Here is a 56,738-nt window from a genome sequence, read left to right as displayed (position 1 = left end):
GATGAATCGGCCACAGACGGGGCCGTCGACCCTTCGAGACGGCCGCGTTGCGGCCTCCTCAGGGTGACGGTGAAACAGTAGCAACAACCCTCTTCGTAGGATGGGTAGAGCGCAGCGAAACCCATCAATTCCTATCTACTCTGCGGGATGATGGGTTTCGCTTCGCTCTCCCCATCCTACGTTCTTTTTCTCAGCACCATGTCCTTTGCCGCGATCAGCCCGCCGCCGGCGATCAGGATCGCGGCGATCGCGATATTGGCACTCGGCTTGGCAAACCCCGCTGCTATCAGGAACGCGGTCGAGAGCAGCGGCGTGGCATAGGAGGCGGCACCGAGCACGCGGATGTCGCCGCGCTTCATGCCGATATCCCAGGCGAAGAACGCGGCCCCCACCGGACCGATGCCGAGCGCGACGACGGCAAGCCACTGCAGCGGCGTCGCGGGCCACACCGTCGTCTCCACCATCATGTGCACCAGCGCCGCAAGCACGGCGGTCGCGAGGCAGAAGCCGGCCACCGCATCGGTCGGCACCGCCTTGAGCCGGCGCGACATCACCGAATAGGACGCCCAGACGAACGCCGCGACAAAGGCGGCCGCGAAGCCTGGAATCTGCTCTTTTGTGAAGGCGCCGGTGTTGCCGGCGAACAGCAGCACGGTGCCGGCGAGCCCGAGCAGCGCGCCGACGATGTGATGCACCGCAAGCCGCTCGCCCGGCAGCAGCGACGAGAACAGCACGATCAACAGCGGCCAGAGATAATTGAGCAGCCCGGCCTCGGCCGGCGGGGCGAAGCGCAGCGCCAGGAAATACAGCGCGTGATAGCCGAACAGCCCGCCGACGCCGACGACCCAGGCGACGAGCGGTTGCTTCAACGCGCCGAAGGCTGATGGACGCAACAGGAAGCTCGCGAACGCCACCGCGGCGCCGATCGCAAAGGTCATGGCCGCGAGCTGGAACGCCGGGATCGTCCCGGTCGCGACCGTCATGACCGACAGCAGCGACCACATCAGGATGGCGGTCAGTCCGACAAGGGTGGCAGTTCGGGTCGTCATCTCAATTCAATCCGTCGTGGCCGGGCATGACTATCCAAAGGATGGCGGTCTGAAGCCGCTCGCCGATGTCCCGGCCGGCCACGTCTTCCTTCGCGTGTGGCGCGTTGTAAAGACGAAAATGCCCGGCACAAGGCCGGGCATTCGCTACTTGATTGTGCGCGCCTGCGATGCGACGACGCTACTCGCGTCAGGCGTGATACTGGCCGCCGTTCACCGTCAGCGTCGAGCCGGTGATGAAACCGGCATCGTCGGCGGCGAGGAACACCACGGCCCGCGCGATCTCTTCGGGTTCGCCGAGCCGGGCGACCGGAATCTGCGGGATCACGTTCTTCTCGAGCACGTCCTTCGGCACCGCCTGCACCATCTCGGTGTTGATATAGCCGGGGCAGATCACGTTCACGGTGATGCCGCCCTTGGCGTTCTCCAGCGCCAAGGCCTTGGTGAAGCCGATGTCGCCGGCCTTGGCCGCGGAGTAGTTGACCTGGCCGAACTGGCCTTTCTGGCCGTTGATGGAAGAGATCGAGATGACACGGCCGAACTTGCGGGCGCGCATGCCCTCGATCACCTGGCGCGTCATGTTGAACAGCGAGCCGAGGTTGGTGTTGATCACGGCATTCCACTGCTCGACCGTCATCTTGTGGAACGCGGTATCCTTGGTGATGCCGGCATTGTTGACGAGCACGTCGACCGGGCCGAGATCGGCCTCGACCTGCTTGACGCCAGCCGCGCAGGCGTCGAACGAGGCGACGTCCCACTTGTAGACCGGAATCCCGCTCTCCGCCTTGAACTTCTCCGCCGCGGCGTCATTGCCGGCGTAGCTCGCCGCCACCTTGTAGCCCGCCGCTTTCAGCGCCTTGCTGATCGCAGCTCCAATACCGCGCGTTCCGCCCGTCACCAATGCAACACGTGCCATGTCCGTTTCCTCCTTGGCCGTCTTTTATGACCGGATAACTCCGGCCTACGCACTCACAACCCCTCGAAACAAAAATGCCCGGCGCAAAGCCGGGCATCTTATTTATCAGCTCGCTTCGCGGTTGACAGATGATCTTTTCATCACCTAACCGGCCTCGCTGCCTTTTGTTCAGTCGCGTGCAACGCACATAGCGATGCCCATGCCGCCGCCGATGCACAGCGTCGCGAGGCCCTTCTTGGCATCGCGCTTCTGCATCTCGTGCAGCAGCGTCACCAGCACGCGCGCACCCGACGCGCCGACCGGATGGCCGATCGCGATCGCGCCGCCATTGACGTTGACCTTGGCCGGATCCCAGCCGAGGTCCTTGTTCACCGCGCAAGCCTGCGCCGCGAACGCCTCGTTGGCCTCGATCAGATCGAGGTCGGCGATGTTCCAGCCGGCCTTCTTCAGCGCGGCGCGCGAGGCGGGGATCGGGCCGGTGCCCATGATCTTGGGGTCGACGCCGGCCTGGCCCCACGACACGATGCGGGCCAGCACCTTCTTGCCCTGCTTGGCGGCTTCCTTGGCGGTCATCAGCACGACGGCGGCGGCGCCGTCATTGATGCCCGAGGCGTTGCCGGCGGTCACGGTGCCGTCCTTCTCGAAAGCCGCGCGGAGCTTGGCCATCGCGTCGAGCGTGGCGCCGTGGCGCGGATACTCGTCGGTGTCGACCACGATATCGCCCTTGCGGGACTTGATGGTGACCGGGACGATCTCGTCCTTGAACTTGCCGGCCTTCTGCGCCGCCTCGGCCTTGTTCTGCGAACTGACCGCGAACTCGTCCTGCTGCGACCGGGTGATCTGGTACTGCTTGGCGACGTTCTCGGCGGTGTTGCCCATGTGGTAGCCGTTGAAGGCATCCCACAGCCCGTCCTTGATCATGGTGTCGATCAGCTCGAGCCCGCCCATCTTGACGCCGCCACGCAGATATTGCGCGTGCGGGGCCATGCTCATGGATTCCTGGCCACCCGCGACGACGATCGAGGAATCACCGTTGAGCAGCGCCTGGTAGCCGAGCGCCACAGTGCGCAGGCCCGAGCCGCAGAGCTGGTTGACGCCCCAGGCCGGGCTTTCCACCGGGATGCCGGCCGCGATCGAGGCCTGGCGGGCCGGGTTCTGGCCCTGCGCGGCGGTGAGGATCTGGCCCATGATGACTTCGGAGACCTGACCGCCCTCGACGCCGGCACGCTCCAGCGCCGCCTTGATGGCGATGGCCCCGAGGTCATGGGCCGGCGTGGTGGCGAAAGCGCCGTTGAAGCTACCGACGGGGGTGCGGGCGGCGCTGACGATGACGACATCGTCTGACATGGACATCTCCTATGGGTTGTAGCTGGGTTTCTCGACGGCGGGCGGCCGATTTGGCGGGCCTGTCTCTTGACGGCTATCCTGTAAACCTCGTTGAGACATGTCAATCGCACTGTCGGGCAAATCGCGCCGCGACGCACTCAAAATGACGCCCTTGGCACTTTCCTGAGCAAATCCTATGCTTTGGAATTAACCGCACAGCACAAAACTGTAGCCGAACCGCTTTGAAAATGCTTACCTTTGCTGCGATGCGTTGCATTTTGCCCTGCGGCGATGCCGTAGGGTTCCAGGTTCTTCGGTGTTGAAGTGAGAGCCCATGGCAAAATCTGAACAACCGACCACGATCAAGAAATACGCGAACCGGCGGCTCTATAATACCGGGACGAGCACCTATGTCACGCTCGAGGATCTCGCGGCGATGGTGAAGGAAGGCGAAGATTTCCTCGTCTATGACGCCAAGACCGGCGACGACATTACCCGCTCCGTGCTCGCGCAAATCATCTTCGAGCAGGAAAACAAGGCCGGGCAGAACCTGCTGCCGACCACTTTCCTGCGCCAGCTGATCCGCTTCTACGGCGACAGTATGCAGATGGTGGTGCCGAAATATCTCGAACAGTCGATCGAGACGCTGACCAAGGAACAGGAAAAATTCCGCAAGCAGATCGCGGGCGCGCTGAGCGGGACACCGTTTGCGCCGCTGGAAGAACAGGTCCGCCGCAACATGGAGCTGTTCCAGCAGACCTTCTCGATGTTCAAGCCGTTCGTGCCGCAACGCGGTGGCGGCGAGGCCGACAAGGCGCCGGAGCCCACGCCCGATGACGGCAACATCGACGATCTTCGCCGCCAGATGAAGGACATGCAGGAACGCCTCGAGCGCATGTCGCAGCCGACGAAGAAGGACGAGTAGGTCTCGTTCAGGTCCGCTGCCGGCCCGGCCGGACCTCCGGCCGCCATCACTTCTGAAGTCCTGACGGCGGCTCTCGCCGACGTCGGGCGGTCTCCGTCTGGTCGAGCATACCCTCGCGGGCGCGTCTATGCAGGCCGGCGGCAGACGAGATCGATTTCGATCAACGCATCATAGGCGAGACCGGTGACGCCGACGCAGGTGCGGGCCGGCAGGCGGTCGGACGGGAAATAGCGGCGATAGGTCTCGTTCATCGCCGCATAATCTTCCTTGAAGCGCGTCAGATAGATGCGCGACATCACGATATGCTCGAGGCCGAGATCGAGGCCCGCAAGCACCACGCGCAGATTCTCCATCACCGCGCGGGTCTGCGCCACGATGCCCTCGGGCAATAGGCCGGGTGCGGCCGGCGTATCCGGCATCTGGCCGGTGACGAAAACGAAACCATCCGTCTCGACCGCGTGGCTGAACGGCGCGACCGGCTTCGGGCCGCCGGATATCATGTGAAACTGCAACGGCGTCTCCTCGCCTGCTCTTTGATGGATCATGATGCGCGTCTACGGCATCGCATCATGATCTCATGTCTTTGTTCGAGCATGATCTTTCACGCTCTAGTGTCCCGAATCCGAAGTTCGCATCATTTGCCGCACCTTCGGAGCGAACTTCGGATTCGATAAGGACACTAGCAAACTTATGATTCTAGTGTGCTTTATGAATGCGAAGTTCGTGAAAGTGGCTGCCGCGAAATCGCACGAACTTCGCATTCAGCACACTAGTTTTGCGGCGCGTGATCGAAGACGCGCTTGCTGAGAATGGCATGGACGCCCCAATTGCCGTCCACCACCTGCGTCACGCCGAAATCCACCGCCACCGACATCAGCGCGATCGCCTCGTCCTCGGTGAGGCCTTTGATGTTCATCAGGAAGCGCCGCATCTTGCGGAACGCATCCTTCATCGCGAGATCGAGCGACGAGGTCGCGTAGACCTCGCTCTGCCCCTTGGCGCCGAATTCGGCGAGATAGTTGGGATGACTGAAGCCCATCAGCACCCAGTCGGCTTCAGTCTCGATCAGCGGATAGGTAAGATCGGCGAAGGGCTGATTGGTAAGCTCGTTCTTCTTATGCAGGATGACCTGGAACGTGCCGGTCATCGAACATTCGATGGCGGTGCCGCCGAGTTCGCCGTCGCCCTGCGCAGCATGGGGATCGCCGACTGACAATAGCGCCCCCGGCACCGACACCGGCAGATAGACCGCCGAGCCCTTGCCGAGCCGCCAATTGTCGAGATTGCCGCCGAAATATGCGGGCGGGACGGAATCGACAAGCTCGGCCTCGCGTGGCGCAAGCGCGATGACTCCGAAATGCGGGCGCAGCGGAATGCGGATGCCGTCGAGCACGTCGTGGCGGCGCCGCACCGATGACGGCGGGATCGGAATGCCCGGATAGTCGTAAGTCTTGTGCAGCGTCCCGAACGGATCGGTCTGCGGCTCCCAGCGATAGGAATACAGCGCACGGGCATGCGGCGCGTCATCGTCGTCGACGATCTCGTAGATCGTCACCGCCTCATGGGCGTTCTGCTCGGCAAGGAACTCCTTGTAGTGATAGCCCCACCAGGCCGCGACGCTGCTGCCGAACACGCGGCCCTCGAAGTCCGGATTGCGGCTCGCGCGCGGCGCGATGTCGAGGATGCGGATTTCCAGTACGTCCCCTGGCTCCGCATCCTTCACGGCCACCGGCCCGGTGCAAATGTGAACGCCGAATCCCTCGCCGGCGCCGCGGCCGTAGATCGAGGCATCGAGCGGGCCGGCGCCGCGGCGATCGACGTTCTTCCGATCGCGCGTCCAGTGGAACACGCTCTCCGCGCCTGGATCACCCTTGATCATGCGCTCGGGATCGTCGGAGGCGTGCTGGGTCAGCGTCTCAATGGTGATGGTGTCGCCGGAGCCGATCTCGACCTGCGGCGGCAACGAATGGCTGAAATAGCCCCAATGCACGCGCGAGGCATCCGCGGCGAGATGGTGATGGCGCGGCGCGTCCGCGATCTCCACGTCGTGCGCGTTGAACGGCGCAGCCGTCCTGCGCGCCAGCGCTGCGCGCCGGCTGCACAGCTGCGCCAGCGCCTGTTGAGGCCAGCCACGTTGCACCGTGGCCGCGGATGCGGTCTGCCGCTCGGCTTCATGCTGGCGGAATTCGCGCGGCGACAGACCGAAGCGCTGGCGAAACGCGCGGCTGAAATGGGCAGAGTCGTTGAAGCCGACGCGGAACGCGATCTCGGAAATCGAACGATGCGCCTCGGCGGGATTCGACAGATCGGCCCAGGTGCGCTGCAGCCGACGTTCGCGCAGGTAATGCGTGAAACTGGTGCCGGCCCCCTCGAACAGCTTTTGCAGATAGCGTTCAGAAATGCCCTCGGCACTGGCGATTTTGACCGGCGTCAGATCGGGTTCCTCGAGGCTGCGTTCGACGGTCTGGCACAGGCGATGCAGCGTCGCTGCCTTGGAAGCGCCGCCGCCGCGATCGCCCGCCGTCTCGCCGTGCTGACGCATGAAGGTCGGCAGCAGATCGGCGAGACTTCGCGCCAGCGCCGTCCATTCGACATCGGACAGCGCGTCGAGATCGCGCGCGGCGAGCTCCATCATCTGCGCGAATACGCTGCCAAAGCCGCCGGGCTGGAGCACCCGCACCTCGCCGCCTTGCAACGTGGCGCGATGGCGATGTGCCGGTTCGGACGTCACCGACAGCACTACCGCGCGCATCTCGCGCTGGAACGACACGCTCCAGTCCCCTGCGCGTGGCAGCAAGAGAAGATGCCGCGCAGCAACGATCTGATAACCGGTGGTCGTCTTCAGCGCCACCCCGTCTTCGAGCGGCAGCAGCACCAGCGGATGATCGGCCACAGCATCCGTGCGCGGCGACACCGATTGTGGCCCTGCCGAAAGCCTGGCCAGCGTCACGCCCTGAAAGCTGCGCCGCACCGCGATGGCATGGCCGGCATGGGTGCTCGTGGCGACCGTGGGCTGCAAGCCGACCGACGCCAGGACGTCCCGCCACGCCTCGGGGCGGTCGCCTTCGGAGTAGGATTCACTCGTGAACGGACGCAACCTCATGCATCGACCTTTATGGCCGAAGCGAAGCAATCTCCGTGCCATCCCCAAGGATGACACGTCCTGCTCGGTGGCCGGCGCGTGATCAGTCACACCGGAACACGTTCTTGCGGATGGTCCCGTGCACGCCCCAATTGGCGTCGACCACCTGCGTCACGCCAAAATCTGCCCCCACCGACATAAGCGAGATCGCCTCGTCCTCGCTGAGCTTGTGCACCGTCATCAGGAAGCGCCGCATCTTGCGAAAGGCGTCGCGCATGGCGCGGTCGAGGCTGGAGTGATTGGCGATTTCGAGCTGCGCATTGGCGCCGAGCTCGGCGAGATAGTTCGGGTAGGTGAAGCCGTAGACCGACCAGGCGTCGGGGGTTTCCAGCATCGGATGCGTCAGGCCTTCGAGCTGTGTGCCGCCGAGATCGCGATGCTTGTGCAGGATGAATTCGAAATCGCCGGTGAGCGAGGTCTCGATCGCCGTGCCGCCGAGCTCGCTGTCGCCCTGCGCGGCATGCGGATCACCGACCGAAAAGAACGCACCGGGCACCGCAACCGGATAGAACATCTTGGCCCCCTTGCCGACGCGCCAGTCGTCGATGTTGCCGCCGGTATAGCTCGGCGGGATCGAGGAGACGAAATCCTGCTCCGACGGCGCGAGGCCCATGGTGCCAAAATGCAGCCGCGCGGGCACACGGACATTGCTCAGAACATTCTCACGCTTGACGACGGTGGCGTGATCGACGCGGACGCCGGGATAATCGATGGTCGGGTGCACGATGCCATCAGGATCGGTCTGCGGCGTCCAGACATAATTGTAGACCGCTTTGGCGAAGGGCTCACCCGACGCGTCGAGCTCGAAGATCGTCACCACCTCGCGCGGCTTCGGCTCTTCGATCAGGTCGTGATAGTGAAAGCCCCAATTGGCCGCGACGTTGGAGCCGAAGCATTTGCCGGCATGGCAGGCGTTGCAGGCCGGCCTCGGTCGCACGTCGAGAATGCGAACCTCCAGCACGTCGCCCGGCTCGGCGCCTTCGATCGCCACCGGACCGGTGAGCAGGTGCACGCCGACGCCTTCGCCGGAGCCGCGGATGAACGGCCCTTCGATGGGCCCCGAACCACGCCGCACCACCGCCTTGTGCTCGCGCGTCCATTTGAATACGCTCTCGGCACCCGGATCGCCCTCGATCATGCGCTCGTAATCGTCATTGGCGTGATGCGTCAGCGTCTCGATGGTCGCGCGGTCGCCGGACTTCAGCGTCAATGCCGGCGCCACGACCTTGCTGAAATAGCCCCAATGCACAGTCTTCGCAGATACCGGCAGCAGATGATGTTTCACGCAGGGGTCCTCACGCGGATGGAAACGGAACGGGTTCTATTCATGCGACCTCGGCCTCCATGGCATTGAGGAAACGCTGCGCGACCGGATTGCGCGGATTGCTCAGCACCTCGTCGGCCGGGCCTTCCTCGACGATCGCGCCATCCGCCAGCAGCACCACGCGATCAGCGACTTCACTGGCGAAGCGCAGTTGATGGGTTGAGATGATCATGGTGAGGCCGTCTTCCACCGCGAGGCGACGGATCACTTCAAGGACCTCATTGACGAGTTCGGGATCGAGCGCGGAGGTCGGCTCATCCAGCAACAGCACGCTGGGATTCGGCGCGATCGCACGGGCGATGGCGACGCGCTGCTGCTGGCCACCGGAGAGATGCCGCGGCAACGCATCGGCGCGGTGGCTGAGGCCGACGCGCCCAAGCAGTTCGGTCGCCCGGCGATCCGCATCGATGCGCGACACACCATGCACCCAGCGCAGCGGCCCGGCGATGTTCTCCTTCGCGGTGAGGTGACCGAACAGGTTGAACTGCTGGAACACCATACCGACACCGACCTCGGCGCGCGCCTGCGCCAACAGTCGCGGCGACAGCGCCTTGCCGCTATCGCTGAAGCCGAGCCGGCGACCGCCGACCTTGATGCTGCCGTCGTTCCAGAGTTCGAGATTGTTGATACAGCGGAGCAGCGTGCTCTTGCCGGAGCCGGACGGCCCGAGCAGGGCGACCACCTCGCCGATCCGCACCGTGAGATCGACGCCGGCGAGCACCATTTGCTTGTCATAGCTTTTGCGCAATGCGGCAACATCGACCGCCACATTGTTCCGCTTAAGGATCTCGTTGCGTTTGGCGCGATCGACACGCTCGGTCTGCGCCCGCGGCGGCGGCAATTCGGCGACACCGGCATCGGGCAAGATCTCGGGCGGCGCGTCCTCGGCCGCAATCAGCGGATCATCGAGTCCCTGCGCGCGATACCCCGGCATCATCCGCATCAGCTTGATCTGCTTCGATGCGCGGTCGAGATCGAACAGCCATTCGAGGAACAGCTGGATGCCGGCGATCGCCGCGGTAAGGAACAGATAGATCAGGCCCGAGGCGAAGAAGATCGAGAAGAAATCGAAAGTTGCCGACGCCATCTGGGTCGAACGCAACGTCAGCTCCTGCACGGCGATCACCGACGCCAGCGAGGAATTCTTCAGCGCGCTGACGGTCTCGTTGCCGAAGGCGGGGATCATCGAGCGGATCGCCTGCGGGGCGATGATCCGGCGCATCAGGACGCCGGGCGTCATGCCGAGCGCCTGCCCGGCCAGCACCTGGCCGCGATCGACGCCGAGCACGCCGGAGCGCAGCATCTCGGCGATGAACGGAGCTTCGTTGCAGGCCAGCGCGAGGCCGGCGGCGAGAATGGCCGGTAGCTTGATGCCGATCTGCGGCAGGGCATTATAGGCGAACACCATCTGCAGGATCAGCGGCGTGCCGCGAAAGATCACGGTGTAGACCCGGGCGAAGGACGCCAGCGCCCTGAAGCGGCTGAGTTGCATCCACGCCAGGATCACACCGAGGATCAGGCCGCCGAGCAGACCGAGGGCGGTGACCTGCAAGGTCGCCTGAATGCCCTCGATCATATACGGCATGGTCAAATAGTGGAGGAACAGCTCCATGGAGCATGTCGTCCTTTTGCCGGTGCTGGGGCCTACTTGACCGTCAGCAGACCGGGCTCGATCAGGTTCTCCGGATCGAGATTCCACTTCTTCAGCAACGCGAGCTGATCGCCCGATTTGTAGATCTCGGTCAGCGCCGCCTTCACGGCATCGCGGAAGGCCGGTTTGTCCTTGGGCACGCCGATGCCGACCTTGTACGGGATCGTCACCGCGATAGCTTTTTCGAGCTTGTCGGGATAGGCCTTCACCGCATTGTCGACGGTGTTGACGTCGTTGACATAGGTGTCGGCGCGTCCGGCCAGAATCGCCTGGATGCAGTTGGCGTTGTTGTCGTAGAGCTGAATGGTCGGCTCAGGCTTGCCCTCCTTCTTGCACTCCGGCACGAGCGCCTGGATCAGCGGAACTTCAACGTAGCCTGTGTTCTCGGCCGCTGCCGCACCGCACATCGAGGTGTTGATGCCGGAGATCTTCTTCGGATTGCCCTTGGCGACCAATACGCCGTCGAACACCTTCGAATAGGTGATGAAGTCGGCCGCCTTGGCACGCTCTTCCGTGGCGTAGATGTCGGAGATCACAATGTCGGCCTGACCACTGGACAGCGTGGTCAGAAGTGCGGCGAAGGTCACCGCCTTGTAGGTCAGCTTGAAGCCGAGGCATTCGCCGATCTGCTCGCCGAGATCGATATCGAAGCCGACATATTTGCTCGGATCCTTCGGATCGATCGACTCGTAGCCCGGCGTATGCGGATTGATTGCGTTGACGAGGGTCTTGCCCTTCCAGTCCGGATACTTTGCCTGCAGCTCCGCACAGGCGGCCGGCGCAGCTGCCCTGGCGTCGGTTGGAGCACCGACGCCCACAACGAGCAATGCCCCTAACGCTGCGATGTGCATGAGTTTGTACGCGCGCGGAAAAGATAACGTGACCATTCGATCCTCTTTCGACGTTGTCATGGCGCAAGCCACGGTCCAAACCTCGAAGAAGTAAACGGCGGTCTCCGGCGGAAAACTTGTCTGGGGACGCACAATTAATTGGATGAACTCCCGCCAAACCTTGGGCAGGACGCGCTCATATTTTGAGCAATCCCTTTCGCGGGTATCACGACCGATATTGTGAAGCGGCCTATGGCCGCTTCAGCCCGTGGCGGGCACGGGCTTCTCCGCCGACGCGTTCCACGGGCGGTCCGGCGAGGCGAGGCCGATCAGGCGGCCCTGGATGAAGTCGCAGCCCCATTCGCGCAGCATCACGGCGGCTTCCTCGTCCTGCACCCATTCGGCGACCGTCCTGATCTCGAGGCGGCGGGCGAGATCGATCAGCGTTTGCACGAAAGCGCGGTCGTCGGCCGAACGCACGATGTTCTGCACGAAGGCGCCGTCGATCTTCACGATGTCGACGCCGAGCTTGCGCAAGTTGCGGAACGAGGTGTAGCCGGCGCCGAAATCGTCGATCGCGATCCGGCTGCCGAAGTTCTTCAGGCGCGTGACAAAGCCGCGCACGTCGTCGATATCCTGGATCGCCACCGTCTCGGTGATCTCGACGATCAGCCGCTCGCCGACGCCGTGATGCGCGCGCATCAGGGATTCGATGGTGGCCCACCAGTCCGGATCCATCGTGGTGTCGGGCGAGATGTTGAGGCTGAGCTGTACGCCGGGAGCGGCAGCGAGCTCGGCGATGGCGAGCTCCAGCACACGGTGATCGACCAGCCGGATCAGGCCGAGCCGCTCGGCGACCGGCACGATATCGGGCGCGAGCAGCGCGCGGCCGTCGTCCTGCTCCATCCGGACCAGGCACTCGTAGAACGCGGGCTGCCGCAGGCGCGCATCGACCACGGGCTCGAAGCCGATCACGATGCGGCGCTCGTTCAGCGCGGTGACGATCTCGTCGGTGACGCGGATGTTGACGCGGCGCTGGGCGTCGCGCTCGACATTCGGCTTCCACAGCGCGAACGATCCGGCGCGGCGGCTCTTGGCCGCGTCCAGCGTCTCCTGGGCGCGATTGACCGCCTCCTCCGCCGACCGCGCATGGCGGGGAATGGTGACGGCGCCGATCGAGACCGTCACCGATACCGGGCCGGACTTGGTCGGCACCACCTCGTCGCGCACCGCGGCCAGGAAGCGCTCGGCCGCGACATTGGTGTCGTCGACGGTGCAGTTGCGCAGGATCAGGCCGAACTTGTTGCCGGTGAAACGGCCGAGCATGTCGCCGCTGCGCAGCCGCGCACGAATCCGCTTCGCGACCTCGGCGATGACGGCGTCGGCGACATCGAAGCCAAAGGCATCGTTGACCCGCGCGAGGTGATCGATGCCGATCAGCATGAAGGCGCAGGAGGCGCGGAAGCGCGCGCACTCCTCCATCGTCTCGGCGAGCGAGGCGATCAGATGGGTGCGGTTGAGCTCGTTGGTCAGCGGATCGTGCCGCGACAGCTTCAGCAGCTGCTCGTCGCGGGCGTGCCGTTCATTGTTGATGCGGACGACACCCTGCACGCGCGCCGGCCTGCCGTCGGCGCCGGCAAACCAGCAGCCGGTCTCCTCGATCCAGATCACCGGCGCCGAGGTGACGGCCCGCACGCCATATTCGATCCGGTAGGGAACGCCCTCCCCGCCGCGTACCGGCGCCGGCGCGGACTGGCCCAGCGCATCAGTACGAACCGAGCGCGATGGCTCGATCAGCTTTGCAAGCTCGGCACCGCTCGCCAGCGCCGCGACCGGGATATCCGGGAAGACTGCCGCCACATTGTCGCTCCAGGCGATCGCATCGCTCGCGAGGTCCCAGGCGAATGTCGCTTGGCCGAGCGAGGCGAGGATGCTGGCAGCTGGCGGGACAGGGGGCATCGAACATGTCTCGATTTGGGACGGCGCCCGGTGATTCTACACGCTCTCAAGATAGTGGTTCCGGCGAATCCAACGCTAGGTGAAGTTGATAAATAATCTGGAAACCACGTTTTCGACTGTCCGGGAACGAACTGGGGACGGCGGGCATGACCCTTGCCACAGGGGTGTTGCGGAGGGCCGCAACGTCCCAAACTATGACGCTCCAACGGGTCGCAGACGATGCCGGATATCGATCAATCGGAAATCCTCGACGGCGAGTGCACCGGCGATGCTGCGGCGGCCAGCACGGCGCTGGTGCCGCTGGCCGCGACCATCCATTGGGCGCCCAAGATCCCGCTGCCGCATGCCGATCCGTCGTTTGTGGCTCATCTGATCGCCACCGCCGCACACGAATCGCAGACGCGCGGGCAGCGGCGTGGGTCATTGGCCGACGCGCAGAGCGCTTACGGCCCGCATGTCGACGAACGCCGCAGCGTGGCGCGGCGGACCCGGCAGATCATCTAGGAAAATATCAGCGCTGCGGCGCGTCCGACGGCGGATGGCCGCCCGGCTGCAAATCCGGCGAGGTCACCGTCGGCTTTGGCGTGGACTGATCGAGTAGCACGGATTCCGCAACCGACGTCGCCGAGGGGACCGGTGCGGCCGGTGGCGGCGCGGCAGGCGCCGGCGCGGCGACAGGCGCGGGCTCAGGCCGGGGTGCCGGCTCCGCTACGGGTGCAGGTTGCGGTGCCTCAGCTGCCGCAGGGTGCGCCCTGCCGGCGCTGGGCGCCGGCGCGACCACCGCACGGCGGCGGGTGCGCAGCGCAATTCCGGAAATGAAATCGACCAGCGCCAGCAGCGTGAGCAGGCCATAGGTCGAGTTGCCGAATTTCGGCCAGAGCACGAATTCGGCAGCGGCGGCGCCGAACACGATCAGCGACAGCAGATGGTCGGTGAGATATTTCGCGCCGGGGCGCGCGCCCTTGATGACCTCGAGCAGCAACAGCAGCACGGCGGCGGCGAGCAGCATGTCGCTGAGCGTGATCTGCCACTGCTCGCCCGACAGCAATGTCAGCCTGATCAGCGGGTCGGTGAACGACACGCCGGGCATCAGGAAAGCGATGATGTTGTAGACCGCGAGCGGAACGAGCAGCAGCGGAAAACCGACCATCGGGGCTTGCGCCTTATTCAGGGAGAACCAGCAATGCGGCGATGCTCATTGGCCTCGCCGCGGACGCGCCCGTCTTGGCCGCACTCGTTGACCGAATTCAGGCGCCGCGCCGCATGGCTGCGGCGCGTAGGCCGAATGTCCGATCAGGACTCTTTCTTGGCCTTCAGGACCTGGCGGCCCTTGTACATGCCGGTCTTCAGGTCGAGGTGGTGCGGACGGCGCAGTTCGCCGGAGTCCTTGTCCTCGACATAGGTCGGGGTCTTGATCGCATCGGCCGAACGGCGCATGCCACGGCGCGACGGCGAGGTTTTTCTTCTGGGAACGGCCATGACGGTGTCCTCTAGGGGTGTTGCGGAGGCATCGTCCGAAATGGGGACGAGCGCACAGCGCTTCAAAGCGCCAGCTGCGATGCCGGTAAGGCCGCGCTTATAGAGGAAGGCACTGCGTAAAGCTAGGGCCGGAGACAGCAAAAAGCGTCCGAAATCGGCCTCAGGAGCCGCGATTTTCGCGCCAGCAGCGCGTCACGGAGTTGGCCCGGACCATATAGGTGGCGGACAGCCTGCGGACCCCCGGGCCGGGGTTCCGGGCGCTCCTCTTGACCGGATTCGGCAGGATCGCGGCCAAAAGCGCGGCCTCGCGGGCTGACAGCCCAGCGGCGGACCGGCCGAAGGCATATTGGGCGCCGGCTTCGGCGCCGAACTGGCCGGACGGGCCCATTTCCGCGATATTGAGGTAGATTTCCAGGATCCGCTGCTTGGGCAGCACGAGATCGATCCAGAGGGCCAGCGGCAGTTCCAGCCCCTTGCGGATCACGCTGCGGCCGGACCACAGGAACAGGTTCTTGGCGACCTGCTGGGTGATGGTCGAGCCGCCGCGAGCCACCTCGCCATCCTCGGCGTCGTCGAGCACCTCGCGCAGCGCGCCCCAGTCGATGCCCCGATGCTTGCAGAAATGAGCATCCTCCGAGCCGACCACGGACCGCACCAGATAAGGCGACATCGCGCCGAAATCGATCCAGTGCCGCGTCACCGGGGCCCCGCGCAGGGTCCGCCACGCCATCAGCGCCGAAACCGGATGGCCGGTGCGGTAGAACGGCGCCACCAGACACGGCAGCAACAGCAGGGCCAGCAAAAGCAGCAATAAAATTCGGACGATGCGCAAAACAGGGGTTTCCGGGGAGGACCATTCCAGGAAGGATTTGGGACCCGCCCGCCAGACAGAACACGGCCGGCGCCGTCGACGTCTGCGGGATAATTCACGGTTTTTCCAGCACTTTTAAGGCGCATTCCGTCGCAGGGCGGGAATTGACGAAGCCGATGCCATCAACGATTGTCCGGCCGAAAATCGATCTGGAGCAATTCTTAATGACGACCGGTACTGCAGAGTTTTCCAAGCGGCTGGACCAGACCGCGGAGGATACCGAAGCCCTGCTCGCCAAACTGCTGTCCGACGCGACCGAAAGCGACGAAATCGTGCGCCCGAAGCGGCTGATCGAGGCGATGCGCTATTCGAGCCTCGGCGGCGGCAAGCGGCTGCGGCCGTTCCTCGCGGTCGAGAGCGCCGCGGTGTTCGGCATCCCGCGCGAATCCGCGCTGCTGGTCGGCGCCGCGCTGGAATGCATCCACTGCTACTCGCTGATCCACGACGACCTGCCGGCGATGGACAATTCCGATCTGCGCCGCGGCCGCCCGACCCTGCACAAGGCCTATGACGACGCCACCGCGATCCTCGCCGGCGACGCGCTGCTCACCATCGCCTTCGACATCATCACCCGTGATGCGATCCACAAGGACGCCCAGGTCCGCCTGCTCCTGACCCGCGCGCTGGCGCGCGCCTCCGGCGTCGGCGGCATGGCCGGCGGCCAGATCCTCGACCTCGCCGGCGAAGGCCGCTTCGGCGACCGCGAGCCGGTCGACGTCGCGCGCCTGCAGCAGATGAAGACCGGCGCGCTGCTCCGCTTCGGCTGCATCGCCGGCGCGATCCTCGGCCAGTCCTCGCAAAAGGAGTACCAGGCGCTCGACGATTACGGCAAAGCACTCGGTGAAGCCTTCCAGATCGCCGACGATTTGCTCGACGTCGAGGGCGATGCTGCCGCGCTCGGCAAGCCGGCCGGCGCTGACGCCGCGCTCGGCAAGACCACCTTCGTCACCCAACTCGGCATCGATGGCGCCAAGCAGCGCGTCCGCGATCTCCTCGCGCGTGCCGACGCCGCGCTGTCGGTGTTCGGCGACCGAGGCGACGTGCTGCGCGCGGCCGCCCGCTTCGTCGCCGAGCGCAAGAACTAGCCGAGAGCACAGCGCGAAATGAACAAGGAGATCGACGACCGCCTTGTTCGCTTCCGCAAGCTGCCGCTGCCGGTCCGCGTCGTCGTGGGCCGGCCGCGCACCTTCGGCTCGATCGCTTTCGGTATCCTGGCTGCGCTGCTGGTGCCGGGAGCACCGCGCATCGTCACGCGGCTGCTCGCGGGCTGGGATGCCTTCGCCGCGCTGTATCTCGTGCTTGCCTATGTGATGATGCTGCGCTGTGGCGTCGCCCATATCAAGCGAAGCGCCATCCTGCAGGACGACGGACGTTTCCTGATCCTGCTGCTGACCGCGTTCGGCGCGCTGGCGAGCCTCGCCGCCATCGTGTTCGAGCTCGGCGCATCGAAGGGCAGCTCGGCGGGACTGGCGCTGGCAATCGTCACCATCACGCTGTCATGGGCCTTGGTGCACACCGCGTTCGCGCTGCACTACGCCCATGAGTATTACCGCGGCAAGACGCCCGGCGGATTGCAGTTTCCGAGCGGCGAGGAACATGCCGACGCCGATTACTGGGACTTCGTCTACTTCTCGTTCGTGATCGGCATGACCGCGCAGGTCTCCGACGTCGGCATCACCGACAAGATCATCCGCCGCACCGCGACCGTGCACGGCATCATCTCGTTCGTGTTCAACACCGCGCTGCTCGCCCTGATGGTAAACATCGCCGCGAGCGCGATCTAGCCGCGCCGCCTGATGAGATGCCGTGCGCAAGGCGGTCGGCAAGGAGCACAAGCAGCACGCCGATGACGTCGCGCGGATTTATTCCCCGCCTTGCGTCACGTGCTCCTGATATTGCGGCAGATCGTCCGTTATCGCGTACCACGGCGCCTTGGAGCCGACGAAGATGTGGGCGGTCGGCCGGATCGCCGGCGCATCGAGCAGCGTGCCCATCGCGACATGGACATAGGCGCCGTCGCGGACCTGCGAATAGAGCAGCGAGCCGCAGCGGCCGCAATGCGCGTCGTGGGTGAGCTCATCGCCATAGATCAGGAGCTCATCAGCGCCGCTGACCACGGTGAATTTGTCGCGCGCGATTCCCGCGAATGGCTTGAACGCCGATCCCGTGGTGCGCCGGCAGTTCGAGCAGTGACAATTGAGCGCATAGGCAAACGCGTCGGCCACCTCGTAGCGCACGTCGCGGCAGAAGCATTCGCCGGTCAGGATATGTTCGTTCGAATTTGCAGATGCGGTCACAACTCGTCCCTCACGCAGAATTTTGTCGCCGGCCATGGCGCAATCTAGCGGTTCATGGCTAAATCCTAGCATTGTGTCTCTGACAGTCCATTCCGTCATTCCGGGGCGCGACGAAGTCGCGAACCCGGAATCCAGAGGTTGTGGATCGAGATTCCGGGTTCTCGCTTCGCGAGCCCCGGAATGACACTGAGTGAATCACGCGTCAGAGACGCAACACTAACAGATCAAACCCTGCCGGGAGGACCAACCAATGAGCCAAGATCGATCCAGCGTCGAAAGCGTCGTGCAAACCTATTTCGACGGTCTCTACGAGAGCAATGCCGACAAGCTCGCCGAGGCTTTTCATCCGAGCGCCGATTTGCGCTGGGTGGAGAAGGGCGAGCTGAAGGTCCTGACCGTGCCGGACTGGCTTGCCCTGGTGCGCAAGCGCACCTCGGCGAAGGCCGAAGGCAAGCCGCGCGAGGATTTTATCGTCACCATCGACCGCTCCGACGACAACACCGCCTTCATCAAGGTGCGCTGCCAGCTGCCGCCGCGCTATTTCACCGACTATCTGGTGGCGATGAAGCTCGCCGACGGCTGGCAGATCGTCTCGAAGTCGTACCGCTACGACCTCAGGGATTGATCGACCGGGCGCGGCGCGCCCGCGACGGCTTTGTGACACGCCCCCCGCGGTCCGGCTCCGGCCGGACCGCATTGACTGGCACCGGTTTCCGGGCGAATTGAGCCCGTTATGGAAGCCAAATTTCAGATTTTTCTCACTTTGCTCGGCGTGCTGGCGGGAACCGCCCTGGTGGCGCGGCGGACCGATATCGCGCCCGCGATCCTGCTGCTGCTGGTCGGCATCGTGCTCGCCTTCGTGCCGGGCATGCCGTCGCTGGAACTGCCGCCTGAGCTGGTGCTGCTGGTGGTGCTGCCGCCGCTGATCTATTCGGCGAGCGTCGCGATGAGCTGGCGCGAGTTCAAGGCCAACCTGCGGCCGATCATCCTGCTGTCGGTCGGCTGCGTGATCTTCACCGCCTTCATGGTCGCGGCCGCGACCCATTATCTGATCGGCCTGCCCTGGAGCATCGGCTTCCTGCTCGGCGCCATCGTCGCGCCGCCTGACGTGGTCGCGCCGCTGGCGATCGCCCGCAGGCTCGGCATGCCCCGCCGCATCCTGGTGGTGCTCGAGGGCGAAGGGCTCGCCAATGACGCGACCGCGCTGATCCTCTACCGCTTCGCGCTCGCCGCGATCACCACCGGGCTGTTCTCGCTGCCGAAGGCGACCGGCACTTTCCTCGTCATCGTCGCCGGCGAGATCGCGTTCGGCACCGCGGTCGGCTGGCTCAGCCTGCGCGCCCGCCGCCGCGCCAGGGATCCGCAGGTCGAGATCACGCTGTCGCTGATCACGCCCTACCTCGCCTACTGGATCCCCGAGCATTTCGGCGGCAGCGGCGTGATCGCGACCGTCGCCTGCGGCCTCTACATGAGCTGGAACGGACCGCTGTTGATCTCGGCCGCGACGCGCCTGCAGGGCATCTTCTTCTGGGACTTGATCATCTATCTGATCGAGGGCCTGCTGTTCCTCTTGACCGGCTTCCAGATGCGTTCGCTGTACGAGAAGTCGAAGTCGTTCCCGCTGCACGACATCCTCACCGCGACCGTGCTTGTCGCCGTCATCGTGATCGTGGCGCGCTTCGTCTGGGTGTTTCCCGGCACCTATCTGCCGCGCTGGATCAGCCGACGCGTGAGCGAGCGCGATCCGCTGCCGTCGGGGCGGGCGGTGTTCGTGGTCGCCTTCACCGGCGTGCGCGGCGCGGTCTCGCTCGCCGCGGCGCTGGCGCTGCCGCTGACATTGCCGAGCGGAGACGCCTTCCCGTATCGCGACCTGATCCTGTTCGTCGCCTTCGGCGTGATCTTCGTGACGCTGGTCGGGCTCGGCCTCACTCTGCCACCGGTGGTGCGCTGGCTCGGCCTCGCCAGGGACGGGCGCAGCGAGCACATCGCCGAGCACGAGCAGGAGATCGCGGCGCGGCGCGAGGCGCTGAACGCCGCGCTGAAGTCGCTCGATGCCATCACCGACGACCGCGAGCTTTCCGACGAGGTGATCAAGCTTTTGCGCTCACGGCACGAGATCCGGATCAACCAGCTGCCCGACTCGCTCAATCCCGACACGCACGACGTTTCCGCCACCGGCACCGAGCTGACGCGGGAGCTGATCGCCTCCGAGCGCAAGTTCATCCACATGCTGCTGCGCGACGGCAAGATCACCGACGAGACAAGGCGCCGGATCGAGCGCGACCTCGACCTCGAGGAAGCCAGCCTCGCCAACCGCGAGTATCGCAGGATGCCGCTGTAGCGCGTGAAGCGCGCGGTATCCCTCCCCACGTCGTCCCGGCGCAGGCCGGGACCCATAACCACCGTCGCTGGCTTGGCGAAGGTTCGGGCCACAGCGCATCTCAACAATATCCAACGGTGGTTATGGGTCCCTGCTTTCGCAGGGACGACAGCAGAGATTACTCCGCCGCGGCGTTCTGGCCGGGACCGCCGACGAAGCCGGCGGGATCGCCGAACCGCTCGATCATGACGGCGGTGAGGTCCTTGGTCTTGCTGGTGACGCAGGCGCCGGAGCGCACGGTGTAACGGTCCTGATGCTGAGCATGCGGCGGCGCCTCGCCCTTTTGCAGCGCGCGGGCCGCCTCCATGACCAGCTTGCGGAAATGCATGATGCCGAGATCGGTCGGGCCGAGATGCTCGCGGGTACGGTCGGCGATCGGGCCCTGGCTGTCCTGCACCGCGGCGTCCTGCTCGGAGACGCCCTTGATGCCGGTGTAGCTCTTGGTCCGCTGCAGCTTGCGGTCGATCAGATAGTCGTTGGCCTTGTTGCGCAGCGGCACGTAGTTCTCGTCGACGACAGCCATCACGCCGTTGCCGTTGGCGTAGCCTTCGCGCTCGGCATCGGTCAGCGGCCGGTGGGGATTCCACGCATAGGTGTAGATCCAGCAATTGGTGTCGGTGACCGGCACGAAGGTCTGGCCGAACATGTTCTCGCCCGGCATCGAGCTCGGCGCGTAGCTGTGGAACGGCATCAGGAACTGGGCGATGCGCCAGTAGATGTTGTCGCTGCCGGTGAGCCGTCCGCCCGCCACCGTGAGGCCGGCCTCATGCGGATTGATCTTGATCACCGGGCGCGGGTCCTCGGCGATCCAGCGCATGTGATCGGTCGCGACCCGGGTCAGCGGGTTCACGAAATGCTTCTTGATGTCGAGGATCTCGTTCTCCTCCTTCTCGAAGGAGAGATGCGCGAAGGTGAAATGCGCGGTGTCGATCGAGCCTTCCACCGCCTGCACCCAGTTGCAGTCCTGCCACTTCTTGGTGACGAAGCGGTGCGAGGCCGGCAGCAGCGCCATCTCCAGCGCCGGCAGTTCTGGCATCTGATCGGCCGGGCCCATATAGGCCCAGATCATGTCGCCCCATTCGCGCACCGGATAGGACTTGATCCGGATCAGGTCCTTTGCGTTGAGGTCGGGATACGAGGTCGGCATATCGACGCAGCGGCCGTCGGTATCGAACTTCCAGCCGTGATAGACGCAGCGGATGCCGCATTCCTCGTTGCGGCCGAGCCAAAGATTGGCGCCGCGATGCGCGCAGTACTGGTCGATGACGCCGACCACGCCTCTGGTGTCGCGGAAGGCGAGCAGCTCCTCGCCCATGACAACGATCTTCTTCGGGTCGCTGTCCGGCTCCGGCAGTTCCTCGGACAGCAGCACCGGAATCCAGAACCGCCGCAGCAATTCGCCCATGCCGGTCCTCTCACCGGATTCGGTGAGGAATTTGTTGTCCTCGGCGCGAAGCATGGGCGGTCTCCCGATGGCATTTTTTCAGTTCGTAGTTCGTAGGATGGGTGGAACCAACGCAGCACGCAATTCCTCACACCGGCCGCTCTCCCTTCACGGTGACGCGGGTGCCGGAGCGGGTGTGCGGCCAGTAATCCCACATCGCGCGATGCTGGGCGCAACGGTTGTCCCAGAACGCGATCGCGTTCTCGGTCCAGCGGAAGCGGCACTGGAACAGCGGGTTCTCGGCGTGCTGGTAGAGATAGGCCAGCATGGCGTCGCTCTCGTCGCGCGGGATGCCGACGATGAAGCGGGTGAAGCCGCGATTGACATAGAGCGACTTCTTGCCGGTCACCGGATGGGTGCGGACCACCGGATGCTCGGCGCGGGGATATTCCCGTTTGTCGGCGACGCCGTAGTTGGCATACAGGCCACGATAGGTCTGCTCGCCGTCATGCAGCGCGGTCAGCCCGTCGAGATAGGCCTTCATGCGGTCCGACAGCGCCTCATAGGCGGCGTACATGTTGGCGAACAGGGTGTCGCCGCCGCGCGGCGGGCACTGCTTGATGTAGAGGATCGAACCCATCGGCGGCTCGAGATCGCAGGACACGTCGGTGTGCCAGCCCTCGCCATTCGCGCGTGGCGAATCCTTGTCGGCATAAATCTTCATCAGCGCCGGATCGCCCTCGTTGGGCGCGGCCGGATGCACATGCAGCTCACCGAACTTGCGGCCGAAGGCGAGATGCTGGTCGGGACTGATGTGCTGGTCGCGGAAGAAGATGACGAGGTTTTCGGCGAGCGCGCGATGGATCTCGTCCATCTGGCGGTTGGAGCGCGCATCGTCGCCGACCAGCTTGCCGATATCGACGCCGGAGATCTCCGCGCCGATGATCGGCGTCAGCTTCTCGACGCCGATGGTCTCATAGGGCTCGGATTGGTCGGCGAAGTGGCGATAGCGCGGACCCTGCTTGCCGGATAGCGAGCTCATGGGCGTTCTCCCAATCATTCTTGATTGGGAGCATGGTAACGCGCATCGACGGAAGCGCAATCTGCGCCTCAAACTATCTGTCGTCCCGGACAAGCGCAGCGAAGCGGAGCGCAGATCCGGGACCCATAACCACAGGATCGGGTTTTGCGAAGGCTGGTAACCCGCATCTCGCGCCACAACCACATCCTGTGGTTATGGGTCCCTGCTCCCGTGCGCAATTGCGCACTAGGCAGGGACAACGGTTGAGTGTGGGTCACGCGCGGAGTGAAACTACTCCGCGGCGCCGGCCTGCTCCGGCAGCTTGGCGCCGTTGCCGTAGCGCTGGTCGATATAGTCGATCACCAATGCCTTGAAGTCGGCGGCGATCCCGGGGCCGCGCAGAGTGCGGAACTTCTTGCCGTCGACGAAGACGGGCGCGGCCGGCGCTTCGCCGGTACCGGGCAGCGAGATGCCGATATTGGCGTGCTTGGATTCGCCGGGGCCGTTGACGATGCAGCCCATCACGGCGACGTTGAGCTGCTCGACGCCCGGATACTTGGTCTTCCAGGCCGGCATCTCGTCGCGGATGAAATCCTGGATCGAGCGCGCCAGCTCCTGGAACGTGGTCGAGGTCGTGCGGCCGCAGCCCGGGCATGCCGCAACCAGCGGCACGAAGGTACGGAAGCCCATGGTCTGCAGCAATTCCTGCGCGACCTGCACTTCCAGCGTGCGGTCGCCGCCGGGCTCCGGCGTCAGCGAGATGCGGATGGTGTCGCCGATGCCCTGCTGCAGCAGGATGCCGAGCGCAGCCGAGGAGGCGACGATGCCCTTCGAGCCCATGCCGGCCTCGGTGAGGCCGAGATGGATCGCATAATCCGAGCGGCGCACGACTTCCTGATAGACCGCGATCAGGTCCTGCACGGCCGACACCTTGGCCGACAGGATGATCTTGTTCTTCGGCATGCCGAGCTCTTGCGCACGCGCGGCCGACAGCAGCGCCGACTGCACCATCGCCTCGCGGGTCACCGCGCGGGCATCGCGCGGATTGGCCGAGGCCGTATTCTCGTCCATCAGCTTGGTGAGCAGCTCCTGGTCGAGCGAACCCCAATTGGCGCCGATGCGCACCGGCTTGTTGTTCTTGTTGGCGATCTCGATGATGTCGGCGAACTGCGTATCGCGCTTGTTCTTGAAGCCGACATTGCCGGGATTGATGCGGTACTTGTCGAGCGCCTCGGCGCAGGCCGGATATTCGGCGAGCAGCTTGTGGCCGATATAGTGGAAGTCGCCGATCAGGGGCGTGGTGATGCCGCGCTTGCGCAGGCCGTCACGGATGTGCGGCACGGCGGCAGCGGCTTCCTCGCGGTCGACGGTGATGCGGACCATCTCGGAGCCGGCGCGAGACAGCGCGGCAACCTGGGCGATGGTGCCGTCCACATCGGCGGTGTCGGTGTTGGTCATCGACTGCACGACGATCGGCGCACCGCCGCCGACGGCGACGTTGCCGACCATGACCTGCGTGGTTTGGTGCCGCGGCGCGGGGCCGGCGACGTCGTCTTGCGGCAAAATCTCGGGCTTGTTCATGGCGTCTCGAATATCAGGTTTTGGTGACATTCACCAAGGGGGCGATGGGCCTCGCGTGCGGCGGGCCAAACGATCATGTTTCGGAGTGAATTCAATAGCTTATGGCGCCGATTGAGGCCAAACGCAAGCCATGCAGCGGCGTCCTGCATGCCCAGCTATATTGGACCGGATTGGGGTGAATCAAAGGGCAAAGTGACAGCTTTTCATGTGATCTGGCGCATCTTAGCATCCCGTTAAACACACACCGGGAGGACGCAAAATGGCCGGCAACAGCGAGCTGATCACCACGGCGGAACTTGCCGAGATCCTGACCCGGCCGGATCTTCGCCTGTTCGACTGCACGACCTATCTGGAGCCGGCCCCCGCCGGCAGCAACGCTCCCTATATGGTCGTCTCGGGCCGCCAGACCTTCGAGGCCGGCCACATCCCGGGCGCCAATTTCCTCGATTTGCAGGCCGAATTCTCGGATGCCCATACCCATCTGCGCTTCATGATGCCGCCGACAGCGCAGCTCGAAGCCGCGTTCGGCCGCCACGGCATCTCGGCGGGCAGCCGCGTCGTGCTCTATTCGATCGGCACCGCAATGTGGGCGACGCGGTTCTGGTGGATGCTGCGCTCGCTCGGCTTCGAGGGTGCCGCCGTGCTCGACGGCGGCATCGACAAATGGACCGCCGAAGGACGCGACATCGAGACCGGACTTGCCGGCGGCTATCCGCCAGCGACGTTTCCGGCGCGGCCGAAGGACGGCATGTTCGTCGACAAGCATGACGTGCTCGCCGCGACCACGGAGGGCGACACCGTCATCGTCAACGCGCTCGGCCCGCAATTCTACAAGGGACTGGAGCCGAGCCGTTACGGCCGGCCCGGCCGCATCCCCGGCAGCGTCAGCGTGCCGGCGGCAACCTTGATCGATCCCAAGGCCAAGACGTTCGTGCCGCTTGAGGAGGCCGAAGCAATCTTCGCAGCGCAAGGCATCACCAGGGACAAGCGCGTCGTCGCCTATTGCGGCGGCGGCATCTCCGCGACCATCGACCTGTTCCAGCTGCATCGGCTCGGCTACGACAATCTCACGCTCTATGACGGCTCGATGGGCGAATGGGCGAAGGATGAGTCCCTGCCAATCGAGAGGGGTTAGTGGGGAAGCGCGATGTCTCCTCCGTCGTCCTGGCGAAGGCCAGGACCCATAACCACCGAATTTGCTTGTGAACGGGAAAGCGGCCCCCAGCGTCGCGCGACAACCGACAGTTGGGGTAATGGGTCCCCTGGCCTTCGCCAGGACGACGCTGAATGTTTGGCGCGCCGATGAGGCATACATCCGCATTCTCGCGACATGAATCGTCGGAGTCTTGAGGCGATCAAGCCGGCTTCTTGACGATCTCAAGGCCGCGGGCCGCCAACTCCTTCAAAATGCTCCGTGCCAGATGGGAGCACTCATCCGGCTTGATCCAGCACGCGCTCCGCCAGTCCGGATCATCCTCCTTGGAGTATGCGGTGAACGCGGAGCGAATTCCGGCTTCAATTGCATCGGTGGCATCGATTGGCATCAGCGCGCCTCCACGGCATCCCTCGCATGGGAGCCTTCGTGGAGGCGATGTTGACGTAAATCGATACCGTCCGCAATTGCGCCTGAAGGCCACAATTGTCCGCTCAGCAATAGGGAAACGTAAATCTTCGCCGCTAGAGTGCCGCCGTCTGCCGGAGATGGTCGTGCATCCCACCGCGTCGATCGCCACCTGTTTCAGGAAGTTCGCTGATTTCACCGGACGGGCTTCGCGCGCCGAGTTCTGGTGGTTCTTCGGCTTTTGTCTGCTGCTCCTGCTCGCAGCCCATCAGCTCGACAAGACGGTCTACGCCGCCGTCGCAATAGCGCTGCCGCTGTTTGCCGTGACGGCCCGGCGCTTCCACGACAGTGGCCTAACCTCCGGCCTTGCGGTGTTCTTCGCCGTTGCGCCGTTTGTCATCTTCTACTTCTTTTCCGCTGTCCAGGATCGCATCGAGGCATGGTTTGGCGTGCACGTGCCGTATGGATTGATCGCCGCGATCCCGGCGACCTGCGCCTTTGCTTTCTCTGCCTTCTGCTTCCTCGCCGCACTCGGCCGCCGAAGCCTGCAGACCGCTTCGACGGCACTTGCGACGTCCGGCGTCGATTCATCGGAAGCACCTCCGCCTGATCCGGCCGTGCTCGCCAGGCGAGAGGCGGAACGCAAGGTCTCCGGTTTTTCCAAAGCCGTCATGGCCGTATTCGCGATCCCGGCGGATGGCGGGGCGTCGGCCGGCGCCGACAAGACCGACCCCGGCGTCACCGCCGCGTGCGGGATCGTCGTCGATCTCTGCGAGCGTTACGGACACGGCATCACCTCACCGCCATTCAACGCGCTGTTTTCCGGATCAGGGGCGCGACTTGAGGCCGCCGGCTGGCACGCCCTACCGGACGGCGGCGCGGAGATCGACCTGAACCATCGCGCAAGCACCAGCATCGTGCGCAATTGCGCAGTTGAACTGCGCAAGGACGCGGGACAGACCGACATTGCCGGCCTGCTGCGCAAGGAGAAAGAGCAGTTGCAGGCGGCCGAGACGGCGACGCCGGAACAGGATCGGACGACGGCCTATTACGCGCTCGACGGAGCGGGCGCAGCCGGATTCATTGCGATCGAGAAGCTGCGTCAAAGCTACAACACCTATTTCCGAATCCGCATCTGCCTTGCCGAAGGGGATGGGCGCGCCGCGATGGAGACCCTGCGATCGTCGACGCTCTACCAGGCATTCCGCCACGCGTTCTCCGATGGCGCGCCGCCCTATCCCGCGTTCGGCCAGAGAATCATCAATGGCTATCAGCCGATCCTCTACCGGGACGGGCTCGGCATCTCACTCGAGGTCACCGATCTCGGAGCCGGGAGCGCAAAAATGCTTGCCGGCCGCGGGCTGCATCTTCCGCCGGTCTACGTCGATTTCGAGATGCATGAGCGGATGATGTAACGGGATTGCGCCCCGGTTGTCTGCGGCATTCCGCTCCTCTTTGCTCGTCATCCTGAGGCGCGAGCTCTTGCGAGCCTCAAAGGATGAACGGCCCGGGTGCCGGCTGGGCCGTCGTGCTTCGAGACGCGCGTTCCGCGCTCCTCAGCATGACGGGGAGAGAGTTGAGCGCACGGCACCCAGGATAACCTCACGCCGGCACGTTGGGATCCGGCGTCACCTTCGGGTCGGGCTTGTTGACGAGATAGAGCCCGGCGATCACCAGCAGCGCGGCGACGCCGAACACCGCCGTCAACGTGTCGTGCATGATGAAATAGGCCGCGACGACGCCGAACAGCGGCGTGACGAAGGTGAAGGCCGACAGCTTGCTCGCGGAGTAGGTTTTCACCATCGCAAACCAGATGACGAACGTGCAGCCCACCACCCAGACCGCCTGATAGGCGAGCAGCGAGATCGACAGCGCGCTCGGCACATGCTCGATGCGCTCGCCCGCGATCCAGGCGGCGAGGCCGAGGATCGGAATCGAGATCGCGACCTGGTAGCCGAGCGCCTTTTCCGGCGCGGCCTTGCGCAAGCCCGTGCCCTTGGCGACCAGCGTAGTTGCCGCCCACAGCGCGCCGCCGCCGACCACCATGAGGTCGCCGAGCAGCACCTTGGCATCGACGTTCGGCTGCGGCACGCCGATCGCGAGCGCGACGCCGGCAAAGCTCAGCGCAAGCCCGCTCCACTGCACGGTCGAGAGACGCTCGCCGAGGAACTGGTGCGAGCCGAGCGCAACGAAGAACGGCGCGGTGTAGAGGAACACCGAGGCGCGCGAGGCCGAGGTGAAGACGAGGCCGGTGAAGATCAGCACGAACTCGCAGCCGAACATCAGCCCGGCGACGATCCCGGGGACGAGGGTGCCGTCGCGCTCGAAGAATTTGACGCCGCGCAGGTGGCCGACGATCAGCATCACCGGCAGCGCGCCGGCGGAGCGGATCATCGCCTGCAGCATCGGCGGCACGTCGGGCAGCGCAAGCTTGACCGCGAGCTGGTTGAAGCCCCAGCTCACGCACAGCATCAGCATCACGGCGATGGCGCCGGGCGGCAGCCCGTGTCCGACGCTGACGGGCCTTGTGACGCTGGCGGAGATCGCTTGGGTCGACATGTTTCCTCGCGGGCCGGCTTGGTGCCGTGTTGTTAATTGCCGGTTGGGCTCCCTCGCCCCGCTCTTGCGGGGAGAGGGTTGGGGTGAGGGGCCGTCGCCGCAAATTCGATAGAGGCGAGCGTGCGGAGAGTCCCCCTCACCCGAAATTCGCTACCGCGAATTTCGACCTCTCCCCGCAAGCGGGGCGAGGTAGCTCGAAAGCAGTGCGAGTTAGCTGAAACCATCGCGCCATCACGTCTTTTGGCAGTGCGCACAGGTGCCGGCGATCTCGACGACGGAGAGTTTCGGGATGAACCCCGAGGCCCGCGCCGCCGCGGTCAGGCTTTGCGCGACGGGGGCGGCCGGGATCTCGCCGACCGAGCCGCAATGGTCGCAGATCAAAAACGCCACCATCGAGGTCTCGTCATGGTCGTGCGCGCAGGCGAGGAAGGCGTTGCGGCTCTCGATGCGGTGGACGAGGCCGTTCTCCATTAGGAAGTCGAGCGCGCGGTAGACGGTAATCGGTGCCGGCCGCGGCATCGTCTTGGCCAGCTCGTCGATCACCTCATAGGCGCCGAGCGGGCGATGGCTCGACAGCAGCGCCTGCAGCACCTGACGGCGGATCGGGGTGAATTTCTGGCCGCGGCGCACACACACCTGCTCGGCATGCGCCATCGCGTCCGCGGCGCAGCGGCCGTGATCGTGGTCGGGGGCAGGAAATGTCGGCTTGGCCAGGCTCATTGCCTCGATATGTAGCATTTGCGCGCCCGTTCCCAAAGCCCGGCTCTCAACCCCGGTTCGCCGCCGCGTTGCAGCCATGCCCGCAATGCGGGGCAGCCTCGCGTTAACCCGGCATGCAGAAATCATAAGCAAGCTTATTATATCCCAAGCTTATGGAGGCAGGATCGATGCGCGGTTCGGTGGACACCGATTTCTTGTTTACGTTGGGCGAAGTGTTCCGGCTGATCCGCGTCTATGCCGACAAGGAGGCCGCACGCTACGGCATCACCCGCGCGCAATGGGCCGTGCTGTCCAAGGTGGAACGCCAGGAAGGGTTGAAACAGACCGAGCTCGCCGAGCTGCTCGAGGTGCAGCCGATCACGCTGACGCGGCTGATCGACAAGCTCTGCGACAATGGCTGGATCGAGCGCCGCAGCGACGAGAACGATCGCCGCGTCAACCGCCTCTATCTGAAGAAGGCCGCGCGCCCGCTGCTCGGCAAGCTCGCCGGCCTCCGCTCCGAACTCACCGCGACCGCGCTCGAGGGCATCAGCCCCGCTGACGCGTATCGCCTGCTCACCCAATTGGAATCGATCAAGGAAAACGTTCGCAATGCCGTCCAGACCCCAGCCGGCGAGCCCTCCCGAAAGGAACAGCGCTATGGCTGAACCCGTCCTCAAACTGGCCCCCGAGCAGAAGAGCAATCCGGGCGAGCCTGCGCCGTCGGGCAAGGCCAGCCGCGCGCCGCGCCGTCGCCTGATGGCCGGTCTGCGGCGCTATCGCCGCACGCTGCTGCTGGTCGTGCTGCCGACGCTCGCTGCGATCGGCGGCATCGTGTTCTATCTCAATGGCGGCCGCTATGTCGGCACCGACGACGCCTATGTCGGCGCGCAGAAGGTGCTGATCACGCCGGAAATCTCCGGCAAGATCGACAAGATCGTCGTGAAGGAAGGCCAGCACGTCAGGAAGGGCGACGAACTGTTCGAGATCGACCCCGTGCCGTTCCGCCTCGCGGTGGCGCAGGCCAAGGCCGCGCTCGACCAGACCAGGACCACCTATGACAACCTGGTCGACAACATCAAGATCAACGGCAGGATGCTGGAATTCGCCCAGCAGAGCATCGAATTGAAGAAGCGCGACGTCGAACGCAAGTCGACGCTGGCCAAGCAGAATTTCGGCTCGCAGCTCGACCTCGACAACGCGGCGAATGCGCAAGTGACGGCCGAGAGCCTGGCGCAATACATCAGGCAGCAGATCTCCAAGGACAAGACGCAGCTGCTCGGCGATATCGACCTGCCGATCGAACAGTTCCCGCCCTACGCCCAGGCCAAGGCCAAGCTCGACGACGCCCAGCGCAATCTCGACCACACCGTGCTGCGCGCGCCGATGGACGGCGTCGCGACCCAGGTCGACCAGATCCAGCTCGGCCGCTTCGTCGCCGCCGGCTCGCCGGTGTTCTCGATCATCGACGTCGACCATCCCTGGGTCGACGCCAATCCGAAGGAAAGCGACTTCACCTATGTCGCGGTCGGCCAGCCGGTTGAGCTCGACGTCGACGCGTTCCCCAACCATCGGTTCAAGGGCAAGGTCGGCTCGCTGTCGCCCGGCACCGGCGCACAGTTCGCGATCCTGCCGCCGCAGAACGCGACCGGCAACTTCGTCAAGGTGGTGCAGCGCGTGCCGGTGCGGATCTATTTCGACGAGAACGATCCGTTCGTGAAGAAGCTGAAAGCCGGCATGAGCGTCTACGCGACGATCGACACCAACCACCGCCGCACGCTGGCCGGCCTGCTCGGGCTGGCGCCGGCCTCGGCGCACCCGGACCACGAGTAGAGAGAAGAAGCGGTCGATCATCGACCGCAGAGACAGTGCGCCCCCTCTCCCGCTTGCGGGGGAGCGGGTTTCCAGCGCTCGAACAGGACCGACCTGAATGAATGCACCGTCACCATCCGCCGTACCCGGCATGCGCCGGAACATGGTGACGATCTGCGCGATGACCGCGACGATCATGCAGGCGCTCGACACCACGATCGCCAACGTCGCGCTGCCCTATATGCAGGGCTCGCTGTCGGCCTCGCAGGACCAGATCAACTGGGTGCTGACCTCCTACATCGTCGCGGCCGCGATCATGACCGCGCCGGTGGGCTGGATCGCCAACCGCTATGGCCGCAAGCGCATCTTCATCATCTGCTCGGCCGGCTTCACCGTCGCCTCGGTGTTCTGCGGCCTGGCGCAGGACATCAACCAGATGGTGCTGTTCCGCCTGCTGCAGGGCGTGTTCGGCGCGGCGCTGGTGCCGCTGTCGCAGGCCGTGATGCTCGACTCTTACGCGCTGCATGAGCGCGCGAAAGCGATGTCGATCTGGGGCATGGGCGTGATGATGGGCCCGATCATGGGGCCCTCGCTCGGCGCCTGGCTGACCGAGACCTATTCCTGGCACTGGGTGTTCTTCGTCAACCTGCCATTCGGCGCCATCACCGTGCTCGGCCTTGCCGTCTTCATGGACGAGACCAAGCAAGACCTCAATCTGCGCTTCGACTGGTTCGGGTTCGGCGCGCTCGCGGTCGCGATCGGTTCGCTGCAGCTCGCGCTCGACCGCGGCGAGCAGCTCGGCTGGCTGGAATCCAACGAGATCATGATCGAATTCATCGTCTCCGCGATCGGCTTCTACTATTTCTTCGCCCATTCGCTGACGACCAGCCGGCCGTTCATCCAGTTCGCGCTGTTCAAGGACAAGAACTTCCTCGGCGGCTGCGTGTTCATGACTGTCATGGGCCTCGTGCTGTATTCGACGATGGCGCTGTCCTCGCCCTATCTGCAGAACGTGGTCGGCTACCCGATCATCACCGCGGGCCTGTTGTTGGCGACCCGCGGCGCCGGCACCTTCGTCGCGATGATGCTGGTCGGCCGCATGATGCGCTACATCGAGGCGCGCACGCTGATCGTCTCCGGCCTCGCGCTGACCGCGGCCTCGTTGTTCCAGATGACCGGCTGGACCGACATGACGCAGGCCAACGAGATCATCGTCGTCAGCGTGATCCAGGGCTTCGGCTTCGGCCTCGTGTTCGTGCCGCTGTCGACGGTGGCGTTCATGTCGCTGCCCAACCATCTGCGCACCGACGGCACCTCGATGCTGACGCTGTTGCGCAACGTCGCAAGCTCGGTCGGCATCTCGATCGTGATCGCGCAGCTGACGGAAGGCGGACGGCGGATCTACGCAAAGCTGTCGGAGCAGATCAATCCGTTCAACCACGCGCTGCAGATGCCCGACGTATCGGGCATGATCAACCTCAACACCGATGCCGGCCGCGCGATGGCCGACAAGATGGTGGCGGCGCAGTCGCAGATCATCGCGTTCTCGCACGACTACCAGCTGGTGATGCTGTTCATCCTGGTCTCGATCCCGCTCGCGCTGATGATCGGCTCGACCAAGGCCACGCTGCGCGCGCAGTCGGCGCCATCGGATCATGCCGCGGTGATGGAGTAGGTTTTCGCCCTACGTTCTCCGAGTGTCGGGGCGATTGGTCACACCGTCATCCTGAGGCGCGAGCACTTGCGAGCCTCGAAGGATGCACGGCCCCGTTGGTGGCCGTCGACCCTTCGAGACGCGCTACGCGCTTCTCAGGGTGACGGTGAAAGAGTGAGGACGCCCCCTCCGAAAGCGCAAGACGCCGCAGCCGCAAGCCGCGTTGACTTTCCGACCTTGCCTCCCAATACTCCGCGAAAACAAACAGACCCGTCATACAACTGACGGTTTCAGGGGAGGACGCGATGCCGACTTCACGCAGGACGCTGCTGAAGACTTCAGCGGCTGCCGCCGCTGCTTTCAGCTTGGATTGGACACGGGCGCAGGCGCAGGCCGAGACGGTCCGGATCGGTGTGATCTACGACCTGACCGGCCCGTTCGCCGCCGGCGGCTCGGTCGCCTCCTCGATCGGCACCCAGATCGCGATCGACCTCGTCAACGAGAAGGGCGGCATCGGTGGCAAGTACAAGATCGCGCCGGTCAACGTCGATTCCCAGAGCAAGCCTGATGTCGCGATCAACGAGGCCAATCGCCTGATCGACCAGGAGAAGGTCGACATCCTCAACGGCGTGTTCGCAAGCTCCCACGCGGTGCCGCTCGCCGCCAAGGTCGAGCAGCAGAAGCGGATCCTGTGGATCACGACCGCAGTCTCGACCGCCGTGTTCAAGGACAAGAACCTGCAATACGTATTCCGCGCGCAGATCCATTCCGACCAGTACGGCCAGGCCTTCGCGAGCTTCATCAACGAGCACGCCAAGGCCAAGCTCGGCATGGAGCCGAAGGACGTTAAGGTGGCGCTGATCCATGAGGACGGACCCTATGGCGTCGGCGTCGCCGCCGCGGACGAAGCCTTCGCCAAGGAGGTCGGGCTCCAGGTCGCGCTGAAGGAGGGCTATTCCGCCTCCGCGCCCGATCTCTCGGTGCTGGTCACCAAGCTGAAGCGCGCCAAGGCCGACGTGATCTCGCATGCCGGCTACAATCCCGACATCACGCTGTTCCTGCGCCAGGCACGCGAGAGCGGGCTGAAGTTCAAGATGCTGTTCGGCGCCGGCGCAGGCTACAGCCAGCTCGACAAGCTGCGCGCGACCTTCGGCGCCGACATCGACAATTTCTGCAACATCGATCCGGTGCCGGCGCAGCTGCTCGATCCCGCCAAGCTCGCGCCGGGAATCGGCGACCTCACCAAGACCATGGTCGCGCGCTACCGCGAGAAGACCAATGCGACCGAAGTGCCGCCGCACTGCTCGATGGGCTTCAACCAGACCTGGATCCTGCTCAACAATGTGCTGCCGGTCGCCAAGGAGAAGTACGGCGGCTTCGATCCCGAGGCGATCCGCAAGGCGGCGCTCGACGTCGACATCCCCGCAGGGGGCACCATCCAGGGCTATGGCGTGAAGTTCTATCCGCCGGGCACGCCGCTGTCCGGCCAGAACGAGCGCTCGACGCCGGTCGTGATGCAGAACGCCGGCGAGCGCATCACCGTGGTGTGGCCGACCAATATCCGCACGCAGGATCCGGTATTCCCGCTGCCGAAGGGATCGGTCTACGCGGCGTAGCGTGGCGACGAGGCGAGACTGCCGCCGCATCGGGGCTGCGCTCCCTCGCCCCGCTGTTGCGGGGAGAGGGTTGGGGTGAGGGGCTTCTCTCCGCGAATGCGATCGCGATGAGACCTGTACCCCCTCACCCGGATTGCATCTGGCGATGCAATCCGACCTCTCCCCGCAAGCGGGGCGAGGTGAGGTGAGATGTCGCCTCGCCGCTCGAGCGAATGACGCGGTGACAACCTCTCATCCGGCGCGCTGTGCGCGCCACCTTCTCCCACAAGGGGAGAAGGGAAGAGCAGCCGCAGGGTAACCAAAAGGAGTGCGACGACGTACCAGACTCACATGCTGCTCTCGACTCCGTCATCCTGAGGTGCGAGCGGAGCGAGCCTCGAAGGATGGACGGCCCGACATACGCACTATGGGACGAGAGCAATCACGCTGCTCCTCCCGCGCCGTTACAACACCACCCGCCTGCCCTCATCCGCCGCCCAGTAGCCGGCGTAATTTACCCTGGTCGTCTCATACGCCAGCGCGAGGTCCGCGAGGGGCTGCCGCCCGGTCGCGACGCATTCCATGAAATCCTGGATCTCCTGCAGGTAGCCGCGGGTCCATTCCTCCTCGAGGCAGACATATTGCCAGCCAGTTTTGCGATCGACCTTTTCGGTGATGTAGACCGAGGCGAGCTTCTCCTCGCTCGTCTGGTAGCTGGTCAGATGCGTGTTCGGGGTGATGTTGGCAAACAGTGAGCCGCCGCTCGTATAGGTCTCGATCAAATTGCGCACGCCGCCCATGATCATGTCGCCGGAGAACACCGTTGCCTTGGTGCCGTCGGAGAAGGTTGCGGTCAGCGTGCCCCAATCCTCGACATCGACAGGATTGGCCTTGATGTAGGCGCGCTCCTCGGATTTAAGGCCGGCGGTGACATTGCCGACGTCGCAGGTGACGCTGGCGACCGTGATGGTCTCGCCGCGCGCTTTGGCCTCGACCTGCTTGAGATAGAGCACCGCCGACAGGGGATGACAGCCCATCCGGATCAGCGAGCCGCCGCCGGTCATCGCCCACTCGGCGGCATGCGCCGCATGCGAGCCGGAATGGCTCTCCTCGCCCTTCATGAACAGGATCTTGTCGCCTGTCGCGCGGATGATCTCCGCGGTCTTGGTCACCGCCGGTGCGTAGATCCAGTCCTCCGCATACATGAAGAGTTGTCCGCTTCGCTCGATCGCGGCGCGGGTCACCTCCATCTCCTCCATCACCCGCTGGTACATCAGCGCTTTCGGCACATGCCTGCCGATCGGCGCCTTGTCGCCGTCGCGGCCGAAATAGCCGCTGAACGGCTTCTCGCAGATCACGTGCTTGCCGGCCTGCATTGCCTCGACGATCATCGCGGCGTGAAGGTTCGGCGGCGTGCAAATGTCGATCACGTCAAGCTCGCGGTCGGCGATCAGCTCGGCGAAGCTGCGATAGGCGTTCGGGATTGCGTGCTTGCGGGCGAACGCATTGACATGATCGCCGCGCGCCGCGACCGCCCTCACCTCGACGTCGACGCCATAGACGCGCCGGTAGGCAACCATATGCAGCTCCGACACGAAGCCGCAGCCGGCCAGCCCGATCCTGATTTTTGTCATTTTGTCTCCGCCCCTCAGGCGGGCGCAGAGTAGCGTGCGGCCATCACCGCGTCGAACGCATTTGCCATGACATCCGTCGAAGGCATCATTGTCGTGAACAATTCGAACGCGTCCGCTGCTGCGTAGATCGCAAGATCGCGCCCGGTCAGAACTTTGGCGCCCTTGGCCTTGGCCGCCAACAGCAGCGGCGTCCACAGCGGCGTGTAGACGGCGTCGGCGACCCACATCGACGGATGCAACAAGCCGTCCGGCACAGGACTGTCGCGGCTCGGCAGCATGCCGACCGGCGTTGCGTTGACGACGCCGGTCGCGCCATCGACCGCGCCCTCGACGCCGGCGACACCACGAACCGCATGACGGCCGGCCAACTGACCGGCCAGCCGCGCGACCTTCGCGGCATCGGCATCGAAGATGCGGAGCTCACCAACGCCGAGGATGGCGAGCGCGAAGGCGATTGCCTTGCCGACGCCGCCGGTACCGATCAGCGCGATCGGGCCGCGCGGCGCTGACGCAAGCAGCGGCGCGATTGCGCGCGCAAAGCCGGTCGCGTCGGTGTTGTGTCCGACCAGCCGCGTGCGATCGACGACGATGGTGTTGACCGCGCCGATCGCACGCGCATCGGGTGCGAGATCGTCGAGCAGCTCGACTACCGCCTCCTTGTAGGGAAAGGTGACATTGACGCCGGCAAAGCCGAGCCGCCGGATGCCGTCGAGCATCGCGCGCAGCTCGTCGCGGCCGGCGCCGTTGACCTCGATGAGCTGGTAGTGGACGCGAACGCCGAGCGCTGCTGCGGCCGCTTCGTGCATCGCAGGCGCCGCCGAATGCGCGATCGGATAGCCAATCAGCCCCGTCAGGAAACGGTCGCGCATTGTCCCTCACGTCAGTCGCGTTCAGCTCATGCGGTCGAGCCGAGCATAGCTGTCTTCCATGCCGTGCTCCATGCCGGTCGCGAGCATCGCTGCGCGCGTTTCGGCATCCGGCAAGGTCATCCGCATCGTCATCAAGGTGCCGTCGCCGTCGGGCGCAAAGCGCGTCTCGACATGATTGTCCGGCGTCGGATCCGGCAGATGCATGCGCTCGACATGCACGATGCGGCTGAACGGTTCGAGCGCGAGATATTCGCCGGTCAAATGAAAGCCGCCGCCCTTCCCGTCGGTCCATTCGTAGCGGATCCTGCCGCCGGGCTTCGCCTCGCTGATGCAGACCGGCATGGTCCAGCCGTCGGGACCGAGCAGCCATTTCTGCAACAGCTCCGGCTCGGTATGCGCCCGATACACCGCCTCCGGCGGCGCGACGAAGCGCCTGGTCACGACGACATAGCGGTCGCCTTCGGTCTTCAGCGTCAACTTGCTCATGGGGATACCCTTCACTGCTCAGGCTTCATTGTGGCCAGCACACCGTCCAGCCGGTCGTAATTGGTTTCCAGCGCACGGCGCAGCATGCCGAGCCATTGATCGATCTCGGTAACCGCTGATGGCGCCAGCCGGCACGGTCGCTTGGTGCCCTCGATCCGCCGCACGATCAGGCCGGCGCCCTCGAGCACCTTGAGATGGCGGGAGATCGCGGGCTGGGTCATGTCAAACGGCTCGACTAGCTCCATCACAGTCGCCTCGCCCAGCGCGAGGCGCGCCAGGATCGCCCGGCGGGTCGGGTCGGCGAGCGCGGAAAAGGCGGCGTCGAGGTTGGCCATGCTTTATCTCTCATCGGTTATATAATAACCTTATTATGTAACCGATGCCGCATGTTCAAGCCAAATCCGCTGCGGCGAACGCGCGCAGCGGATTTTTCGGCCGTCCCCCAAAGTTGGATTGGCGCGCCGCTGGCGGCGCGCAGCTAGACGTCGAAGAACACGGTCTCGTTGTCGCCCTGCAGATGGATGTCGAAGGTGTAGACGCTGCCCGCGCCGGCCTTGCGCCTGGCGATCAGCGTCGCGCGTCGATCGGCCGGCACCAGCGCCAGCGTGGAATCTGTGGCGTTGCCGGCTTCATCTTCGAAATAGATCCGGGTGTAGAGGTGCAGCAGCATGCCGCGCGCGAACACCGCGAGCCCGATATGCGGCGCCTGCGGCTTGCCGTCGGCATCCGGCACCACGCCCGGCTTGATGGTGTCGAAGGCGTAGCCACCGCTCTTGTCGGTGCCGCAGCGGCCAAAGCCCTTGAAACTCGAATTGGGCAGCGCGCGCGCATCCTGCGGATCGGAGAAGCGGCCCTGGCTATCGGCCTGCCAGATCTCCAGCATGCAGTCCGGGATCACGGCGCCGTCGCCGTCATAGACCTTGCCCTCGACGCGGATGCGCTCACCCGAGACGTCAGGCGTCAGAAGGTTGTTGGTAAAAGCGTCGTTCCATTCATATTCGCCGTTCGGCGTCAGGCCATACTTGAAATAGGGGCCGACGGTCTGCGAAGGCGTGATTCCATCAGGACGCGGGTTCGACACGTTACTTGGTCTCCATCGGCGTGGCACTCTGCCCGCGCAGCACGATATCGAAGCGGTAGCACAGCGCCCATTCCGGCTTGGTGTTCTCGAGATCGAACGACGAGATCATCCGCGCCCGCGCCTTCTCGTCCGTCACCGAGTTGAAGATCGGATCGAACGGGAACAGCGGATCGCCCGGGAAGTACATCTGGGTCACCAGCCGCGAGACGAACGCGTGGCCGAACACCGAGAAGTGGATATGCGCGGGCCGCCAGGCGTTATGGTGATTGCCCCAGGGATAGGCGCCGGGCTTGATGGTGATGAACTTGTAATAGCCCTTGGCATCGCTCTGGGTGCGGCCGGCACCCGTGAAGTTGGGATCGAGCGGCGCCGGGTGCTGATCGACGACATGAATGTAGCGGCCGCAGGCATTGGCCTGCCACAGCTCGACCAAGGTGTTTGGCACGCCGCGGCCGTCCTCGTCGAGCACATAGCCGTGCACGATGATGCGCTCGCCGAGCGGCTCGCCCCTGGCCTGGATGGTGAGGTCGTTGTCGTGCGCGCGCACGGTCTCATGACCATAGACCGGCCCGGTCAGCTCCGAGAGCGTGTGCCGCATCGGGATCAGCGGCTTTGAGGGTACGCGCTTGATCGCGCTGCGGTACGCCGGCGACAGGCGCGCCGGATGGACGCTGTTCGAAGCGACCGGATAGATCAATGTCATGCGTATTCTCCGGACCGGATTGCCGCCGGCGCCCAACGTCAGGCCGGCGCCTTGAAATCGTAGGAGATGCGCCCGGCCGGCAGATAAAATAGCGCGATGACCGCGCCGCCCCTGACCTCCGGATAGTGCAGGCTGCCGGGATCCGGCGCGGTCCAGCCCGGTCCCTGCCAGCCCTGCAGCCCCTTCAACTGCGCGCCCTTGTCGAGGGGAACGACGAGGTTGAGCTCGCCATAGGGGTGACCATGATATTGCCCGCGCAGCACGTCGTGATCGTCCTCGTCCTTGATGCGGCGCGGATCGGTGCTGTTCATGTAGACCGCGGTGATGCTGAACTGGAACGTCTCGGGGACCGGCTCGAGGATGCGGCTGCGCCGATAGTTCGGACCTTCCACCTCCTGGTTCGCCGCCCAGCCCTCCTCGACTCCCATTTTGATCAGGCGGGCCAGATCCTGGTACAGCGCGCTGTCCTCTCCATAGGTCTCGTTGAGCCATCGCTCCATCGCCGCGCTCGGCGTCATGTCCTTGACCTCGCGCAGAAACGGAATGCTGCGTTCGATAAGCTGTTCCCGGCTTCCCATGACTTTCTCCTGTCTAATCCTCGAAACCCTTGAAGGAGGCGAATGCCTCCAGTTCCGCGCGCGGCATCAGCCGCGTGCGTGACCGCTCCCTGGGGTGGCCCATCGAGATCCCGCAGGCCACCATCTGCTCGGCGGGGATCGACAGCAGCGGACGCAAGATCCGATGGAATCTGGCGAAGGTCTCCTGCGGACAGGATTGCAGCCCGCGTCCGACCGCCGCCAGCATCACGTTCTGGATGAACATGCCGAGATCGAGCCAGCTTCCCATCGCGAGACGCCGATCGATGGTGACGATCAACCCAACCGGCGCGCCGAAGAACATGAAGTTCTTTGCGGTCTGCCGGCTCCTCGCCTCAGCGTCGCTTTGCGCGATCCCGAGCGTGTCATAGAACAATCGCCCGAACTCCTGACGACGGCCGAGATACGGCTCGGGGAAAGCGCTGGCGTAGTATTGATATTCGGAGACGTGCTCGTTCGGCTCGTTCTCATACGCATCCAGCAGCGCAGCCGACACCTCGGTCTTGGCGACGCCGGCGAGCACGTAGACGTGCCAGGGCTGGATGTTCGCGCCGCTCGGCGCGAACCGCGCCACGCGCAGGATCTGCTCGATGGTCGATCGGGAGACCGGACTGCCGGAGAACTCGCGGCACGACAGCCGGCCGGCGATCACCTCGTCGATTGGATTGCGTGCGGCTCCGCACGCCACATCCCGGTCGATCACGACTTCTTCACGAGCGAGCATCCGCCGTCCTCCATCGGTCTGAAGGCCTCTTCACCCGGGATGGTGGCCAGCAGCTGGTAGTAGTCGAACTGGTATTTCGACTCTGCCGGCGACTTGACGCGGAACAGATACATGTCGCGGACCAGCCGGCCGTCGGGACGGATCCTGCCGTTGCGGGTCATGAAATCGTTGACCGGCAATTCGCGCATCTTGGCCGCGACCGTCGGCCCATCAAGCGTGCCGGCGGCTTCGACCGCCTTGAGGTAGTGCATGACAGCACCATAGGTGCCGGCGTGGATCATGGTGGGCACTTTCTTCGTCTTCTCGATGAAGCGCTTCGACCATGCCCGCGTCTCGTCGTTGAGGTCCCAGTAGAACGCCGAGCTCAGCATCAGGCCTTGCGCACTCTGCAGCCCAAGGCTGTGAATGTCGGCGATGAAGACGATCAGGCCGGCAAGCTTCTGCCCGCGCGTCACCCCGAACTCGCCGGCCTGCTTCACGGCGTTGATGAAGTCGCCGCCGGCGTCGGCGAGCGCGATCACGTCGGCCCTGGAGGCCTGCGCCTGCAGCAGGAAGGACGAGAAATCGGGAGTGTTGATCGGGTGTTTCACGGCGCCGACCACCTTGCCGCCGGTCGTGTCGATCACCTTGCGGCTGTCGGCCTCGAGCTGCGCACCGAGCGAATAGTCGGCCGAAAGAAAGAACCAGGACTTGGCGCCGAGGCGCGAAATCGCCTTCGTAGCCCCCTGCGACAGCGCGTAGGTATCGTAAGTCCAGTGGATGCCGGTCGGCGAGCACTCGTCGCCGGTCAGCCGGGACGTTGCCGCGCCGGTGGCGAGAAACAGCTTCTTCTTGTCGCGCGTGATGCCCTGCACCGCCAGTGCGACCGCGGAATTCGGGACGTCGAGGATGGCTTCGACGTTGTCGTTCTCCAGCCAGCGCCGGGCAATCGCCGAGCCGATATCCGCCTTGTTCTGATGATCGCCGGCAACGATCTCGATCGGGCGGCCGAGCACCTTGCCCTTGAAATCGTCCACCGCCATTTGCGCCGCGACCACCGAGCCCTGGCCGCCATTGTCAGCGTACAGCGACGACATGTCGGTCAGCACGCCGAGCCTGACCGGCCCGTTCTGTGCAATCGCCGACGTCGCCGTCGCCACCAGCATCAACGCCAGTCCGATTGATTTACGCGCGCCACTTCGGGCCAACATCACCCAGGCCTTCATCGCTTTTCTCCTCCCAACCCGGCGCCGGCAATCTTGGCCAGAACGCCGCGTTGCGGAAGTGAAAGTCTTGCAGAGTGATCCTGAACCGGCTTCAGATGGCAGGTGGTGACGACACGGCTATACGCTCGTGGAGAATCCGCTCGGTTGCATCCGCCAGATGCCTGGCCTTAACTGCCGTCGATCGCGGAATTTTGCCGAGGCGAGCGATCTGCCGTAGACGGGGACTCTCAACGTGTCCGTTTCCTTCAAGACCCTGGATCTGAATCTGCTCAAGGTATTCGACGCCGTCATGGAGGAGCGCAGCGTGCTGCGGGCCAGCCAGAAGGTCGCGCTGAGCCAGTCCGCTGTCAGCCACTCTCTGGCGCGGCTGCGCGAGATGCTGGATGACGACCTGTTCGTGCGCACGGCCACCGGCATGCAGCCGACCGCGCGCGCGTTGACGATGGCGCCGCAGGTTCGCCAGGCGCTGCGATCGCTGGAGGCCGCGGTCGAGCTGCCGACCTTCGCTCCAGCAGCCTCCACCAAGCCGTTCACGCTGGCCGCCAACGACTTCACGACGATGGTGCTGGCGCCGCCGCTCCTGAAGATCCTGGGCCGGGAAGCTCCTGCGATCGACCTCACCATCAAGCCGGTGACGCGGATCGATCTTGCCGAGCAGATCGACCTCGGCCGCATCGACGTCGCGATCGGCGTGTTCTCGTCGCCGCCGAGCCGTTTCCGCACGGCGCTGCTGTTCGAATATAATGATGTGCTGATCGTCGGCAAAAGGCGCAAGCTTGGCCGGCTCGACAAGGCAAAGCTCGCGACCTTGCCGTTGGTCGTGGTGTCCTTTGGCGGTGAGCAGGAAGGCGCGATTGGCGGCTTCATCTCCGAGCGCGGACTCGCCAGGCGTTCGGAGATGTACGATCGCCCCGCGCTCGAACGGGCGCTGTCCGACAGCGACCGGCCGCCGCGGATCGCGGTCTCGCTGCCGCACTTCCTTGCCCTGCCCGCACTGCTGATCGATTCCGAGTTGGCTGCGATCGTCCCGCGGCCGCTGGCGCGTGCACTCGAGCAGGCACATGCGATCACGACCTATGAACTGCCTTACACCACGACGCCCGTGGAGGTTCGGCTGCTCTGGCACGAACGCGTCGAGGACGAGCCTTCGCACGAATGGCTTCACGAGGTGCTCCGGCGCGCCACCGAAGAGCTGCGGCGCGGCGGCTAGCGGCCGGGCTAGACGTCGAAAAACACCGTCTCGTTGTCGCCCTGCAGATGGACGTCGAAGGTGTAGACGTTGCCCGCGCCGGCGTTGCGCCTGGCGATCAGCGTCGCGCGTCGATCGGCCGGCACCAGCGCCAGCGTGGAATCTGTGGCGTTGCCGGCTTCATCTTCGAAATAGATCCGGGTGTAGAGGTGCAGCAGCATGCCGCGCGCGAACACCGCGAGCCCGATATGCGGCGCCTGCGGCTTGCCGTCGGCATCCGGCACCACGCCCGGCTTGATGGTGTCGAAGGCGTAGCCACCGCTCTTGTCGGTGCCGCAGCGGCCAAAGCCCTTGAAACTCGAATTGGGCAGCGCGCGCGCATCCTGCGGATCGGAGAAGCGGCCCTGGCTATCGGCCTGCCAGATCTCCAGCATGCAGTCCGGGATCACGGCGCCGTCGCCGTCATAGACCTTGCCCTCGACGCGGATGCGCTCACCCGAGACGTCAGGCGTCAGAAGGTTGTTGGTAAAAGCGTCGTTCCATTCATATTCGCCGTTCGGCGTCAGGCCATACTTGAAATAGGGGCCGACGGTCTGCGAAGGCGTGATTCCATCAGGACGCGGGTTCGACACGTTACTTGGTCTCCATCGGCGTGGCACTCTGCCCGCGCAGCACGATATCGAAGCGGTAGCACAGCGCCCATTCCGGCTTGGTGTTCTCGAGATCGAACGACGAGATCATCCGCGCCCGCGCCTTCTCGTCCGTCACCGAGTTGAAGATCGGATCGAACGGGAACAGCGGATCGCCCGGGAAGTACATCTGGGTCACCAGCCGCGAGACGAACGCGTGGCCGAACACCGAGAAGTGGATATGCGCGGGCCGCCAGGCGTTATGGTGATTGCCCCAGGGATAGGCGCCGGGCTTGATGGTGATGAACTTGTAATAGCCCTTGGCATCGCTCTGGGTGCGGCCGGCACCCGTGAAGTTGGGATCGAGCGGCGCCGGGTGCTGATCGACGACATGAATGTAGCGGCCGCAGGCATTGGCCTGCCACAGCTCGACCAAGGTGTTTGGCACGCCGCGGCCGTCCTCGTCGAGCACATAGCCGTGCACGATGATGCGCTCGCCGAGCGGCTCGCCCCTGGCCTGGATGGTGAGGTCGTTGTCGTGCGCGCGCACGGTCTCATGACCATAGACCGGCCCGGTCAGCTCCGAGAGCGTGTGCCGCATCGGGATCAGCGGCTTCTGCGGCGAACGCTTCACGGTGGAGCGATAGTCCGGCGACAGCCGCGCCGGATGGGCCGCAAGCGATTGCAGCGGGTACAACAAGGTCATGGCGAATTCCTCCGCGGCCCACGCGCCCGGTGAGCTCACGTCAGATCATTATAATGCATAACCAATTTGGGGAAGGGCTGTTTTCAGCCCCTCCAAGCCATTGGCTTAATTAAGTTTTTCGATCGCGACCGCAACGCCCTGACCGACTCCGACGCACATAGTTGCCAAGGCAAGCTTCCCGCCCCGCTTCTCCATGCCGTGCACGGCGGTCAAGACCAGCCGCGCGCCGCTCATGCCGAGCGGGTGGCCGAGCGCGATCGCACCGCCATGCGGATTGACGAAATCGGCGTCTTCCTTGACGCCGAGCTGGCGCAGGCAGGCGATACCCTGCGAGGCGAAGGCCTCGTTGAGCTCGATCAGGTCGAAGTCCGACACCTTGATGCCGAGGCGTTCGACCAACTTCTTCGTTGCCGGCACCGGACCGATGCCCATGATGCGCGGCGGCACCGCGGCCGAGGCAAGGCCGAGGATTTTTGCGCGCGGCGTCAGGCCGTGCTTCTTCACCGCGGCTTCGGAAGCGAGGATCATCGCGGCGGCGCCGTCATTGACGCCGGACGCGTTGCCCGCGGTCACTGTGCCCGGATTGCGCACGATCGGCTTCAGCTTGGCGAGACCTTCGAGCGTGGTCTCCGGACGCGGATGCTCGTCCTTGTCGACGGTGATCGGGCCGGCCTTGCCGCCGGGCACTTGGATCGGAACGATCTCCTCGGCGAAATAGCCCGACGCAATCGCCGCGCCCGCACGCTGCTGCGAGCGGATCGCCATCGCATCCTGATCGGCGCGCGACACCTGGAATTCCTCAGCGACGTTCTCGCCGGTCTCTGGCATCGCATCGACGCCGTACTGCGCCTTCATCAGCGGATTGATGAAGCGCCAGCCGATTGTGGTGTCGTAGATCTCGGACGAACGCGAGAAGGCTTCCGCGGCCTTGCCCATCACGAACGGCGCGCGCGTCATCGATTCGACGCCGCCCGCGATCGCGAAATCGATCTCGCCGGCGCGGATGGCGCGGCCCGCAGCGCCGACTGCATCGAGGCCGGAGGCGCAGAGCCGGTTCAGGGTCTGGCCGGGAACCGACTCTGGCATGCCTGCGAGCAGCAGCGCCATGCGCGCAACGTTGCGGTTGTCTTCGCCGGCCTGGTTGGCGCAGCCGAAATAGACCTCGTCAACCTCGTTCCAATTGAGCGTCGGGTGCTTGGCCATCAGCGCCTTGATCGGGGCCGCCGCGAGATCGTCGGCGCGTACTTTGGCGAGCGAGCCGCCGAAACGGCCGATCGGGGTCCGGACGGCATCGCAAATGAACACATCACGCATTGAATCTCTCCCTGAATGCCGCGACTTAGGCGCTGGATCTGCTGGAACTTGAGATCGGTTTTAGGAGCGTGCCCGCGGCAGGTCAATTGATGCGGCTGCGCGCCCCGCACGCATTGCCGTGAGGGCTGACATAATTGGCGCGTGGACAGGGTGGAAAACCCCGACTTCGCGGATAGGACCGCGCGACGAAATTTTGTAGTTTCCGCCCCCTCATGACAGTCCAGCAGCCCATCCCCGTTCCGCCCGAGCCCGCTCCTGCCGCCGAGGCGCCGTCGCGCGTCACGCCGATGATGGAACAGTATCTGGAAATCAAGGCCGCCCATCCCGGCCTGCTGCTGTTCTACCGGATGGGCGACTTCTACGAACTGTTCTTCGAGGATGCGGAGATCGCCTCCCGGACGCTCGGCATCGTGCTGACCAAGCGCGGCAAGCATCAGGGCATGGACATCCCGATGTGCGGCGTTCCGGTCGAACGCTCCGAAGATTACCTGCATCGCCTGATCGGCGCCGGCCATCGTGTCGCGGTGTGCGAGCAGACGGAAAATCCCGCGGAGGCCAAAGCCCGCGGCAACAAGAGCGTGGTCCGCCGCGGCGTGGTGCGGCTGGTGACGCCGGGCACGCTGACCGAAGACACCCTGCTCGACGCCCGCACCAACAATTACTTGATCGCGATCGCGCGCGCCCGCGGCTCGGCCGGTGCGGATCGTCTTGGCCTTGCCTGGATCGACATTTCGACCTCCGAATTCATGGTGACGGAGTGTGCGACCGCGGAGCTCGCGGCGACGCTGGCGCGCATCAATCCGAACGAGGCCATCGTCACCGATGCGCTCTACAGCGACAGCGAGCTGGCGCCGACCTTGCGCGAACTGCCGTCGGTGACGCCGCTGACCCGCGACGTGTTCGACAGCGCCACCGCCGAGCGGCGACTCTGCGACTATTTCGCGGTCGCGACCATGGACGGCCTGTCAGCGATGTCGCGACTGGAGGCGACCGCCGCAGCCGCGGCCGTCACCTATATCGACCGCACCCAGGTCGGCAAACGTCCGCCGCTGTCGCCGCCGGCGCGCGAGGCCGCCGGCACCACGATGGCGATCGATCCGGCGACCCGCGCCAACCTCGAACTGACCCGCACGCTGGCCGGCGAGCGTCGCGGCTCGCTGCTCGATGCGATCGACTGCACCGTCACCGCGGCCGGCTCGCGCCTCCTGGCACAGCGCCTTGCCGCGCCGCTGACCGACGTTGCCGTGATCGCGCGGCGGCTCGATGCCGTCTCGGCCTTCGTCGCGGATTCCGCGGCGCGCGAGGACGTCAGGACCGTGCTGCGCGCGGCGCCCGACATGTCGCGCGCGCTGGCGCGGCTCTCGGTCGGCCGCGGCGGCCCGCGCGATCTCGCCAGCCTGCGCGACGGCATCCTCGCCGCCGACCAGGCGCTGGAGCTGCTGGCGCAGCTTTCCAATCCGCCGGCCGAGGTTTCGACCGTGATGGCGGCGCTACAGCGTCCCTCGCGCGATCTGGCGCAGGAATTCTCCCGCGCACTCTCCGAGCAGCTTCCGCTGATCAAGCGCGACGGCGGTTTCGTCCGCGAGGGTTATGAGGCCGCGCTCGACGAAAGCCGCAATTTGCGCGACGCCTCGCGCCTCGTCGTCGCCGCGATGCAGGCGCGTTATGCCGAGGATACCGGCATCAAGACGCTGAAGATCCGGCACAACAACGTGGTCGGCTATTTCGTCGAGGTCACCGCGCAGCACGGCGACAAGCTGTTCGCGCCGCCGCTGAATGCAACCTTCATCCATCGCCAGACGCTGGCCGGGCAGGTCCGCTTCACCACCGCAGAGCTCGGCGAGACCGAGGCCAAGATCGCCAATGCCGGCGAGCGCGCGCTCAATCTCGAGCTCGAGATCTTCGAACGCCTGAGCGCGATGGCGCTCGCGGCGAGCGATGATCTGCGCAACGCCGCGCATGCCTTTGCGATGCTCGACGTCGCGACGTCATTGGCCAAGCTTGCGATCGACGACAATTACGTGCGGCCCGATGTCGACGGCTCGCTCGGCTTTGCGATCGAGGGCGGACGGCATCCGGTGGTCGAGCAGGCACTGAAGCGCGACGGCCAGCCGTTTATCGCCAATGCCTGCGACCTGTCGCCGGCGCCGGGCCAGAAATCCGGTCAGCTCTGGCTGATCACCGGTCCGAACATGGCCGGCAAGTCGACCTTCCTGCGCCAGAATGCGCTGATCGCGCTCTTGGCACAGATCGGCTCTTACGTGCCGGCGTCGCGGGCGCGGCTCGGCATCGTCGACCGGCTGTTCTCGCGCGTCGGCGCCGCCGACGACCTGGCGCGCGGACGCTCGACCTTCATGGTCGAGATGGTCGAGACCGCGGTGATCCTGAATCAGGCGAGCGAGCGGTCGCTGGTGATCCTCGACGAGATCGGCCGCGGCACGGCAACGTTCGACGGGTTGTCGATCGCCTGGGCCGCGATCGAGCATCTGCATGAGAGCAACCGCTGCCGCACGCTGTTCGCGACGCATTATCACGAGTTGACCGCGCTCTCGGCGAAACTGCCGCGGATGTTCAACGCCACGGTGCGGGTCAAGGAGTGGCAGGGCGACGTCGTGTTCCTGCACGAGGTGCTGCCGGGCTCGGCCGATCGATCCTACGGCATCCAGGTCGCAAAACTCGCCGGCCTGCCGCCCGCGGTGATCACACGCGCCAAATCGGTGCTGGCCAAACTCGAGGCGCAAGATCGCGGCCAGACCGCGCGCGCTTTGGTCGACGACCTGCCGCTGTTCGCCGTCCCCTCCCGCGCCGCCAGCGAGGACAAGCCGCCGAGCGAGGCCGATCTGCTGGTCGAGGCGGTGAAGGCGCTGCACCCCGACGAAATGTCGCCGCGCGAGGCGCTGGATGCGCTGTATGCGTTGAGGGCAAAGCTGCCGAAGGGGTAGGTGCTGTCGTCATTCCGGGATGGTCCGAAGGACCAGACCCGGAATCTCGAGATTCCGGGTTCGATGCTTCGCATCGCCCCGGAATGACGGCGTCAACGTTTTACTTTCCTCCGCCCGATCTGCCACAGCACCAGATTCCAGACGATGCAGGTGGCGAGCGCGCAGCGAAGGCCGATTGGCGAGCCGAGTTGCAGCACCGCGACGTGCAGCACCGCAACCCCGAGGCCAAAGCCCATCAAGCCCCAGGCGCTGTTGGCGAGCACGGCGGCAGTTGCGGGGCCGCCGATGCGCGGATGCAGGATCAGCATCATCGAGGAGAATACGATCGGAAACAGCGCCATCACGCCGGTGACGCGCGGGCCGACCCAGCCTGACGCCGTGACCACGGTGCCGACCAGGCTTGCGACCAGCGCGGCGCGCAGCGGAATGTCGTACCAGCGCCGCGCGATCAGCGGCATTTTCGCGACGTGCCGATAGGGCCGGAGCAGCGGGATGCAGATCGCAAAGGTTATGGCGTTGACGATCAGCCCGGCGGCGAGCGACCACTCGAACTGGCGGATGATGGTGGCGAGCACCAGCCACACCGCGATCGCGCTGCCCGCGCTGATCCACATGCTGAAGCGCTGCGCCAGCACGGCGTAGGTCAGGCCCATATAGATCGTGGCGGCGTTGACCGGCAGGCTCGCCAGCGCCCCCTCGGCGATGAAGGCGGCGTCATGGTCGAGCGCGAGGAAGGTGTAGGACGGCCCGGCCGAGATCGGCAGGGTTGCGATCAGCGCGCCGATCACCGGTCCCGAACGCTCCGTGATGATGGACGCGCTGACCACGAATGCGGCCGCAACCGCCATGCGCAACACGAGGATCAGGACGAAGTGGAGTTCGGGGGACATTTGTTCCGTCGTCCCGGCGAAGGCCGGGGATCCATAACCACGGCTGTTCGTGAGGAGCGAAAGCCGTCGGGCAGCGGGGCTTGAATCGAGAAGACACGGCGTATGGGTCCCGGTTCCATGCGCAATCGCGCACTAGGCCGGGACGACACCGTTGAAAGCGGCTACACCCGCTGCATCGTGACCGAAACCTTCGGGCCGTTCTTGATGGTCTGATAGACCACGCAATAGCGCTCGGTGAGTTTCAGCAAGAGATCGAGCTTGTCCTGCGGCGCGTCGGTGCCGATCTCGAAGCGGAGGCGGATCTCGCGGAAGCCGACCGGGGTCTCCTTGTCGACGCCGAGCGTGCCGCGGAAATCGAGATCGCCCTCGGCGAAGACATTGCCGGGCTTCAGCGGCACGTCGATCGCGGTGGCGACCGATTTCAGCGTGACGCCGGCGCAGGCGACCAGCGCTTCCAGCAGCATGTCGCCGGAGCAAAGCTCGAGCCCGGAGCCGCCGGTAGCGGGGTGGAGGCCGGCGATCGCGAGCGCACGGCCAGTCTCGACCTTGCAGGCGATGCTCTCATTGTCGATCGATCCCTTGGCCTTCAGCGTGATCACGGCGGCCTGGGGGTCGGTCTTGTAGCGCTCCTTGATCGGAGCCTGCATTGCGCGGAGTTCGGCGGAGTCCATGGGTCTGCTCCCGGCTATTCTTCTTAAAGCGCGATGAGACTCAGGCTGAAATCGTCATCGCGCTTTAGATTCTTGTTTTAGCATGATCTTTTCGGAAAACCGCTTCACACTTTTCCGGATCATGCTCTAGCCGATGTAAGGCCTTAAGGAGCGGATGTCACCACCACATCGCCTCGCCGGCGCTGGATTTGTCGGTGACGTCCCGCACCGAACGGTCGAGCGAGCGGTCGAGCGCGGTCAGCACGCGGCGCTTGAAGGTGTCGAACAGCTCCGATTTGCGGTCGCGCGGCCGCGCCAGGTTGATGGTAATCTCCTCGAACAGCCGGCCCGGCCGCGGCCGCATCACCAGCACGCGGTCGGCGAGCACCACGGCCTCGTCCACGTCGTGGGTGACCAGGATCAGGGTCGGCCGCGTGTCGGCCCACAGATCGAGCAGATGATCCTGCAGATCGCGCCGCGTGAAGGCATCGAGCGCCGAGAACGGCTCGTCGAGCAGCAGCACTTCGGGCTGCGGCACCAGCGCGCGGGCTATCGCGACCCGCTGCGCCTGGCCGCCGGACAATTCGCGCGGCCAGGCCGCGGCCTTGTCGGCAAGGCCGACGCGGGCGAGCGCCGCCACGACGCGCGCGCGCCTCGCGTCGGCCGGAAGGTCGGCGAGGCCGAAGCCGATATTGTCGGCGACGCTGAGCCAGGGCAGCAGCCGCGGCTCCTGGAAGATGATCCCGATCTTGGCGTGCGGCGAGGTGATCTCCGCATTGTCGAGCGTCACGCTGCCCGTGCTGGCGCGATCGAGGCCGGCGATGGCGCGCAGCAGCGTCGACTTGCCGCAACCGGAGCCGCCGATGATCGCGATGATCTCGCCGGGCGCAATCTCGGCCGAGAACCGCTCCAGCGCGTGGACGCCGTTCGGATAGGTCTTGCCGACTGCTTTGAGCGCCAGCATTACTGCCCTCCCCGCGCGCCGAACGCGTCCTGCCAGCGCAGCAGCGGTGCGGCGGCGACCTCGATCAGCCAGTCGGTGAGCTTGCCGAGAATCGCGAAGATCACGATCGCGGCGAGGATCTGCGCCGGCTTGCCGAGCTGCTGGCCGTCGAGCAGCAGATAGCCGAGGCCTTCGGACGCGCCGATCAATTCGGCCGCGACCACGAACATCCACCCCAAACCGAGCCCGACCCGCAGCGCCACCACATAGGCCGGCAGCACGGCGGGCAACAGGATGCGGCGGATCATGGCGGGTCCGGAGAGGCGGAACACGCGCCCGACCTCGACGATCTTGCGATCGACCGACAGGATTGCGCCCATCACGCCGAGATAGATCGGAAAGAACACGCCGACCGCAATCAGCGCGACCTTCGAGGTCTCGAAAATGCCGAGCCAGAGCACGAACAGCGGCACCCAGGCGAGCGAGGGGATCGCGCGCAGCGCCTGCACCGTCGGATCGAGCAATCCCAATAGCCGGAGATCGCGCCCATGATGGTCCCGGCGACGACACCGAGCGCAAAGCCCGCGCCCACGCGCCACAGCGTCGCGAGGATATGGCGCGACAGCTCTCCGCTCTTGGCGAGCTCGACGATGGTCTCGAACACCTTTGACGGAGGCGGCACCAGGCGGCCGTTGGAATAGCCGAGAGAGACGACGAGTTCCCAGCCCAGCGCCAGCGCAATCGGCAGCACGAGCCCGAGCACCGGGCGCGCATAGCGTGACCACCGCCCAGGTGCACCGGGCGGGGCCGTCTGTTCCAGCGCGGGCAGGTCAACGGTCATGGCCATAGCAACAACTATTCTTCCGGCGGGATTGCAAGGCGGAGCGCGCCTAACTCCATCCACGTCGTCCCGGCGAAGGCCGGGGCCCATAACCACAGGGCGTGGTAATCAAGCGAGCTGGGGCCACAGCCTTGTCCAACAATAGAGCCCTGTGGTTATGGGTCCCGGGTCGCGCTTCGCTTGCCCGGGACGACGAAGGTTAGTTTGACGACGGAGGTTAGTTTAACGACAGCGGTTAGTTGGTGGGCAGCGGGACCTGATCGTCGACCAAGGAATCCAGCGCGGCCTTGACGTCGGTCTTGGCGTCGATCACGCCCGCCTGCTGCAAGGCGAGGCCGGCGGCGAGGATCGATTCGCGCTGGGCACTGCCGATCCGGCTGTGGGTCAGCTCGGTGCGCTCCTTGAGCTGCTTGTCGACCACGGCGTCCGGCAGCTTGGTGACGGCGATGAAGGTCTTCTTCAGCTCGTCATAGTTGGCCAGCGAATATTTCCGCGCTTCCTCGTACGTCGCGAGCACGCGGCGGACGATATCCGGATGCGCCTTCAGGAACTCCTCGCGCACATTGAGGATGCCCCAGGTGTTGGCTTCCGCCTTGCGGTAGAACAGCTTTGCGCCGTCCTCGACCTCCGCCTGCGCCATCATCGGATCGAGACCGGCCCAGGCGTCGACGTCGCCGCGGATCAACGCGGTCTTGCCGTCGGCGTGCTGCAACAGCACCGGCATGATGTCCTTTTCGGTGAGACCGGCGCCGAGCAGCGCACGAACCAGGAAGATGTGCGGATCGGTGCCACGCGTCACCGCGACGCGCTTGCCCTTGAGGTCGGCGACGGACGCGATCCTGGAGTCCTTGGTCGTGACCAGTGCGGTCCATTCGGGACGCGAATAGACATAGATCGACTTGATCGGGTTGCCGTTGATCTTCGCGACCAGCGCCGCCGAACCCGCGGTCGAGCCGAGATCGATCGAACCGGCGTTGAGGAATTCGAGCGCCTTGTTGGAGCCGGCCGACTGCACCCAGACGATGCTGATGCCGTCCTTGGCGAATTCCTTTTCCAGGAGGCCCTTCTGCTTCAGGACCATCGACACCGGATTGTAGGTCGCCCAGTCGATCCGGATCTCCTTCAGCGCGTCGGCGGCGCGCGCCGCGCCGGGCAGCAAGGTCGAGACCGCGAGCAGCGCAGCGAACGTGCGCCGGGAAAATTTTTGCATTCGTCGACCCCCTCGATCAGTTTTAAGAAACAATCTTTTATTTCAATGAGTTAGCCTTGCGGTCAACGAGAAAATCTCTACCCTTTACGGGATGGCGCGAGAACGATCTTGCTCGAAGCGCCGCCATGAGAGCATGGAGCTGCTGTCGTTATACTTTGGTCAGTGACAGCAACGGCTCCGTCCGATATCGGATGAACCTATGGACAGCGTCGTAGCCGAGGCCCGCCCTGAAGCGGATGATCGTTTCGAGACCGAGCGGATCACCGCGGCGGTGAATGCACTTGCCGAACGGCATGCCGGCCGCGAGGACCAGTTCCGCGCCGCGATGGCGCAGCTGCTCAAGGCCGAGCTGATCGCTGCGCGCGCCACGGCGCAGGCGCTGCTGCTCAAGGACCGTCACGGCCGGCGCTGCGCCGAACGGCTCTGCTTCGTGCAAGACGAGATCATCCGCATCCTCTACGCGGCGGCGACCCGCCACCTCTATCACTCGCCGATCCCCTCGGGCGCCGAACGCATGGCCGTGGTGGCGACCGGCGGCTATGGCCGCGGGCTGATGGCGCCGGAGTCCGACATCGATCTGTTGTTCATCCTGCCCTACAAGCAGACCGCCTGGGGCGAACAGGTCGCTGAAGCCATTCTCTATTGCCTCTGGGACATGGGGCTGAAGGTCGGCCATGCCACGCGTTCGGTCGATGAATCGATCCGCCAGGCGCGCGGCGACATGACGATCCGCACCGCGATCCTGGAGACCAGATTCCTGACCGGCGACCAGCCGCTTTATGACGAGCTGGTCGAGCGCTTCGACAAGGAGGTGGTGCAGGGCACCGCGTCGGAATTCGTCACCGCCAAGCTTGCCGAGCGCGAGGAGCGGCATCGCCGCGCCGGCCAGTCGCGCTATCTGGTCGAGCCCAACGTCAAGGACGGCAAGGGCGGCCTGCGCGACCTGCACACGCTGTTCTGGATCGCCAAATACGTCTACCGCGTGCGCGAGACCGACGAGCTGCTGGAACGCGGCGTGTTCGACGCGCAGGAATACCGCACCTTCCGCCGCTGCGCCGACTTCCTGTGGTCGGTGCGCTGCAATCTGCACTTCTTCGCCGGACGCGCCGAGGAACGGCTGTCATTCGACATGCAGCGCGAAATCGCGGTCCGCCTCGGCTACACCTCGCATCCCGGCATGCAGGACGTCGAGCGCTTCATGAAGCATTACTTCCTGATCGCGAAAGACGTCGGCGACCTCACCGCGATCCTGTGCGCCAAGCTCGAGGAAGAGCACAACAAGCCGGCGCCGGTGCTGAGCCGGATGGTGGCGCGGCTGCGGCCCGGCACCAAGCGGCGGCGGGTTAACGGCAGCGACGACTTCATCGTCGACAACAACCGCATCAATCTCGCCGCGCCCGACGTCTTCAAGCACGATCCGGTCAACCTGATCCGGATCTTCCGCCTTGCGCAGCAGAACAACCTCGCCTTCCATCCCGATGCGATGCGCACGGTGACGCGCTCGCTGAAGCTGATCAACACCCAGCTGCGCGAGAACGATGAAGCCAACCGCCTGTTCATGGAGATCCTGACCTCCGACAATGCGGAGATCGTGCTGCGGCGGATGAACGAGACCGGCGTGCTCGGCCACTTCATCCGCGCCTTCGGCAAGATCGTGTCGATGATGCAGTTCAACATGTACCACCACTACACGGTGGACGAGCATCTGCTCCGCTGCATCGGCTACCTGCAGGACATCGAACGCGGCGGCAACGAGGAGTTCACGGTCGCCAGCGACCTGTTCCGCAAGATCCGCCCCGAGCACCGCCCGGTGATCTATATCGCGACGCTGCTGCACGACATCGCCAAGGGCCGGCCGGAAGACCATTCGATCGCCGGCGCCAAGGTGGCGCGGCGGCTGTGTCCGCGGCTCGGCTTCTCGGCGGCCGACACCGAACTGGTGGCGTGGCTGATCGAGGAGCATTTGACGATGTCGACGGTGGCGCAATCGCGCGACCTGTCGGACCGCAAGACCATCGAGAATTTCGCCGCCGTGGTGCAGTCGGTCGAGCAGATGAAGCTGCTCACGATCCTGACCACCGCCGACATCCGCGGCGTCGGACCGGGCGTGTGGAACGGCTGGAAGGCGCAGCTGTTGCGCACGCTGTATTACGAGACCGAACCGGTGCTGACCGGCGGCTTCTCCGAGGTCAACCGCGCCCAGCGCATCGCGGTGGCACAAGCCGAATTCCGCCGTGCTTTCACCGAATGGCCGGAGGCGGAGCTCAACGCCTATATCGGCCGGCATTATCCGGCCTACTGGCTCAAGGTCGAGCTGGCACGCAAGATCCGCCAGGCCCGCTTCATCCGCGCCAGCGAGCAGGCCGGCCACAAGCTTGCGATCAATGTCGGCTTCGATGAGGTCCGCGCCGTCACCGAGCTGACGATCCTGGCAACCGACCATCCCTGGCTGCTGTCGATCATCGCAGGTGCCTGCGCGTCGGCCGGCGCCAACATCGTCGACGCCCAGATCTACACCACGACCGACGGCCGCGCGCTCGACACCATCTCGATCTCGCGCGAATACGACCGCGACGAGGACGAGGGCCGCCGCGCCACCAGAATTGGCGAGATGATCGAGCACGTGCTGGAAGGCAAGCTGCGGCTGCCCGAGGCGGTCGCCAAGCGCACCGTCCGCAGCAAGGCGCGGCCGTTCATCGTCGAGCCCGAGGTGACTATCAACAACCAGTGGTCCGACCGCTACACCGTGATCGAGGTCTCCGGCCTCGACCGGCCCGGCCTGCTCTACCAGCTCACCACCGCGATCTCGAAGCTCAACCTCAACATCGCCTCGGCGCATGTCGCGACCTTCGGCGAACGCGCCCGCGACGTGTTCTACGTCACCGACCTGCTCGGCGCCCAGATCACGGCACCGACCCGGCAGGCCGCGATCAAGAGCGCGCTGCTGCATCTGCTGGCGAGCGAGGACCAGGCGGCGAAGCCGGCGGCGTGAAACGCCGCACCAGAGCCTGATGAAGTCAGGCTGGATCGGTCTCGCGCCACGCTGGCTGCACCTCTCCCGCTTGCGGGTAGGGCAATCGCATATCGGCTCGATAGCTCCACAAACTCGTCATGCCCGGCCTTGTGCCAGGCATCCGCGTCTTGGTTTCGCGAAAAGGCGTGGGTGGCCGGGACAAGCCTGGCCATGACGGCGCGGGAACAGCGGTGCTGGAGCCATTGCGATTGCCCTGCCTTTGCTGGGGAGGCGCGTTGCCAAAATATCGAAAACAACCCCATGCAAAGTAGCCGGCAGTGGCTGGCGTTCGACCAGGCTACTGTCCGTAGCGGGTGAAGATGTCGTGTTTTTGTAGCTCGTGATCTGTCGCCTTCGTTGTTGATTATCGGCGTGGCCGGAAGGCGCGGACGGCTCGGCCGATTTGGTCATGCCAGGGATATTGTTGGTGGGGACTTTGTCAGTTTCTTTGTTCGACTTGAAGCCCGTTTCTCCGCCCCGACCCGCACGATCTTGACGGCGGCGTGCGCAGGAGCGGTCAAGGACGCGCGCTTGCGCGCCCGCCAGGGCTTGTCCTTGACGGCTCCGAGCACGCCGCCAGGCTGAAGCGCGTCGGGGCTGATCTGCTGTCCGTCAGGCGCAAACCTCGCCAATCGATGCGGTCCAAGGAACACGCTGACGGTGCCATCGGGATACTCATGGAGCCGCACCACAGCCTTGACGAAGTGAGGCCTGAGCCGGCTCTCCGGCAACTGCAGCCGCCGACCGTTCCATGCAACGGTATTGTCGTTGGCGACGGTTCGCTCCTCGATCAGCGCCTCGCGCCAGGCCTCATGCCGGTCGGCCACGAATGCCGTGCCTTCCTGTTCGGGCTTGATCGCAAACGCGGCGTTGTGCCCGGGGATGTAATGCGCCTTCAGCCACGCGTTGGCAGCCTCAACCGTCGTGATCCCGGCAAGCCGCAGCTCCTTCGGCAGCCGGTCCTGCAAGGTGCCGAACACCCGCTCGGAGCGCCCGCGCGCCTGCGGCGAATAGGCTGCGATATGCTCGATCCCAAGATGCGACAAAGCCCGTCCCACCTGGGTTTGTTGCGTCTTCGAGATCTTCTCGCCAGCTTTTGGG

The 56,738-nt window shown here is 65.0% G+C and carries 51 protein-coding genes and 1 pseudogene; 15 read left to right on the top strand and 37 right to left on the bottom strand.

Annotation, left to right across the window (positions count from 1 at the left end):
- Positions 1-176: 176 nt before the first annotated feature.
- The 3 genes from yddG to ACZBJS_RS29205 all read right to left on the bottom strand — a co-directional run bounded on the left by yddG (position 177) and on the right by ACZBJS_RS29205 (position 3,309).
- The gene (gene yddG, locus ACZBJS_RS29215; RefSeq protein ID WP_057015572.1) at positions 177-1,049 is read right to left on the bottom strand and encodes an aromatic amino acid exporter YddG; all 873 of its coding nucleotides are present in this window, start codon (positions 1,047-1,049) and stop codon (positions 177-179) included.
- Positions 1,050-1,236: 187 nt separating this feature from the next.
- Positions 1,237-1,962: an acetoacetyl-CoA reductase gene (gene phbB, locus ACZBJS_RS29210; RefSeq protein WP_016841131.1), complete on the bottom strand. Its 726-nt coding sequence runs from the start codon at positions 1,960-1,962 to the stop codon at positions 1,237-1,239.
- Between the two features lie 168 nt (positions 1,963-2,130).
- A complete protein-coding gene (locus ACZBJS_RS29205) occupies positions 2,131-3,309 on the bottom strand; it encodes an acetyl-CoA C-acetyltransferase (RefSeq protein ID WP_057015573.1) in 1,179 nt (392 codons plus the stop codon).
- Between the two features lie 313 nt (positions 3,310-3,622).
- Here ACZBJS_RS29205 and phaR point away from each other — a divergent pair, with 313 nt between their 5' ends.
- Positions 3,623-4,213, top strand: coding sequence for a polyhydroxyalkanoate synthesis repressor PhaR (gene phaR / locus ACZBJS_RS29200; RefSeq protein ID WP_057015574.1), 591 nt, complete (start codon positions 3,623-3,625; stop codon positions 4,211-4,213).
- 125 nt (positions 4,214-4,338) lie between these two features.
- On the opposite strand, the gene ACZBJS_RS29195 is transcribed toward phaR, so the two are convergent.
- The 6 genes from ACZBJS_RS29195 to ACZBJS_RS29170 all read right to left on the bottom strand — a co-directional run bounded on the left by ACZBJS_RS29195 (position 4,339) and on the right by ACZBJS_RS29170 (position 13,119).
- Complete coding sequence (locus ACZBJS_RS29195; protein WP_076824761.1) at positions 4,339-4,725, bottom strand: RidA family protein; 387 nt, start codon at positions 4,723-4,725, stop codon at positions 4,339-4,341.
- Positions 4,726-4,982: 257 nt separating this feature from the next.
- Positions 4,983-7,316 (bottom strand): acetamidase/formamidase family protein, encoded by a 2,334-nt coding sequence (locus ACZBJS_RS29190; protein ID WP_316398855.1) that lies wholly within the window; start codon positions 7,314-7,316, stop codon positions 4,983-4,985.
- Between the two features lie 82 nt (positions 7,317-7,398).
- Positions 7,399-8,640 (bottom strand): acetamidase/formamidase family protein, encoded by a 1,242-nt coding sequence (locus ACZBJS_RS29185; RefSeq protein ID WP_316398854.1) that lies wholly within the window; start codon positions 8,638-8,640, stop codon positions 7,399-7,401.
- Positions 8,641-8,680: 40 nt separating this feature from the next.
- Positions 8,681-10,291 (bottom strand): amino acid ABC transporter permease/ATP-binding protein, encoded by a 1,611-nt coding sequence (locus ACZBJS_RS29180; RefSeq protein ID WP_057015577.1) that lies wholly within the window; start codon positions 10,289-10,291, stop codon positions 8,681-8,683.
- A 32-nt stretch (positions 10,292-10,323) separates the two neighbouring features.
- Positions 10,324-11,217: an ABC transporter substrate-binding protein gene (locus ACZBJS_RS29175; protein WP_076824695.1), complete on the bottom strand. Its 894-nt coding sequence runs from the start codon at positions 11,215-11,217 to the stop codon at positions 10,324-10,326.
- A 204-nt stretch (positions 11,218-11,421) separates the two neighbouring features.
- Positions 11,422-13,119 (bottom strand): EAL domain-containing protein, encoded by a 1,698-nt coding sequence (locus tag ACZBJS_RS29170; RefSeq protein ID WP_463439616.1) that lies wholly within the window; start codon positions 13,117-13,119, stop codon positions 11,422-11,424.
- 219 nt (positions 13,120-13,338) lie between these two features.
- Between ACZBJS_RS29170 and ACZBJS_RS29165 the strand changes: the two genes are divergently transcribed.
- Complete coding sequence (locus tag ACZBJS_RS29165; protein WP_463439615.1) at positions 13,339-13,623, top strand: hypothetical protein; 285 nt, start codon at positions 13,339-13,341, stop codon at positions 13,621-13,623.
- Between the two features lie 7 nt (positions 13,624-13,630).
- Here ACZBJS_RS29165 and ACZBJS_RS29160 read toward each other — a convergent pair whose 3' ends face one another.
- The 3 genes from ACZBJS_RS29160 to mtgA all read right to left on the bottom strand — a co-directional run bounded on the left by ACZBJS_RS29160 (position 13,631) and on the right by mtgA (position 15,430).
- Positions 13,631-14,269 carry a hypothetical protein gene (locus tag ACZBJS_RS29160; protein WP_463439614.1) on the bottom strand — a complete coding sequence of 213 codons (639 nt, stop codon included), beginning with the start codon at positions 14,267-14,269 and terminating at the stop codon, positions 13,631-13,633.
- A 143-nt stretch (positions 14,270-14,412) separates the two neighbouring features.
- Positions 14,413-14,598, bottom strand: coding sequence for a 50S ribosomal protein L32 (gene rpmF, locus ACZBJS_RS29155; protein WP_021077536.1), 186 nt, complete (start codon positions 14,596-14,598; stop codon positions 14,413-14,415).
- A 160-nt stretch (positions 14,599-14,758) separates the two neighbouring features.
- Positions 14,759-15,430 (bottom strand): monofunctional biosynthetic peptidoglycan transglycosylase, encoded by a 672-nt coding sequence (gene mtgA, locus ACZBJS_RS29150; protein WP_316398856.1) that lies wholly within the window; start codon positions 15,428-15,430, stop codon positions 14,759-14,761.
- 203 nt (positions 15,431-15,633) lie between these two features.
- Between mtgA and ACZBJS_RS29145 the strand changes: the two genes are divergently transcribed.
- Positions 15,634-16,554, top strand: coding sequence for a polyprenyl synthetase family protein (locus ACZBJS_RS29145; RefSeq protein ID WP_076824685.1), 921 nt, complete (start codon positions 15,634-15,636; stop codon positions 16,552-16,554).
- An 18-nt stretch (positions 16,555-16,572) separates the two neighbouring features.
- Positions 16,573-17,253 carry a DUF1345 domain-containing protein gene (locus ACZBJS_RS29140; RefSeq protein WP_316398852.1) on the top strand — a complete coding sequence of 227 codons (681 nt, stop codon included), beginning with the start codon at positions 16,573-16,575 and terminating at the stop codon, positions 17,251-17,253.
- 78 nt (positions 17,254-17,331) lie between these two features.
- On the opposite strand, the gene ACZBJS_RS29135 is transcribed toward ACZBJS_RS29140, so the two are convergent.
- Positions 17,332-17,766 carry a GFA family protein gene (locus ACZBJS_RS29135; protein ID WP_253588279.1) on the bottom strand — a complete coding sequence of 145 codons (435 nt, stop codon included), beginning with the start codon at positions 17,764-17,766 and terminating at the stop codon, positions 17,332-17,334.
- A 250-nt stretch (positions 17,767-18,016) separates the two neighbouring features.
- On the opposite strand from ACZBJS_RS29135, the gene ACZBJS_RS29130 reads away from it, so the two are divergent.
- Together ACZBJS_RS29130 and ACZBJS_RS29125 are read left to right on the top strand one after the other, a co-directional pair.
- Positions 18,017-18,391: a nuclear transport factor 2 family protein gene (locus ACZBJS_RS29130; protein ID WP_016847513.1), complete on the top strand. Its 375-nt coding sequence runs from the start codon at positions 18,017-18,019 to the stop codon at positions 18,389-18,391.
- Positions 18,392-18,499: 108 nt separating this feature from the next.
- On the top strand, positions 18,500-20,107 hold the full coding sequence (locus ACZBJS_RS29125) for a Na+/H+ antiporter (protein ID WP_316398851.1): 1,608 nt from the start codon (positions 18,500-18,502) through the stop codon (positions 20,105-20,107).
- Positions 20,108-20,264: 157 nt separating this feature from the next.
- Here ACZBJS_RS29125 and ACZBJS_RS29120 read toward each other — a convergent pair whose 3' ends face one another.
- The 3 genes from ACZBJS_RS29120 to ispG form a co-directional block, all read right to left on the bottom strand.
- Positions 20,265-21,605 carry a Rieske 2Fe-2S domain-containing protein gene (locus tag ACZBJS_RS29120; protein WP_463439613.1) on the bottom strand — a complete coding sequence of 447 codons (1,341 nt, stop codon included), beginning with the start codon at positions 21,603-21,605 and terminating at the stop codon, positions 20,265-20,267.
- A 73-nt stretch (positions 21,606-21,678) separates the two neighbouring features.
- Entirely contained in the window at positions 21,679-22,572 is an 894-nt protein-coding gene (locus tag ACZBJS_RS29115) for a TauD/TfdA dioxygenase family protein (protein WP_253638101.1), read from the bottom strand.
- A gap of 270 nt (positions 22,573-22,842) precedes the next feature.
- Positions 22,843-24,132: a flavodoxin-dependent (E)-4-hydroxy-3-methylbut-2-enyl-diphosphate synthase gene (ispG, locus tag ACZBJS_RS29110; protein WP_057016780.1), complete on the bottom strand. Its 1,290-nt coding sequence runs from the start codon at positions 24,130-24,132 to the stop codon at positions 22,843-22,845.
- Positions 24,133-24,391: 259 nt separating this feature from the next.
- On the opposite strand from ispG, the gene ACZBJS_RS29105 reads away from it, so the two are divergent.
- Positions 24,392-25,267 carry a sulfurtransferase gene (locus tag ACZBJS_RS29105; RefSeq protein ID WP_057016781.1) on the top strand — a complete coding sequence of 292 codons (876 nt, stop codon included), beginning with the start codon at positions 24,392-24,394 and terminating at the stop codon, positions 25,265-25,267.
- Positions 25,268-25,487: 220 nt separating this feature from the next.
- Here the strand turns inward: ACZBJS_RS29105 and ACZBJS_RS29100 are convergent, their stop codons facing one another.
- The gene (locus ACZBJS_RS29100; protein ID WP_038387623.1) at positions 25,488-25,676 is read right to left on the bottom strand and encodes a hypothetical protein; all 189 of its coding nucleotides are present in this window, start codon (positions 25,674-25,676) and stop codon (positions 25,488-25,490) included.
- A 163-nt stretch (positions 25,677-25,839) separates the two neighbouring features.
- Between ACZBJS_RS29100 and ACZBJS_RS29095 the strand changes: the two genes are divergently transcribed.
- Entirely contained in the window at positions 25,840-27,108 is a 1,269-nt protein-coding gene (locus ACZBJS_RS29095) for a DUF805 domain-containing protein (protein WP_463439612.1), read from the top strand.
- A gap of 187 nt (positions 27,109-27,295) precedes the next feature.
- On the opposite strand, the gene ACZBJS_RS29090 is transcribed toward ACZBJS_RS29095, so the two are convergent.
- On the bottom strand, positions 27,296-28,252 hold the full coding sequence (locus tag ACZBJS_RS29090) for a DMT family transporter (protein ID WP_316398848.1): 957 nt from the start codon (positions 28,250-28,252) through the stop codon (positions 27,296-27,298).
- A 231-nt stretch (positions 28,253-28,483) separates the two neighbouring features.
- Complete coding sequence (locus ACZBJS_RS29085; protein WP_316398847.1) at positions 28,484-28,972, bottom strand: Fur family transcriptional regulator; 489 nt, start codon at positions 28,970-28,972, stop codon at positions 28,484-28,486.
- A 167-nt stretch (positions 28,973-29,139) separates the two neighbouring features.
- Between ACZBJS_RS29085 and ACZBJS_RS29080 the strand changes: the two genes are divergently transcribed.
- From ACZBJS_RS29080 to ACZBJS_RS29065, 4 genes are all read left to right on the top strand, one after another.
- Entirely contained in the window at positions 29,140-29,619 is a 480-nt protein-coding gene (locus ACZBJS_RS29080; protein ID WP_085970781.1) for a MarR family winged helix-turn-helix transcriptional regulator, read from the top strand.
- Positions 29,612-30,784 (top strand): HlyD family secretion protein, encoded by a 1,173-nt coding sequence (locus ACZBJS_RS29075; RefSeq protein ID WP_253588282.1) that lies wholly within the window; start codon positions 29,612-29,614, stop codon positions 30,782-30,784. Before ACZBJS_RS29080 ends, ACZBJS_RS29075 begins: the two co-directional genes overlap by 8 nt.
- Positions 30,785-30,881: 97 nt before the next feature.
- The gene (locus ACZBJS_RS29070; protein WP_316398846.1) at positions 30,882-32,438 is read left to right on the top strand and encodes an MDR family MFS transporter; all 1,557 of its coding nucleotides are present in this window, start codon (positions 30,882-30,884) and stop codon (positions 32,436-32,438) included.
- Positions 32,439-32,722: 284 nt separating this feature from the next.
- Positions 32,723-34,033 carry an ABC transporter substrate-binding protein gene (locus tag ACZBJS_RS29065; RefSeq protein WP_057016785.1) on the top strand — a complete coding sequence of 437 codons (1,311 nt, stop codon included), beginning with the start codon at positions 32,723-32,725 and terminating at the stop codon, positions 34,031-34,033.
- A gap of 443 nt (positions 34,034-34,476) precedes the next feature.
- Here ACZBJS_RS29065 and ACZBJS_RS29060 read toward each other — a convergent pair whose 3' ends face one another.
- From ACZBJS_RS29060 to ACZBJS_RS29020, 9 genes are all read right to left on the bottom strand, one after another.
- Positions 34,477-35,646, bottom strand: coding sequence for a Gfo/Idh/MocA family protein (locus ACZBJS_RS29060; RefSeq protein WP_057015446.1), 1,170 nt, complete (start codon positions 35,644-35,646; stop codon positions 34,477-34,479).
- Positions 35,647-35,660: 14 nt separating this feature from the next.
- A complete protein-coding gene (locus ACZBJS_RS29055) occupies positions 35,661-36,515 on the bottom strand; it encodes a shikimate dehydrogenase (RefSeq protein WP_316398845.1) in 855 nt (284 codons plus the stop codon).
- 21 nt (positions 36,516-36,536) lie between these two features.
- Entirely contained in the window at positions 36,537-37,001 is a 465-nt protein-coding gene (locus ACZBJS_RS29050; protein WP_028344907.1) for an SRPBCC domain-containing protein, read from the bottom strand.
- An 11-nt stretch (positions 37,002-37,012) separates the two neighbouring features.
- Complete coding sequence (locus ACZBJS_RS29045; RefSeq protein ID WP_057015449.1) at positions 37,013-37,336, bottom strand: ArsR/SmtB family transcription factor; 324 nt, start codon at positions 37,334-37,336, stop codon at positions 37,013-37,015.
- 143 nt (positions 37,337-37,479) lie between these two features.
- On the bottom strand, positions 37,480-38,082 hold the full coding sequence (gene pcaG / locus ACZBJS_RS29040) for a protocatechuate 3,4-dioxygenase subunit alpha (RefSeq protein ID WP_463439611.1): 603 nt from the start codon (positions 38,080-38,082) through the stop codon (positions 37,480-37,482).
- A gap of 1 nt (position 38,083) precedes the next feature.
- Positions 38,084-38,785 carry a protocatechuate 3,4-dioxygenase subunit beta gene (gene pcaH, locus ACZBJS_RS29035; protein ID WP_463439610.1) on the bottom strand — a complete coding sequence of 234 codons (702 nt, stop codon included), beginning with the start codon at positions 38,783-38,785 and terminating at the stop codon, positions 38,084-38,086.
- Positions 38,786-38,823: 38 nt separating this feature from the next.
- Positions 38,824-39,363, bottom strand: coding sequence for a 4-hydroxylaminobenzoate lyase (locus ACZBJS_RS29030; protein WP_168858248.1), 540 nt, complete (start codon positions 39,361-39,363; stop codon positions 38,824-38,826).
- Between the two features lie 13 nt (positions 39,364-39,376).
- Positions 39,377-40,105, bottom strand: a complete 729-nt coding sequence (locus tag ACZBJS_RS29025) for a nitroreductase (RefSeq protein WP_316399457.1) — start codon at positions 40,103-40,105, stop codon at positions 39,377-39,379.
- Positions 40,081-41,310: an ABC transporter substrate-binding protein gene (locus tag ACZBJS_RS29020; RefSeq protein WP_083714869.1), complete on the bottom strand. Its 1,230-nt coding sequence runs from the start codon at positions 41,308-41,310 to the stop codon at positions 40,081-40,083. The genes ACZBJS_RS29025 and ACZBJS_RS29020 overlap by 25 nt, the downstream gene beginning before the upstream one ends.
- Positions 41,311-41,542: 232 nt before the next feature.
- On the opposite strand from ACZBJS_RS29020, the gene ACZBJS_RS29015 reads away from it, so the two are divergent.
- Positions 41,543-42,520, top strand: coding sequence for a LysR family transcriptional regulator (locus tag ACZBJS_RS29015; protein WP_076824662.1), 978 nt, complete (start codon positions 41,543-41,545; stop codon positions 42,518-42,520).
- Between the two features lie 8 nt (positions 42,521-42,528).
- Here the strand turns inward: ACZBJS_RS29015 and pcaG (ACZBJS_RS29010) are convergent, their stop codons facing one another.
- From pcaG (ACZBJS_RS29010) to pcaF, 3 genes are all read right to left on the bottom strand, one after another.
- The gene (gene pcaG / locus ACZBJS_RS29010; protein WP_253638113.1) at positions 42,529-43,131 is read right to left on the bottom strand and encodes a protocatechuate 3,4-dioxygenase subunit alpha; all 603 of its coding nucleotides are present in this window, start codon (positions 43,129-43,131) and stop codon (positions 42,529-42,531) included.
- 1 nt (position 43,132) lies between these two features.
- On the bottom strand, positions 43,133-43,834 hold the full coding sequence (gene pcaH, locus ACZBJS_RS29005; protein ID WP_463439609.1) for a protocatechuate 3,4-dioxygenase subunit beta: 702 nt from the start codon (positions 43,832-43,834) through the stop codon (positions 43,133-43,135).
- 105 nt (positions 43,835-43,939) lie between these two features.
- Positions 43,940-45,148, bottom strand: coding sequence for a 3-oxoadipyl-CoA thiolase (gene pcaF / locus ACZBJS_RS29000; RefSeq protein ID WP_028337987.1), 1,209 nt, complete (start codon positions 45,146-45,148; stop codon positions 43,940-43,942).
- A 212-nt stretch (positions 45,149-45,360) separates the two neighbouring features.
- Between pcaF and mutS the strand changes: the two genes are divergently transcribed.
- Positions 45,361-48,090 (top strand): DNA mismatch repair protein MutS, encoded by a 2,730-nt coding sequence (gene mutS, locus ACZBJS_RS28995; RefSeq protein ID WP_463439608.1) that lies wholly within the window; start codon positions 45,361-45,363, stop codon positions 48,088-48,090.
- Positions 48,091-48,182: 92 nt separating this feature from the next.
- On the opposite strand, the gene ACZBJS_RS28990 is transcribed toward mutS, so the two are convergent.
- From ACZBJS_RS28990 to ACZBJS_RS28970, 5 genes and pseudogenes are all read right to left on the bottom strand, one after another.
- Positions 48,183-48,980 (bottom strand): hypothetical protein, encoded by a 798-nt coding sequence (locus ACZBJS_RS28990; protein ID WP_463439607.1) that lies wholly within the window; start codon positions 48,978-48,980, stop codon positions 48,183-48,185.
- Between the two features lie 161 nt (positions 48,981-49,141).
- Positions 49,142-49,651: an OsmC family protein gene (locus ACZBJS_RS28985; RefSeq protein ID WP_076824652.1), complete on the bottom strand. Its 510-nt coding sequence runs from the start codon at positions 49,649-49,651 to the stop codon at positions 49,142-49,144.
- 157 nt (positions 49,652-49,808) lie between these two features.
- Positions 49,809-50,594 (bottom strand): ABC transporter ATP-binding protein, encoded by a 786-nt coding sequence (locus ACZBJS_RS28980; RefSeq protein WP_463439606.1) that lies wholly within the window; start codon positions 50,592-50,594, stop codon positions 49,809-49,811.
- Positions 50,594-51,420: pseudogene (locus ACZBJS_RS28975) on the bottom strand (ABC transporter permease). The gene ACZBJS_RS28980 and the pseudogene ACZBJS_RS28975 overlap by 1 nt, the downstream one beginning before the upstream one ends.
- Before the next feature lie 229 nt (positions 51,421-51,649).
- Positions 51,650-52,624, bottom strand: coding sequence for an aliphatic sulfonate ABC transporter substrate-binding protein (locus ACZBJS_RS28970; protein WP_463439605.1), 975 nt, complete (start codon positions 52,622-52,624; stop codon positions 51,650-51,652).
- Between the two features lie 199 nt (positions 52,625-52,823).
- Here ACZBJS_RS28970 and ACZBJS_RS28965 point away from each other — a divergent pair, with 199 nt between their 5' ends.
- On the top strand, positions 52,824-55,616 hold the full coding sequence (locus ACZBJS_RS28965) for a [protein-PII] uridylyltransferase (protein WP_253588290.1): 2,793 nt from the start codon (positions 52,824-52,826) through the stop codon (positions 55,614-55,616).
- Positions 55,617-56,044: 428 nt separating this feature from the next.
- Here the strand turns inward: ACZBJS_RS28965 and ACZBJS_RS28960 are convergent.
- On the bottom strand, positions 56,045-56,738 hold a 694-nt coding region (locus tag ACZBJS_RS28960), incomplete at its 5' end, for a transposase family protein (RefSeq protein WP_463439604.1).

The sequence above is a fragment of the Bradyrhizobium sp. KZN70725 genome (assembly GCF_055264925.1).
Note: the sequence above shows the minus strand (reverse complement) of the source record. Positions and strands in the feature narration are given on the sequence as shown.

Coding starts and splice junctions, on each gene's coding strand:
- pcaH (WP_463439609.1), bottom strand. CDS start 43,834: ATGACCTTGTTGTACCCGCTGCAATCGCTTGCGGCCCATCCGGCGCGG.
- ACZBJS_RS29100 (WP_038387623.1), bottom strand. CDS start 25,676: ATGCCAATCGATGCCACCGATGCAATTGAAGCCGGAATTCGCTCCGCG.
- ACZBJS_RS29165 (WP_463439615.1), top strand. CDS start 13,339: ATGCCGGATATCGATCAATCGGAAATCCTCGACGGCGAGTGCACCGGC.
- ACZBJS_RS29025 (WP_316399457.1), bottom strand. CDS start 40,105: ATGCTCGCTCGTGAAGAAGTCGTGATCGACCGGGATGTGGCGTGCGGA.
- ACZBJS_RS29065 (WP_057016785.1), top strand. CDS start 32,723: ATGCCGACTTCACGCAGGACGCTGCTGAAGACTTCAGCGGCTGCCGCC.
- ACZBJS_RS28985 (WP_076824652.1), bottom strand. CDS start 49,651: ATGGACTCCGCCGAACTCCGCGCAATGCAGGCTCCGATCAAGGAGCGC.
- pcaH (WP_463439610.1), bottom strand. CDS start 38,785: ATGACATTGATCTATCCGGTCGCTTCGAACAGCGTCCATCCGGCGCGC.
- ACZBJS_RS29180 (WP_057015577.1), bottom strand. CDS start 10,291: ATGGAGCTGTTCCTCCACTATTTGACCATGCCGTATATGATCGAGGGC.
- ACZBJS_RS29170 (WP_463439616.1), bottom strand. CDS start 13,119: ATGCCCCCTGTCCCGCCAGCTGCCAGCATCCTCGCCTCGCTCGGCCAA.
- ACZBJS_RS29125 (WP_316398851.1), top strand. CDS start 18,500: ATGGAAGCCAAATTTCAGATTTTTCTCACTTTGCTCGGCGTGCTGGCG.
- ACZBJS_RS29060 (WP_057015446.1), bottom strand. CDS start 35,646: ATGACAAAAATCAGGATCGGGCTGGCCGGCTGCGGCTTCGTGTCGGAG.
- ACZBJS_RS29070 (WP_316398846.1), top strand. CDS start 30,882: ATGAATGCACCGTCACCATCCGCCGTACCCGGCATGCGCCGGAACATG.
- ACZBJS_RS29175 (WP_076824695.1), bottom strand. CDS start 11,217: ATGGTCACGTTATCTTTTCCGCGCGCGTACAAACTCATGCACATCGCA.
- ACZBJS_RS29045 (WP_057015449.1), bottom strand. CDS start 37,336: ATGGCCAACCTCGACGCCGCCTTTTCCGCGCTCGCCGACCCGACCCGC.
- ACZBJS_RS29130 (WP_016847513.1), top strand. CDS start 18,017: ATGAGCCAAGATCGATCCAGCGTCGAAAGCGTCGTGCAAACCTATTTC.
- mutS (WP_463439608.1), top strand. CDS start 45,361: ATGACAGTCCAGCAGCCCATCCCCGTTCCGCCCGAGCCCGCTCCTGCC.
- ACZBJS_RS29050 (WP_028344907.1), bottom strand. CDS start 37,001: ATGAGCAAGTTGACGCTGAAGACCGAAGGCGACCGCTATGTCGTCGTG.
- ACZBJS_RS29030 (WP_168858248.1), bottom strand. CDS start 39,363: ATGGGAAGCCGGGAACAGCTTATCGAACGCAGCATTCCGTTTCTGCGC.
- ACZBJS_RS29105 (WP_057016781.1), top strand. CDS start 24,392: ATGGCCGGCAACAGCGAGCTGATCACCACGGCGGAACTTGCCGAGATC.
- ACZBJS_RS28970 (WP_463439605.1), bottom strand. CDS start 52,624: ATGCAAAAATTTTCCCGGCGCACGTTCGCTGCGCTGCTCGCGGTCTCG.
- ACZBJS_RS29140 (WP_316398852.1), top strand. CDS start 16,573: ATGAACAAGGAGATCGACGACCGCCTTGTTCGCTTCCGCAAGCTGCCG.
- ispG (WP_057016780.1), bottom strand. CDS start 24,132: ATGAACAAGCCCGAGATTTTGCCGCAAGACGACGTCGCCGGCCCCGCG.
- ACZBJS_RS29160 (WP_463439614.1), bottom strand. CDS start 14,269: ATGGTCGGTTTTCCGCTGCTGCTCGTTCCGCTCGCGGTCTACAACATC.
- ACZBJS_RS29145 (WP_076824685.1), top strand. CDS start 15,634: ATGACGACCGGTACTGCAGAGTTTTCCAAGCGGCTGGACCAGACCGCG.
- ACZBJS_RS29020 (WP_083714869.1), bottom strand. CDS start 41,310: ATGAAGGCCTGGGTGATGTTGGCCCGAAGTGGCGCGCGTAAATCAATC.
- ACZBJS_RS29055 (WP_316398845.1), bottom strand. CDS start 36,515: ATGCGCGACCGTTTCCTGACGGGGCTGATTGGCTATCCGATCGCGCAT.
- ACZBJS_RS29190 (WP_316398855.1), bottom strand. CDS start 7,316: ATGAGGTTGCGTCCGTTCACGAGTGAATCCTACTCCGAAGGCGACCGC.
- ACZBJS_RS29080 (WP_085970781.1), top strand. CDS start 29,140: ATGCGCGGTTCGGTGGACACCGATTTCTTGTTTACGTTGGGCGAAGTG.
- ACZBJS_RS28965 (WP_253588290.1), top strand. CDS start 52,824: ATGGACAGCGTCGTAGCCGAGGCCCGCCCTGAAGCGGATGATCGTTTC.
- ACZBJS_RS28980 (WP_463439606.1), bottom strand. CDS start 50,594: ATGCTGGCGCTCAAAGCAGTCGGCAAGACCTATCCGAACGGCGTCCAC.
- ACZBJS_RS28990 (WP_463439607.1), bottom strand. CDS start 48,980: ATGTCCCCCGAACTCCACTTCGTCCTGATCCTCGTGTTGCGCATGGCG.
- ACZBJS_RS29085 (WP_316398847.1), bottom strand. CDS start 28,972: ATGAGCCTGGCCAAGCCGACATTTCCTGCCCCCGACCACGATCACGGC.
- ACZBJS_RS29115 (WP_253638101.1), bottom strand. CDS start 22,572: ATGAGCTCGCTATCCGGCAAGCAGGGTCCGCGCTATCGCCACTTCGCC.
- ACZBJS_RS29120 (WP_463439613.1), bottom strand. CDS start 21,605: ATGCTTCGCGCCGAGGACAACAAATTCCTCACCGAATCCGGTGAGAGG.
- ACZBJS_RS29090 (WP_316398848.1), bottom strand. CDS start 28,252: ATGTCGACCCAAGCGATCTCCGCCAGCGTCACAAGGCCCGTCAGCGTC.
- phaR (WP_057015574.1), top strand. CDS start 3,623: ATGGCAAAATCTGAACAACCGACCACGATCAAGAAATACGCGAACCGG.
- phbB (WP_016841131.1), bottom strand. CDS start 1,962: ATGGCACGTGTTGCATTGGTGACGGGCGGAACGCGCGGTATTGGAGCT.
- yddG (WP_057015572.1), bottom strand. CDS start 1,049: ATGACGACCCGAACTGCCACCCTTGTCGGACTGACCGCCATCCTGATG.
- ACZBJS_RS29205 (WP_057015573.1), bottom strand. CDS start 3,309: ATGTCAGACGATGTCGTCATCGTCAGCGCCGCCCGCACCCCCGTCGGT.
- pcaF (WP_028337987.1), bottom strand. CDS start 45,148: ATGCGTGATGTGTTCATTTGCGATGCCGTCCGGACCCCGATCGGCCGT.
- ACZBJS_RS29075 (WP_253588282.1), top strand. CDS start 29,612: ATGGCTGAACCCGTCCTCAAACTGGCCCCCGAGCAGAAGAGCAATCCG.
- rpmF (WP_021077536.1), bottom strand. CDS start 14,598: ATGGCCGTTCCCAGAAGAAAAACCTCGCCGTCGCGCCGTGGCATGCGC.